This window comes from Pseudomonas sp. PA-1-6B (assembly GCF_021609545.1).
Lineage (GTDB): Bacteria > Pseudomonadota > Gammaproteobacteria > Pseudomonadales > Pseudomonadaceae > Aquipseudomonas > Aquipseudomonas fluorescens_BV.
Map to the genome: position 1 here is coordinate 114,837 of NZ_WJZM01000001.1, position 57,549 is coordinate 172,385.

Below are 57,549 nucleotides of genomic sequence, written 5' to 3' on the forward strand. Positions count from 1 at the left end.
ACGTGTGTGCGAAAAAATGGCACGGCACGGTACCCGATCACCTGATCCTGCCAAAAGAGCAGGGCGCTTCACCCATAACAAACGAGCTGGCTGCACAAGCCTGATGGGACGTGGACAGGGCAGGACGCCTACTGACTGCCGTAATCCATTTCAAGATTGGGAGCGTCACAACAATGACTATGAATAAGACCTTGCTGGCTACTTTGTTCGCGGCTGGCGTGCTGGCAAGTGCCGGCGCCCAGGCGGCCGGTTGGTGCGAGTCGGGTAAACCGGTGAAATTCGCCGGCCTGAATTGGGAAAGCGGCATGTTGCTCACCGACATCCTGCAAACCGTGCTGGAAAAAGGCTACGACTGCAAAACCGACAGCTTGCCGGGCAATTCCATCACCATGGAAAACGCCCTGGGCAGCAACGACATCCAAGTGTTCGCCGAGGAGTGGGTAGGCCGCAGCGAGGTCTGGAACAAAGCCGAGAAGGCCGGCAAAGTCGTCGGCGTCGGGGCTCCTGTGGTCGGCGCGGTCGAAGGCTGGTACGTGCCGCGCTATGTGATCGAAGGCGACGCCAAGCGCAAGCTGGAAGCCAAGGCGCCGGACCTGAAAAACATCGCCGACCTGGCCAAGTACGCCTCGGTGTTCAAGGACCAGGAAGAGCCGTCCAAGGGCCGTTTCTACAACTGCCCGGCCGGCTGGACCTGCGAGCTGGACAACAGCGAAATGCTCAAGAGCTACGGCCTGGAAAGCACCTACACCAACTTCCGCCCGGGCACCGGCCCGGCGCTGGATGCGGCGGTACTGTCGAGCTACAAGCGCGGCGAGCCGATCCTGTTCTACTACTGGTCACCGACACCGCTGATGGGCCAGGTCGATCTGGTCAAGTTGGAAGAGAAGCCCGGCGTGGACAAAACCGTGAGCATCAAGGTCGGCCTCTCCAAGACTTTCCACGAACAAGCCCCGGAGCTGGTGGCCGTGCTGGAAAAGGTCAACCTGCCCATCGACCTGCTGAACCAGAACCTGGGCCGCATGGCCAAGGAGCGGATCGAGTCGCCGAAACTGGCGAAAATATTCCTCAAGGAACATCCTGAAGTCTGGCACGCCTGGGTGAGCGAAGACGCAGCCAAGAAAATCGACGCGGCCTTGTAGGTCAAGTGTGCACGGCTACCCTCAAGGGTGGCCGGGCGGCTGGTCACAACCCACTGGATCGAGAGCACGATATGTTTCCTGAGAGTTTTACCTTTTCCATCGCCGACTGGGTCAACGGTTGGGTGGACGCACTGGTCACCAACTATGGCGATGTGTTCCGGCACATCTCCGACACCCTGCTATGGGCCATCGTCAACCTGGAAGGCCTGCTGCGCGCAGCGCCCTGGTGGCTGATGCTGGCCATCGTCGGCGGTATTGCCTGGCACGCCACGCGCAAGGTGGTGACCACGGCGGTGATCGTCGGTTTGCTGTTCCTGGTGGGCGCCGTTGGCCTGTGGGACAAGCTGATGCAAACCCTGGCACTGATGATGGTTGCCACGGTGATTTCGGTGTTGATCGGCATCCCCCTGGGTATCCTGTCGGCGCGCAGTAATCGCCTGCGTTCGGTGTTGATGCCGCTGCTGGACATCATGCAAACCATGCCCAGCTTCGTGTACCTAATCCCGGTGCTGATGCTGTTCGGCCTGGGCAAGGTCCCGGCAATTTTCGCTACGGTGATCTACGCCGCGCCGCCGCTGATTCGCCTGACAGACCTGGGTATTCGCCAGGTCGATGGCGAAGTCATGGAAGCCATCAACGCCTTCGGCGCCAACCGCTGGCAGCAACTGTTCGGCGTGCAATTGCCGCTGGCGCTGCCAAGCATCATGGCCGGGATCAACCAGACCACCATGATGGCGCTGTCGATGGTGGTGATCGCCTCGATGATCGGTGCCCGTGGCTTGGGTGAAGACGTGCTCGTCGGCATCCAGACCCTCAACGTCGGCCGCGGCCTTGAAGCCGGGCTGGCGATCGTGATTCTCGCAGTGGTCATCGACCGCATTACCCAGGCTTATGGCCGCCCACGGCATGAGGCGAGCAAATGACGACTGTCAGCAAAATCGAAGTCAAAAACGTCTTCAAGATTTTCGGCGCACGCGCCAAGGATGCGCTGGCCATGGTCGGCCAGGGCAAGACCAAGGACCAGGTACTGGCCGAGACCGGTTGCGTGGTCGGCGTCAACGACCTGTCCCTGAGCATCGGCACCGGTGAGATCTTTGTGATCATGGGCTTGTCGGGTTCGGGCAAATCCACCCTGGTGCGCCACTTCAACCGTCTGATCGACCCCACCAGCGGTGCGATCCTGGTGGACGGCGAAGACATCCTGCAACTGGACATGGAAGCCCTGCGCCAATTCCGTCGGCACAAGATCAGCATGGTGTTCCAGAGCTTCGGCCTGCTGCCGCACAAGAGCGTGCTCGACAACGTTGCCTACGGCCTGAAAGTGCGTGGCGAGACCAAGCAAGTCTGCGCCGAACGTGCGTTGCACTGGATTGAAACCGTGGGCCTCAAAGGCTACGAAAACAAATACCCGCACCAGCTGTCCGGTGGCATGCGCCAGCGCGTGGGCCTGGCCCGCGCCTTGGCGGCAGACACCGACATCATCCTGATGGACGAAGCCTTCAGCGCCCTCGACCCGTTGATCCGCGCCGAGATGCAAGACCAGTTGCTCGAGCTGCAAAAGACCCTGCACAAGACCATCGTGTTTATCACCCACGACCTCGACGAGGCCGTGCGCATCGGCAACCGCATTGCGATCCTCAAGGACGGCAAGCTGATCCAGGTCGGCACCCCGCGAGAGATTCTGCACTCGCCGGCGGATGAGTATGTGGACCGCTTTGTTCAGCGGCGGGCGGCGGTGGTCTGATCCGGGCTGTGTGGTGAATCGGTTGGCGCCATCGCAGGCAAGCCAGCTCCCACACTTGATCGGGTTCACATAGGTCAAATGTGGGAGCCGGGCTTGCCCGCGATGAGGCCGGCAATGCTGTAGAGATTATGAAGAGGTCAACGATGTCCCAGGCAACCAAAATCATCATCGCCGACACCCCCATGCGCTGGCAGGACGTCACCGCCGTCGCCCGCCACGGCGCCATGCTCGAACTGTCGGGCCACGCCTGGGCGCGTATCGACAATGCCCAAGCCATCGTGCAGCGCATCGTCACCAGCGGCGAGCGTGCCTATGGTGTCAACACCGGCCTGGGCGCGCTGTGCAACGTCTCGCTCAAGACCGAGCAACTGAGCCAACTGTCGCGCAATACGCTGTTGAGCCACGCCTGCGGCGTCGGCCCGGTGCTCAGCGATGAGCAGACCCGTGCGATCATCTGCGCGGCGATCATCAACTACAGCCACGGCAAATCCGGCCTGCATCCGCAGGTGGTGCACGCGCTGCTGGCGCTGCTCAACCATGGCATCACCCCGCAAGTACCGTCCCAAGGCTCGGTGGGGTATCTGACCCACATGGCCCATATCGGCGTGGCCCTGCTGGGCGTTGGCAATGTGAGTTATCGCGGCCAGATCGTCACGGCGCAACACGCGTTGCAGGCTGAAGGCTTGCAGCCGGTGGTGCTCGGCGCCAAGGACGGCCTGTGCCTGGTCAACGGCACGCCCTGCATGACCGGCCTGAGCTGCCTGGCCCTGGCCGATGCGCATCACTTGCTGCAATGGGCCGACGTGATCGGTGCAATGAGTTTCGAAGCCCAGCGCGGCCAGATCGACGCCTTTGACGAAGAAATCATTGCTCTCAAGCCGCACCCTGGCATGCAGCAAGTGGGTATCAATCTGCGTGCCCTGCTCGACGGCAGTGAGGTGATTGCCAGCAGCAAAGGCATTCGCACCCAGGACGCCTTGAGCATTCGCTCGATCCCGCAGATTCACGGCGCGGCCCGCGACCAGGTAGAACACGCCACGCGCCAGATCGAGACCGAACTCAACAGCGCCACCGACAACCCGCTGGTGCTGGGCACCCCAGACAGCTACCGCGTGGTGTCCCAGGCCAACCCCCACGGGCAGTCCGTCGCGTTGGCGGCCGACATGCTCGCCATCGCCATGGCCGAGATCGGTTCGGTGGCCGAGCGTCGCCTGGACCGCCTGGTCAACCCGCATGTCAGCGGCCTGCCTGCCTTCCTGGTGAGTAACCCGGGCGTCAACTCCGGAATGATGATCGTGCAGTACGTCGCCGCGTCCTTGTGCGGGCAGAACCGCCAGTTGGCGCAACCCGCGGTGCTCGATAATTTCGTCACCTCGGGCCTGCAGGAAGACCACTTGAGCATGGGCACCAACGCCGCGCTCAAGCTGCACCAGGTGCTGGCCAACGTCACCCAGATTCTTGCTATCGAGTACCTGCTGGCGGCCCAGGCTTTCGAGTTTCTCAAGGACCAGCACTTCGGCGCCGGTACCGACCGCGCCTGGCGTTTGCTGCGCGAAGTGGTCCCTGCGTATGAACAGGACCGCTGGCTGGCGCCGGATATTGCCGCCGCTGCCCAATTGCTTAAAGACACTGCTTTACCGAATTTGCACTGAACACCTAAGAACAATTCACAAGGAGTATGAATGTGACTGCGCTAAACCTGATTCCAGGCCAACTGAGCCTCGCCCAACTGCGTGCCATCTACCAGCAGCCAGTAACCCTCAGCCTGGATGACAGCGCCTCGGCCCAGATCGAAGCCAGCGTTGCCTGCGTGGAGCAGATTCTCGCCGAGAACCGCACCGCCTATGGCATCAACACCGGTTTTGGCCTTTTGGCATCGACCCGCATCGCCAGCGAAGACCTGGAAAACCTCCAGCGTTCCCTGGTGCTGTCCCACGCCGCCGGCGTCGGTGAGCCGATCAGCGATGCGCTGGTGCGACTGGTCATGGTGCTCAAGGTCAACAGCTTGAGCCGTGGCTTCTCCGGGATTCGTCGCCAGGTGATCGACGCGCTGATCGCGCTCATCAACGCCGAGGTGTACCCGCACATTCCGCTCAAGGGGTCAGTGGGGGCTTCCGGTGACCTGGCGCCGCTGGCGCACATGTCCCTGGTACTGCTTGGCGAAGGCAAGGCGCGTTACAAGGGCGAATGGCTGGAAGCCACCGAGGCGCTGAAAATCGCCGGCCTCACGCCGCTGACCCTGGCCGCCAAAGAAGGCCTGGCGCTGCTCAACGGCACCCAGGTGTCCACGGCCTATGCCCTGCGTGGCCTGTTCGAAGGCGAAGACCTGTTCGCCGGTGCCCTCGCTTGCGGCGGCCTCACTGTGGAAGCGGTACTGGGTTCGCGTTCGCCGTTCGATGCGCGTATTCATGCAGCGCGTGGCCAGCGTGGCCAGATCGACTCGGCAGCGGCCTATCGCGACCTGCTCGGTGAGAGCAGCCAGGTTTCCCAATCGCACCAGAACTGCGACAAGGTGCAAGACCCGTATTCCCTGCGTTGCCAGCCGCAGGTCATGGGTGCGTGCCTGACTCAATTGCGCCAGGCCGCCGAGGTGCTGGTGGTAGAAGCCAACGCAGTGTCCGATAACCCGCTGGTCTTTGCCGCCGAAGGCGATGTGATTTCCGGTGGCAACTTCCACGCCGAACCCGTGGCCATGGCCGCCGACAACATGGCGCTGGCCATTGCCGAAATCGGCTCCCTGAGCGAGCGCCGGATCTCGTTGATGATGGACAAGCACATGTCGCAACTGCCGCCGTTTCTGGTGGGCAATGGCGGGGTGAACTCCGGCTTCATGATCGCCCAGGTGACCGCCGCCGCGCTCGCCAGCGAGAACAAGGCGCTGGCCCATCCCCATAGCGTCGACAGCTTGCCGACTTCGGCCAACCAGGAAGACCACGTGTCCATGGCCCCGGCTGCGGGCAAGCGTTTGTGGGAAATGGCCGAGAACACCCGGGGCATTCTCGCGGTGGAATGGCTCGCGGCGTGCCAGGGCCTGGACCTGCGCGACGGCCTGAAGACCTCGCCCAAGCTGGAAAAAGCCCGTGGCATGCTGCGCGACAAGGTGGCGTTCTATGACAAGGACCGCTTCTTCGCCCCGGACATCAACGCCGCCAGCGAACTGCTCGCCAGCCGCTGCCTGAATGAGCTGGTGCCGGCCAAGTTGCTGCCAAGCCTCTAAGAGCGACATTGACCCATGTGGGAGCTGGCTTGCCTGCGATAGCTGTAGGTCAGCAACCCATCTCTTGACTGATACACCGCTATCGCAGGCAAGCCAGCTCCCACAGTTTGAGTGTTTGCAGCTTTGGATTTTCTCGGGATAAGAATAATTAGGGAAGAGAAATGCACCAGCCAGAAAAAGGTTTGAAACGCGGGCTCAACGCCCGACATATTCGCTTCATGGCCCTGGGTTCCGCGATCGGTACCGGGCTGTTTTATGGCTCCGCCTCCGCCATCCAGATGGCCGGCCCTGCCGTGCTGCTGGCCTACCTGATCGGCGGCGCCGCTGTGTTCATGGTGATGCGCGCCCTCGGTGAAATGGCCGTGCACAACCCGGTGTCCGGCTCCTTCGGCCACTACGCCAGCACCTACCTGGGGCCCATGGCCGGGTTTATCCTCGGCTGGACCTACGCCTTTGAAATGATCATCGTCTGCCTCGCCGACGTCACCGCGTTCGGCATCTACATGGGCTTCTGGTTTCCCGAAGTGGCCCGTTGGGTCTGGGTGCTGGGCATCGTATTCCTGATCGGCGGCCTGAACCTGTGCAACGTCAAAGTCTTTGGCGAGATGGAGTTCTGGCTGTCGTTGCTCAAGGTCGGTGCCATTGTGGCGATGATCCTCGGCGGCTTTGGCATCATGTTGTTCGGCATTCACTCGGCGGGCGAAACCCCGGCCAGCGGCCTGAGCAACCTGTGGGCCCACGGCGGCTTCATGCCCAACGGCATTGGTGGGCTGATCGCCTCGTTTGCGGTGGTGATGTTTGCTTTTGGTGGCATCGAAATCATCGGCATCACCGCCGGTGAAGCCAAGGACCCACAGCGCGTGATCCCCAAGGCGATCAACGCGGTGCCGCTGCGTATCCTGTTGTTCTACGTGCTGACGCTGTTCGTGTTGATGGCCATCTACCCGTGGCCGCAGATCGGCAGCCAGGGCAGCCCGTTCGTGCAGATCTTCAGCAACCTGGGGATTGGCTCGGCGGCGACCATCCTCAACATCGTGGTGATCTCGGCGGCGGTGTCGGCGATCAACAGCGACATCTTCGGCGCCGGCCGCATGATGTACGGCCTGGCCCAACAAGGGCAGGCGCCCAAGGGCTTCGCGCAATTGTCCAAGCAAGGCGTGCCATGGATGACCGTGGTGGTCATGGGCGCCGCTTTGCTCGGCGGTGTGGTGCTCAACTACCTGATCCCGGAAAACGTGTTCCTGCTGATCGCCTCGATTGCCACCTTCGCCACCGTGTGGGTATGGCTGATGATCCTGTTTACCCAGGTCGCCATGCGCCGCTCGATGACCAAGGCGCAGATCGCCGAACTGAAATTCCCGGTGCCGTTCTGGCCTTATGCGCCGGCGGCGGCCATTGTGTTCATGCTGTTTGTGTTTGGTGTACTCGGTTACTTCCCGGATACCCAGGCGGCGTTGATGGTAGGCGCCGTGTGGATCGTGCTGCTGATCATCGCCTACTGGCTGTGGGTCAAGCCTGTCGCCGGGCAAACCGCCAAGGTCGATTACGACCCGGTTTTGTCTCATCGATAACTTAGGGAGGCGTTGATGAAAACGCTTTGGCAACACTGCCACGTCGCAACCATGGCCAACGGCAAATACTCGATCATCGAGGATGCCGCCATGGTGACTGCCGGCTCGCTCATCGAGTGGGTCGGCCCCCGCAGCCAGGCGCCGACGGCGGATTACGCCCAGGTGCATGACCTTCGAGGCGCGTGGGTCACCCCCGGGCTGATCGACTGCCACACCCATACGGTGTTTGGTGGCAACCGCAGCGGCGAGTTCGAGCAGCGCCTCGAAGGTGTCAGCTACGCCGAGATCGCGGCCAAGGGCGGCGGCATTGCCAGCACTGTGCGCGCAACCCGTGCGGCGAGCGAAGATGAGCTGTTCTTGAGCGCTGAAAAGCGCCTGCGCAGTTTGCTGCGTGACGGCGTGACCACGGTGGAGATCAAGTCCGGCTACGGCCTGGACCTGGCCAACGAACGCAAGATGCTGCGCGTGGCTCGGCGCCTGGGTGAAGCGCTGCCGGTCAGCGTGCGCGCTACCTGCCTGGCCGCCCACGCGTTACCGCCGGAGTACAAGGACCGCGCCGACGATTACATCGAGCATATCTGCAGCCAGATGCTGCCGGCCCTGGCCGCCGAGGGGTTGGTTGATGCGGTCGATGCCTTCTGTGAATACCTGGCATTTTCCCCCGAGCAGGTTGAGCGGGTATTCAAGGTCGCCCAGCAACTTGGCCTACCGGTGAAACTGCACGCCGAGCAACTCTCGTCGTTGCATGGCTCAAGCCTGGCGGCGCGCTACCACGCGTTGTCGGCCGACCACCTGGAATTCATGACTGAAGAAGACGCCATCGCCATGGCTGCGGCCGGTACCGTCGCCGTGCTATTGCCGGGCGCGTTCTACTTCCTGCGTGAAACCCAGTTGCCGCCCATGGACGCCCTGCGCAAACACGGCGTGAAGATCGCCATCGCCAGCGACCTCAACCCCGGTACTTCACCGGCGCTGTCGGTGCGGCTGATGCTGAACATGGCCTGCACCCTGTTCCGCATGACCCCGGAAGAAGCCCTGGCCGGCGCCACGCAACACGCGGCCACCGCGTTGGGCCTGGGCGACACCCATGGCTCACTGGAAGTGGGCAAGGTCGCGGATTTTGTCGCCTGGCAGATCGACCGCCCCGCCGACCTGGCCTACTGGCTGGGTGGCGAACTGGATAAACGCGTCGTGCGCCACGGCGTCGACGTCACTGTTTGAGAGGATGCTGTTGTGGATAAGGTTCTGACATTCAAACAAGGCCGCGTACCGCTGCTGATCAGCATGCCCCACGCCGGCCTGCGGCTCACCCCAGCGGTGGAGGCCGGGTTGATCCCCGAGGCGCAAAGCCTGCCGGATACCGATTGGCATATCCCGTTGTTGTATGACTTTGCCGAAGAACTGGGCGCCAGCACCCTGGCGGCGGAGTACTCGCGGTTTGTCATCGACCTCAACCGGCCCTCCGACAACACGCCGCTGTATGCGGGCGCTACGACGGGCCTGTACCCAGAGACGCTGTTCGATGGCGTGCCGTTGTTCTGTGAAGGGCAAACGCCCTCCGACGAAGAGCGGGCCAGCTACCTGCAAAAAATCTGGGGGCCGTACCACCGTCAACTGCAGGAAGAACTGGCACGCCTCAAGGCCGAGTTCGGCTACGCGTTGCTGTTCGACGCGCACTCGATCCGCTCAGTGATCGCGCACCTGTTCGACGGCAAATTGCCGGATTTCAACCTCGGCACCTTCAACGGCGCTGCATGCGACCCGCAGCTGGCCAGCCAGCTGGAAGCCATCTGCGCCCAGCATCCGCAATACACCCATGTGCTCAACGGGCGCTTCAAGGGCGGTCATATCACCCGTCACTACGGCAACCCGGCGCAAGATATCCATGCCGTGCAGCTGGAGTTATGCCAGAGCACCTATATGGAAGAGTTTGAACCGTTCCGTTATCGCGAGGATTTGGCCGCGCCGACGCGGGTGGTGTTGAGGCAGTTGCTGGAAGGGGTGTTGGCCTGGGGGCAACAGCGCTACGGCTGAAATCGCTATCGCAGGCAAGCCAGCTCCCACCTTGGATGTGTGAATACATTCAAGTGTGGGAGCTGGCTTGCCTGCGATGACGGCCCAACAGTCGCCCCTGTGCAACTGCCGGTCGCCACAGGTCGAGTTCACCAAGGCATCGCTGGGTAAGGTTGTGGATACGGCGCATCAGATGCCATCCCCACAATAAAAACTGCCGAGTGAGACCACTTCCATGAAACGACTGTTGTTGACCCTCGTGTTCAGTGGCTATGTGAGCAGCCATGCCATGGCCGCCGAACCGGCTTCCTGCAAAACCCTGCGCATGGGCGTGGTCAGTTGGACCGACGTGGTCGCCACCTCTGGCATGGCGGACGTGCTGCTCAGTGGCCTGGGCTACGACAGCAAACAGACCAGCGCGGTGCAGCAGATCATCTTTGCCGGTATCCGTGACAAGCGCCTGGATATCTTCCTCGGTTACTGGAAACCGGCGATGGACAACAACATCGCCCCGTTCCTGGCGGCCGGGCAGGTCAAGGTGCTCGAGACGCCGAGCCTGGCCGATGCCCAGGCCACCCTGGCGGTGCCGCAATACGTGGCTGATGCCGGCTTGAAGACCTTTGCCGACATTGCCCGCTTCAAGGACAGACTCGGCGGCAAGATCTATGGCATTGAGCCGGGCAGTGGCGCCAATACCGATATCCAGAAAATGATCGACACCAACCGCTTCGGCCTGGGCGGCTTCAAGCTGGTCGCGTCCGGTGAAGCGGGGATGCTCGCCGCTGTGCAACGTGCGGTGAATCGCAAGGAGTTCGTGGTGTTCGTCGGCTGGACCCCGCACCCGATGAATCTGAACATAAAAATGGACTACCTCACTGGCAGTGAAGATGTGTTCGGCCCCAACGAAGGTCGCGCCACGGTGTCTACGGTGACAGCGCCGGACTTTGCCGAGCGCTGCCCGAACGCCAACCGGCTGCTCACCAACCTGACCTTCACCGCCGCCCAGGAAAGCCAGTGGATGGTGCCAATCATGGCGCGTCAGTCGCCCCAGGAAGTGGCGAAAAAATGGCTGCGCGAGCATCCCGAGGATCTGCAGCGCTGGTTGGTCGGGGTGACAGCCTTTGATGGCAGCGATGGTGTTGCTGCCGTCCAGGCCAGCCTCAAACTCTAGAGACACCATCGGGCCAATGTGGGAGCTGGCTTGCCTGCGATAACGGTGGTTCAGCAACACTGTTATCAACTGTTACACCGCCATCGCAGGCAAGCCAGCTCCCACACTAATCTCCATCGTGAATAAGGTGTGCACATGTACCCTATTTCTTCGCAGATGCGCGCCTTTGTTGCCAAGACCGAAGCTTTTACCAGCGATGGCTCATCGCTGACGGGCCTGCGCCAAACCTACGACCGCATGTGCCAGGCCTTCACCCCGCCCGTGCCCGCCGGGCTGCACGTCGCGGATTGTTCTGTAGGGGGCGTCACCGTGCGCAGCTATCGTCCCGAGGCGCCTGATCCATCAGAAGGCTGGCCCTGCCTCCTTTATATACACGGCGGCGGCTGGGTCGTCGGCGGGCTGGATTCCCACGATTTCATCTGCATTGAACTGGCCGCTACCCTGCAAGTGCTGGTGATCGCCATCGACTACCGTTTGGCACCTGAGCATCCTTACCCCGCTGCCTACAACGATTGCCGGGCGGTATGGCAGGCGATCCAGGCAGGCGAGGGGCCGCATGCCATCAACCTCGAACGGCGGGTGGTGATGGGCGACAGCGCCGGCGGCAATCTGGCGGCAGCGTTGTGCCTGGGGCTGCGTGATGACCAGCAACCAATGCCCCGCGCCCAGATACTGGTTTACCCAGGCTTGGGTGGCCCCGCCGACTTGCCCTCGCGGGCTGATTGCTGGGATGCACCGTTGCTCAGCCGCGCCGACACCGCTGACTACCTGGCGTTGTACCTGGGCGACACACGCATACCTTCGCCCTACGCCATGCCATTACTGGCCGAGACATTCAGCGGGCTACCCAAGGCCTTGATCGCCGTGGCCCAGTTCGACCCGCTGCGCGATGACGGCCGGCTGTACGCCGAGCGCCTGCAAGCAGCAGGCGTGGAAACCGTGCTGTACCCCGGTAAAGGGCTGGTTCACGGTTGTTTGCGTGCACGCGGCCAGGTGCCGGAGGTGGATCGGCTGTATGACTATCTGCTCGGTTATCTGAGGAGCGAACTGCTGACACAGGTCTAAGTGCTCAAGGACATGCTCATTGCACAATTCGGGTTTATGATGCCAGACGGCAAAATAATAGACGTCCCCCCAGGGATGAACCCGACACCCTACGGAGCACGCAATGCAGACTTGGTACCCGCAGATCAAACCCTACGCCCGGCACGATCTGGCTGTCGATGACACCCACACCCTGTATGTCGATGAAAGTGGCTCCCCCGAAGGCTTGCCTGTCGTGTTCATCCATGGAGGCCCCGGCTCCGGTTGCGACGCCCAGAGCCGCTGCTATTTCGACCCGAACCTCTACCATATTGTCACCTTCGACCAGCGTGGCTGCGGCCGTTCCACGCCAAGGGCCAGCCTTGAGAACAACACCACCTGGGATCTGGTCGCCGACCTTGAGCGCATCCGCGAGCATCTGGGCATCGACAAATGGGTGCTGTTCGGCGGCTCCTGGGGGTCGACCCTGGCCCTGGCCTACGCGCAAACCCACCCCGAGCGCGTGCATGGCCTGATCGTGCGCGGCATCTTCCTCGCCCGCCCGCAGGATATTCGCTGGTTCTACCAGGAGGGCGCGAGCCGCCTGTTCCCGGATTACTGGCAGGACTATGTGGCACCAATCCCGGTGGAAGAGCGCCACGATATGATCGCCGCTTACCACAAGCGCCTGACCGGCAACGACCAGATCGCCCAGATGCATGCGGCCAAAGCCTGGTCGGGCTGGGAAGGCCGTATGTTGGGCCTGTGCCCGAGCCCGCAGCATGTGGAACGTTTTTCCGAGCCGCAGCGCGCCTTGTCCATCGCACGTATCGAGTGCCATTACTTCACCAACAACTCCTTCCTGGAACCCAACCAGCTGATTCGCGATATGCACAAGATCGCCCATCTGCCCGGCGTCATCATCCATGGCCGCTACGATATGATCTGCACGCTGGATAACGCCTGGGAGCTGCATCAGGCCTGGCCCAACAGCGAGTTGCAGGTGATCCGCGAAGCAGGGCACGCGGCGTCCGAGCCGGGCATCACCGACGCACTGGTGCGTGCGACCGGCGAAATGGCCCGGCGCCTGCTCGACCTGCCGCCTGAAGAAGCATGAAGGGCCTGTTGCAGCGGGTGCGTGGCGCCCGGGTTGAGGTCGCAGGGGAGGTGGTAGGCTCGATTGATCAGGGTTTGCTGGTGCTGGTGGCCGTCGAGCCTTCAGATACGCCCGAAAGCGCCGACAAACTGCTGCACAAGCTGCTTAACTATCGGGTGTTCAGTGACGAGGAGGGCAAGATGAACCTGTCCCTCAAGGACATCGGCGGCGGTTTGCTGCTGGTGTCGCAGTTCACCCTGGCGGCGGATACCAAAAGCGGGCTACGGCCCAGCTTCTCCACAGCGGCTCCTCCGGCCCTGGGAGCGGCGCTTTTTGAGCACTTGTTGTTACAAGCGCAACAAGTGCATGGCAACGTGGCGTCAGGGCGTTTTGGCGCGGATATGCAGGTGCACTTGGTCAATGATGGCCCTGTGACCTTCCTCTTACAGACATGAATGTATGAAAAACGACGTTAATGCCTAAAAACGCAGGATTTCGCTACAAATACTTCACTGTCCCTGATGCGTTGTCTCGCGGGCTACTAGATAATCGCGCGCTACGGGGATCAGCGTTGTTTGGTCCATTTTTGACTTAGGTAGAGCCTTGTCCGACAACCGCATGGGGAATCATTTCGCCCCAGAGGAGTCGGAACATTGCTCGCCAACCTGGCATATAGATAGCTGGCCGTTGGTTTTTTGATCTGTTTTCGGCGAGGGTTGCTCGTGATTGTTAGTCCCTGTAATGCACCAAAATTGTCTGCCAAACGGTTACGAAACGCACTGGTGACGGGCTCTGCCCTGTTTTGCCTGTTCGGCGCGGGTCAACTGTGGGCGTTCAGTCTGGATGATGTGTCGGCCAAGGCAAAAGAGCTGGCTGGGCAGAAATACGAAGCTCCGCGCAGCAATTTGCCGAACGAATTCCGCGAAATGAAATTCGCTGACTACCAGAAGATTCGTTTCCGCAATGAAAAAGCCGAGTGGGCCGATCAGAACACCCCGTTCAAGCTGTCCTTCTATCACCAGGGGATGCATTTCGACACCCCGGTGAAAATCAACGAAGTCACCGCCGACAGCGTGCATGAAATCAAGTACGACCCGACGCGTTTCGATTTCGGCGACGTGAAATTTGATCCTAAAGCCACCGAACAGCTGGGTTACGCCGGTTTCCGTGTACTTTTCCCGATCAACAAGGCCGACAAGCAAGACGAAATCATGACCATGCTCGGCGCCAGCTATTTCCGCGTCGTGGGCAAAGACCAGGTGTATGGCTTGTCTGCCCGTGGTATGGCAATCGACACCGCGTTGCCGTCTGGCGAAGAATTCCCGCGTTTCACCGAGTTCTGGATCGAGCGTCCAAAGCCGGGCGACAAGCACCTGGTGATTTTCGCGCTGCTGGATTCGCCACGCGCCACTGGCGCTTATCGCCTGATCCTGCGTCCTGGCACCGACACCGTAGTGGACGTCAAATCCCAGATGTTCCTGCGTGACAAGGTCAGCAAGCTGGGCGTTGCGCCGTTGACCTCGATGTTCCTGTTCGGCGCCAACCAGCCGTCCAAGGTCCTCAACTACCGTCGCGAGCTCCACGATTCCAGCGGCCTGTCGATTCACGCCGGCAATGGCGAGTGGATCTGGCGTCCGCTGAACAACCCTAAACACCTGTCGGTCAGCAACTTCAGCGTCGAGAACCCGCGTGGGTTCGGCCTGCTGCAGCGTGGCCGCAACTTCAGCCACTACGAAGACCTGGACGACAACTACGACAAGCGCCCAAGCGCCTGGATCGAGCCTGAAGGTGACTGGGGCAAAGGCTCTGTCGACCTGGTCGAGATCCCGACCGCCGATGAAACCAACGACAACATCGTGGCCTTCTGGAGCCCGGCCGAACTGCCAGAAGTCGGCAAGCCGCTGGACGTGGCCTACCGCCTGCACTGGACACTGGACGACGCGGCCTTCCATTCGCCAGACAGTGCCTGGGTCAAGCAGACCCTGCGCTCCACGGGTGACGTGAAGCAATCGAACCTGATCCGTCAGCCGGACGGCAGCGTGGCCTATCTGGTCGACTTCGAGGGCCCGTCCCTGAAGAAACTGCTGCCGGACGCCCCGGTGCGCAGCCAGGTAAGCGTGGGTGATAACGCTGAACTGGTTGAAAACAGCGTGCGCTACAACGAACACACCAAAGGCTGGCGCCTGACCCTGCGTATGAAGATCAAGGACGCAAGCAAGCCGACCGAAATGCGCGCGGCACTGGTGCAGGATATCGTGCAGCCTGAGCCTGAGTCGGTTTCCAACCATGTGCTCAAGGCCGATAAAGTCTTGGCCAAGCAGCATGAGAAACAGGCCAAGAAAGACGCCAAGGACAAGGAAGCCAAACAGCCTGAGGCTGCCCCAGCCACACCGGAGCCGATCAAGACCGAGCAAGTCCTGACCGAAACCTGGAGCTATCAGTTGCCTGCCGATGAGTAATTCTCAAGTCAAGCCAGAGACTCTGTCCGAGTATCTGGCGCATCTACCCATGACGGCTGAGCAGCGCGCCGAGCTGGCGGGCTGCAAGTCCTTCAGCGAGCTGCACGAACGTCTGTCGTCCAAGACCTTCGACGCACCGACCGACGCTGCCCAAGCGTCGGTTGGCCGCCGCTTGACCCTCAACAGCGCCGAAGAGCTGCAAGACGCCGAGATGCTGGCGCTCGATGCCAGCGGTCGTGTGTGCCTCAAGGCCACGCCGCCGATCCGTCGGACCAAAGTGGTGCCCGAGCCTTGGCGCACCAACATCCTGGTGCGCGGTTGGCGCCGGATGACCGGGCGCACCAACCCGCCCAAGCCACCGAAAGACGAGCGGGTGCTGCCGGCTGCGCGCTGGCGTACCGTCGGCTCGATCCGTCGTTACATCCTGTTAGTGCTGATGCTGGGCCAGACCATCGTGGCCGGCTGGTACATGAAAGGCATCATGCCTTACCAGGGCTGGTCGCTGGTCGACTTCGACGAGATCCGCAACCAGACCCTGCTGCAAACCGCTACCCAGGTACTGCCTTACGCGCTGCAAACCAGCATCCTGATCATGTTCGGGATTCTGTTCTGCTGGGTGTCGGCCGGTTTCTGGACTGCGCTCATGGGCTTCCTGGAGCTGCTGACCGGTCACGATAAATACCGTATCTCCGGTAAAAGTGCCGGTGACGAGCCGATTCCCAAGGATGCGCGAACCGCTCTGGTGATGCCGATCTGTAACGAAGACGTGCCGCGTGTATTCGCCGGCTTGCGTGCAACGTTCGAATCGGTGGCCGCAACCGGTGACCTGGACCGCTTCGATTTCTTCGTGCTCAGCGACAGTAACGACGCCGACATCTGCATCGCCGAACAGCAAGCCTGGCTCGACGTATGCCGCGAAGCGGGTGGTTTCGGCAAGATCTTCTATCGCCGTCGTCGCCGTCGCGTAAAGCGCAAGAGCGGCAACCTCGACGACTTCTGCCGTCGTTGGGGCGGTGACTACAAGTACATGGTCGTTCTTGACGCTGACTCTGTGATGAGCGGCGAGTGCCTGACCAGCCTGGTGCGCCTGATGGAAGCCACGCCGGATGCCGGGATTATCCAGACCGCGCCGCGTGCGTCGGGCATGGACACCCTGTATGCGCGTATGCAGCAGTTCGCCACTCGCGTCTACGGCCCGTTGTTTACCGCTGGCCTGCACTTCTGGCAGTTGGGGGAATCCCACTACTGGGGTCACAACGCCATTATCCGTATGAAGCCGTTTATCGAGCACTGCGCCCTGGCGCCGTTGCCCGGTAAAGGCGCGTTTGCCGGTGCGATCCTCTCCCACGACTTCGTTGAAGCCGCGCTGATGCGCCGTGCCGGCTGGGGTGTGTGGATTGCCTATGACCTGCCGGGCAGCTACGAAGAACTGCCGCCGAACCTGCTGGACGAACTCAAGCGTGACCGTCGCTGGTGCCACGGTAACCTGATGAACTTCCGCCTGTTCCTGGTCAAAGGCATGCACCCGGTGCACCGTGCGGTGTTCCTCACCGGCGTGATGTCCTACCTGTCGGCGCCGTTGTGGTTCTTCTTCCTGGTGCTGTCCACGGCCTTGCTGGCGGTGAACACCCTGATGGAACCGCAATACTTCATGGCGCCGCGCCAGTTGTACCCGCTGTGGCCACAATGGCACCCGGACAAGGCGGTGGCGCTGTTCTCCACCACCATCGTGCTGTTGTTCCTGCCTAAACTGCTCAGCATCATCTTGATCTGGGCCAAGGGCGCCAAAGAGTTCGGTGGCAAGTTCAAGGTAACCCTGTCGATGCTGCTGGAGATGTTGTTCTCCATGCTGCTGGCGCCGGTGCGGATGATTTTCCATACCCGTTTCGTCCTCGCCGCGTTCCTCGGTTGGGCCGCTACCTGGAACTCGCCGCAACGTGACGACGACTCCACGCCATGGAGCGAAGCGGTCAAGCGCCACGGTCCGCAAACCGTGCTGGGCTTCCTGTGGGCGCTGCTGGTGGTGTGGCTGAACCCGAGCTTCCTGTGGTGGCTGGTGCCGATTGTCGGCTCGCTGATGCTGTCGATCCCGGTGTCGGTGATTTCCAGCCGGGTCAAGCTGGGCCTCAAGTCCCGCGACGAGAGCCTGTTCCTGATCCCTGAGGAATACAACCCGCCGCAAGCCCTGCTCTCGACCGAGAAGTACACCCACGAAAACCGTTGGCACGCCCTCAACGACGGCTTTGTGCGTTCGGTGGTAGACCCACAGCAGAACGCCCTTGCCTGCGCCTTGGCGACCTCGCGGCACCGTGAGGCCGAGCCCATCGAGTACCTGCGCATGGAGCGTGTTCGCCACGCGTTGAAAGTCGGCCCGGCCGGCCTCAACAACAGCGAACGCCTGGCCTTGCTCAGCGACCCGGTGGCCCTGGCTCGCCTGCATGAGCAGGTGTGGAGCGAAGGCCACGTCGAGTGGCTAGGCGCTTGGCGTGCCTCGATCAAGGCCGATCCGCACGCGCCGTTGCTGCCCCTGCAACCACAGTCGTCCCAGGCCCAACCGGCCTGATTCAGGCACCCCCGAAGGCTCACTTCGGGGGTGTTTCAAACGTTGGTCCTACAGCGTTTTTCGCTTCTTCCTTTTTATCGCTAACTCCTTGTTATTTCGAAACAAAAGACCTTTGCTCGAGGCGTATTGCCGTGCCCGCGGCTGGGTTAGGATCGCCCCCCAAATTGGACTCGCCACGGGGGCATTCATGATCAAAAGGTATTGTTTGGCATTGCTGATGGGCTTTTTCCTGGGGGGGCACGCAGGCTTGCTTTACGCGGGCGCGCTGGACAACGCTGTGCGCCGTGGGGTGCTTAAGGTCGGCACAACCCCCAATAACGTCCCTTTCGAAATGCTCGATAAGCAGGGGCGCATCGTCGGCTTTGAAATTGACTTGCTCCATACCATGAGCCGCGCACTTGGCGTAGAGCTTGAATTGGTGGCAGTGCCTTACACGGATCTGTTGCCGGGGCTGATGACGAACAAGTTTGATCTGATTGGCAGCGGCATGACGGTCACTCAAGAGCGCAACCTCAAACTCAACTTCAGTGATTCATTTGTCGTGGTGGGCCAGACGGTGCTGCTGCATCCACGGCTGGCCGGGAAGGTCTCCAGTATTGAAGAACTGGACGACGCCAGTTACCGCGTGGTTACCACCCAAGGCACCACCGGTGAAGCCGCAGCGCAGCGCTTTCTTGTATCTGCGCGGCTCAGCAGTGTGCCCAACCCGGAAGAAGGCGTGCGGCAGGTCGTTGAAGGCAAGGCCGATGCTTTTATCCATGATGCGCCCTACAACCTGATCGCGATGAGTCGGCCACAGAACAGTGCATTGTTGGCACTGGAGCAACCCTTCACCTTTGAGCCCTTGGCGTTTGGCCTGAAAAAAGGCGATTACGACAGCCTCAATTGGATCAACCATTTTCTCAACCAGATCGCCCAGGACGGCACCTACGATCGCCTGCATGACAAGTGGTTCAGGGATACGGCCTGGATAGCCGAGATCGACTGATCGTCATAACTGCTTACACATCAATCCCTGATCGAGAGGCCGCGCTGAAGCGTCTGCGCCTGTGCTTGGCCGGGTCGCTGTCAGGGTTTTCCGACACACGCCGATAACATTTACCGGTGAAACCTTTGTGGCGGACAACGAGTGGGTTAGGATCGCACCCCGAAATGGCGCAGCCCTCTTGTGCGCCAACCTTATAAGAATCGTTCAGGGGTCTTGATGATGAAAAAGTATCTTTCGATGCTGATGCTCGGCGTCACTGCGCTGGTCGCTGCCACTGCGGCCCAGGCCGGCGCCATTGATGAGGCGGTCAAGCGCGGCACGTTGAAAGTTGGCATGGACCCCACCTACATGCCGTTCGAAATGACCGACAAGCGCGGTGAAATCATCGGTTTCGAAGTCGACATCCTCAAGGCTATGGCCAAGTCCATGGGCGTCAAGCTGGAGCTGGTGTCCACCGGTTACGACGGCATCATCCCGGCCTTCCTGACCGGCAAGTTCGATATGATCGGCAGCGGCATGACCCTGACCCAGGAACGCAACCTGCGCCTGAATTTCAGCGAACCCTTCATCGTGGTCGGCCAGACGTTGCTGATCCGCAAGGAACTGGAAGGCACCATCAAGTCCTACAAAGACCTGAACGACGAGAAATACCGCCTGACCTCCAAACTCGGCACCACCGGTGAGATGGTCGCCAAGAAGCTGATCTCCAAAGCCAAGTACCACGGCTATGACAACGAGCAGGAAGGCGTGCTCGACGTGGTCAACGGCAAGGCTGACGCGTTCGTCTACGACGCACCGTACAACGTGGTGGCCGAGAAGAAAGTCGGTAACGGCAAGCTGGTGTTCCTGGAAGAACCCTTCACCTTTGAACCCCTGGCGTTCGGTTTGAAGAAAGGCGATTACGACAGCATCAACTTCATCAACAACTTCCTGCACCAGATCCGTAACGACGGCACCTACGATCGCATCCATGACAAGTGGTTCAAGAGCTCCGAGTGGCTCAAGGACATGGAATAAGGCCTGACACCGAGTTGCCTGTATCGCAGGCAAGCCAGCTCCCACATTTGACTGTATTCACACATCAACTTGTGGGAGCGGGCTTGCCCGCGATGGCGGCCTATCAGGCGACACCTATGCGGAAAGTGAAATGAAACAGAAAAAAGCCCAATGGCCCTGGCACCTGCTGACGGTGGTCGTGCTGGTCGGTCTGGCGGGTGCCTTGTACTACGCCACGTCGTTGATGTCTTACGAATGGCGCTGGAACCGCGTCCCCCAATACTTCGCCTATCAAGCCGAGACCTCCCAGCGCGCCGCGGATATTTCCACCGTGGTCGAGTTGGTGCGCAAAGGCGATACGGCCGAAGTCACCCTGCGCAACGACGCCGGAGTGGAGCAAAAGCTCACAGTCGCCGATAACAGCCTGCAAGTGGCGCGCGGCGACGATGTGGCTGAAGGCGATGTGGTCGGCGTGACCCGGCAATGGGCACTGGGGCCATTGATGTGGGGCTTGTGGACCACGCTGTGGCTGTCGGTGGTGTCCGGCATCCTGGGTTTGGCGATTGGCTTGGCGACCGGGCTGTGCAGGCTGTCGAAAAATCCCACCTTGCGCGATCTGTCGACAATCTATGTCGAGCTGGTGCGGGGCACGCCGCTGCTGGTGCAGATCTTCATTTTCTATTTCTTTATCGGCACGGTGCTCAACCTGTCCCGGGAGTTTGCCGGGATTGCCGCGCTGTCGTTGTTCACGGGTGCCTACGTGGCAGAAATCGTGCGCGCCGGCGTGCAGTCCATCACCCGTGGCCAGGACGAAGCGGCGCGCTCCCTGGGCTTGAGTGCCAGCCAGTCGATGCGCCACGTGGTACTGCCGCAGGCCTTCAAGCGTGTGCTGCCGCCCCTGGCCGGGCAATTTATCAGCCTGGTCAAGGACACGTCCCTGGTGTCGGTGATCGCGATTACCGAGTTGCTCAAGAGCGGCCGCGAAGTGATCACCACCTCGTTCTCGCCGTTTGAAATCCTGTTTTGTGTGGCGGGCTTGTACCTGCTGATCAACCTGCCGCTGTCGAAGATGGCCAGCCGGCTTGAGCGGAGGCTTGCCCAAAGTGATTGAAGTACGCGATCTGGTAAAAGTCTTCGATACCCGTGGGCAGGTGGTGCGCGCGGTGGATCACGTCACCACCCAAGTGGCCAAGGGCGAGGTGCTGGTGGTGATCGGGCCCTCGGGCTCCGGCAAGTCCACCTTCTTGCGTTGCCTGAATGGGTTGGAGGCGTTCGATTCGGGTTCGGTGAGCATCGACGGCCTGCAACTGGCCGACCCTAAGACCGACGTGAATGCCTACCGCCGTGAAGTCGGCATGGTGTTCCAGCACTTCAACCTGTTCCCCCACATGACCGTGCTGGAAAACCTGTGCCTGGCGCAAAAGGTCGTGCGCAAGCGCGGCAAGCAAGAGCGGGAGGCCAAGGCCCTGGCGCTGTTGGAAAAGGTCGGTATTGCGCAGAAGGCCCACGAGTTTCCATCGCGCCTGTCTGGCGGCCAGCAGCAGCGAGTCGCCATTGCCCGAGCCCTGGCTATGGAGCCCAAGGTGATGCTGTTTGATGAGCCCACCTCGGCCCTCGACCCGGAAATGGTCGGTGAAGTGCTCGACGTGATGAAGACCCTGGCCCTGGAAGGCATGACCATGGTGTGCGTCACCCACGAGATGGGCTTTGCCCGGGAAGTAGCAGACCGGGTGTTGTTTTTCGATCACGGCAAACTGCTGGAAGACGCCGCCCCGGCCGAGTTCTTCAACGCGCCAAAAGACCCGCGTGCCCAGGCCTTCCTGCGCCAAGTCCTGTAGAAATATTTGCCTCTGTGGCGAGCGAGCTTGCTCGCGCTGGAGTGCGAAGCGCTCCCAAGATTTTGGGGCCGCTGCGCAGCCCAGCGGGAGCAAGCTACCTCGCCACAGGTCAAAGCTTGAATTTGTCGACCAGCGTCTGCAAGTCCAGGCTCAACCTGGTCAACTGAACACTCGCGGCAGCCGTTTCCTCGCTGGCGGCGGCGGTTTGTTCCGACACGTCCCGCACCTTCAATACACTGCGGTTGATCTCCTCGGCCACAGCGCTCTGCTGTTCCGCTGCGGCGGCAATCTGCGGGTTCATTTCCTGGATGATCGACACCGTGCGGGCAATGGCGCTCAGGGCGTCGCCGGCGTCGCGGGTCAGGGCGACGCTGTTGTCGGTCAGGTTGCGGCTGCTGTCCATGATGTCCGCCACCTGCTGAGTGCCATTGTGCAGGCCGAGGATCAGCCCTTCGATCTCCTCGGCCGATTCCTGAGTGCGTTGGGCCAGGCTGCGCACTTCGTCGGCGACCACCGCAAAGCCTTGGCCGGCAGTGCCCGCACGTGCCGCTTCAATGGCGGCGTTCAGGGCCAGCAGGTTGGTCTGCTGAGAAACAGACTTGATCACGTCCAGCACACTGGCGATCTTCTGGCTCTCCTGTTGCAGCGCGAGCATCGCACGGCCCGACAGCGCCATTTCACTGGCCAGGTTGCCAATCTGCTCCACCGCCTGGGTGACCACCTGCTCACCGGCGCCGGCCTGATGGTCGGCTTCTTGGGCCGCCACCGAGGCGCGTTCGGCGTGGCGTGCCACTTCCTGGGCAGTGGCGAGCATTTCATTCATTGCCGTCGCCACCTGGTCGGTTTCATCTTTCTGCTCGTTGAGCCCGCTGCGGGTCTGCTCGGTGACGGTGGATAACTGCGTGGCCGCTCCGGCGATCTGCCGGGCGCTGTCACCGATACTGCTGATCAGGCTACGCAGGCTGCGGGTCATTTGCCCAATGCTTTGCTGCAACTGGCCGAGTTCGTCGCGACGGTCGACCGCCATGTCATGGCTGAGGTCGCCCTCGGCAACACGGTGGGCGGCGCCGAGAATTTCTCGCAGTGGCGCCGCAATCTGCCGGGCGATCCACCACGCGGCCAGAGTGCCCAGTGCCAGGGCGGCCACTGTCACGCTGATCAGCAACGTACGGGTTTGGTCCGCCTCGTTGTTGCGCCTGGCGTTCTGGCTCTGGCTCAGCAGATTGCTCTTGTCCCGCAGCTCGTTGAGTTGCTGTTCGAGGCTGTTTTGCACGGTTTCGGTATCGAGCTGGGCTTGCTCGAGCTTTAGCAGTTGTTCACGGTAGTTGGCCAAATCGGTCTTGAGCAGCGTCGAGTCCACCGGGAGCGCGGTGACGGAAGCCAGCGCGGCCTGCAGTTCATCAAGCGACTGGTCGAACGCATCGGCGTAGGCCTTTAAGGTAACGGCCGCCCAGGCGGGGCTCTGCGCTCGATCTTCGGCTTGCTCCATGGCCTGGCGCAGGTTCTCGATGGCGTCGAGGGCCTTCTCGTCATTTTGATCGGGCAAGTCACTGGCCAGTTGAGCTAGGGTGTCACTGGCCTGCAGGGCGGACTTCTTGAGCGCCGGACGGATCTGCTCGCGCGCGGCCAGCAACGGTGGCAACTGTACGAGCGCGGCTTTCGAGCCCGACACCAACAGAGCCGCTTCTTCCAGCCATTGTCGGTCGGTGGCGGCTCGCAAGCGGCTCGAAAGGCCGGTCAGATACTGGTCGATCTGTTCAATCCTTTGGTTCATCTTGTCCAGGCTGTTGCTGTCCATCAGCGTGCGGTACACGATGCGGTCGGCGCGCATGGCCTCGGCTTCGACAGCCAGATGGCCCAGGACCGTCAGGCTGTCGGATCGGTAAAGCACGGCGCTCAAGGCTTGCCAGCCCGTGGCTGCGATCAGGAAACTGAGGATCAGCACTTGGCCAAAACCCAGGGCTAGCTTGAGGCGGACGCTGGCATTGACCAGCACGCGGGTCAGCCGAAGAAACATGGTGAACCTCCGAATCAGAGAAAGCGTTTCGCGACACATGAAACGCTAATTCGATTCGGGACCGTGGAGGGCTGATAACTGTGTAGGAGATTTCACAAGTTGCGGCGGCTTTGGTAAGCCGCCGCGTAGGGTAATTCAGACTCGGAAGCGCCCGACGAGGGTCTGCAGGTAGATCCCCAGGCGCGCCAGTTCGGCACTGGAGGACGCAGTTTCTTCGCTGGCCGACGAGGTTTGCTCGGAGATGTCGCGCACATTCAGCACGCTGCGGTTGATCTCTTCAGCCACGGCGCTTTGTTGCTCGGCGGCGGTGGCGATCTGTGAGTTCATGGCCTGGATGGTCGAGACGGTACGGGTGATATTGCCCAGCGCGTGGCCGGCCCGGCGCGTCAGCTCAACACTGCTCTCGGTCAGCCCGCGGCTGTTGTCCATGATGGTTGCCACCTGCTGGGTACCACTTTGCAGGCCGACGATCAGCTCTTCGATCTCTTCAGTGGACTTCTGCGTGCGCTGGGCCAGGCTGCGCACCTCGTCGGCCACCACGGCAAAGCCGCGCCCGGCCTCACCGGCACGCGCCGCCTCAATGGCGGCGTTAAGGGCCAGCAGGTTGGTTTGCTGGGCCACGGATTTGATCACGTCGAGCACACTGCCGATCTTGTCACTTTCGCGCTTGAGTTCACCCATGGCCACCGTGGAATTACCCACTTCGGTGGCCAGGCGCTCGATCTGGGCGATGGCTTCACCCACCACCTGGTCGCCTTCACGGGCTTGCTGGTCGGCAGCCACGGCGGCTTCCGAGGCCTCTTCGGCATTGCGCGCCACTTCCTGCACGGTGGCCGCCATTTCGTTCATTGCGGTGGCCACCTGGTCGGTCTCGACCTTCTGGCTGTTGACCCCGGCGCTGGTTTGTTCGGTCACGGCCGACAACTGCTCAGCGGCGCTGGCGATCTGGGTGACCCCGTCGCTGATCCCGCCGATCAACTCGCGCAGGCCCACGGTCATGCTTTGCATGGCACGCTGCAATTGACCCAGTTCGTCCTGGCGGCCCGATTCCAGGTTGTGGCTCAGATCGCCGGAGGCCACACGCTCGGCCACTTCGAGGGTCTGGTTCAGGGGGATGACGATCTGGCGGGTGATGGCCCAGGCCGCGAACAGGCCGAACGCCACCGCCAGTACAGTGGCAAGTAGCAATAAGTACTTGGCCTGGGCCACATCATGGTCGCGCACTGCGGTTTGCGAGGTGGTGAGCTTCTCGCTATGGCCCAACAGGATATCGCCCTGGGCACTTATGATTTTGAGGGCTGCGGCACTGGCCACCTGAGAGTCTCGGTATTGACTGACGGCGGCGCGATAGGCTTGCAGTGAAACACCGGCCTCTTGCAGGTTGGCCTGGTATTGCACCGGCAGTTGGCCTTGCAATTCGGTGATTTTCTTCAGGCCATTGTCGATAGCGTCGAGGGCGGGTTGCTCGGCTTCGACCTTGCCGCTGTAGGTGTAACCGCGTACCTGGAAGCGTGCTTGTTGGATCAGCTTGCTCAGGTCAACCACGCTGTTGAACTGGGTGACGCTGTCGCCTTGCAGCAGGCTTTTTTCAATCTCGTTGGTTTTGGCCACGGCATTGTCGGCGGTGTCTCCGAGCTTGCTGCGAGCCCCCTCACGTTTGAGGCCCGCCTGGACCATGGCAGCAAAGGCTTTTTTGTATTGGCTCAAAGCTTCCTGTTGCTGTTCGACGAGAGCTTTGTCATTGGGTTGTTCGATTAACTGCGCGGCAGTTTTAAGGCCGTCGTCCAGCTGAGTGATCAGGCTTGTAACTGCGTCGGTGCCTTGCTCGCCACGGCGCATATCGAAGTCCAGGCGTGCCAGGCGCAGGTCTTTGGTCAGGCCATTGAGGCTGGAAATAAAGCCCAGCTTGTCGCCGCGACTGATCACATCCCCCAGGCCGGTCCAGCCGGTAAAGGTGATCAACAGCGTCAGGAGCAACACCAGGCCAAAGCCCACGCTCAGCTTGCGGTTCACGCTTATATTCCCCAACTTCTCGGCTAACCAACGATACATGCTGCGAACTCCCCTGGAACAAGGCTTGGACTTATTCAAAGGCTATCGGCAACGCACGGAGATACTTGATCGTTCCCACGCAGAGCATGGGAACGATCAGTCGGGGGGTTAGAACAGGCGGGCGAGCAGGGCCGTTACGGCAGTTTCGACGCGTAAAATACGTGCACCCAGTTGCACCGGCTGCAAACCGGCCTTGGCCAGCAGGTCCACTTCATAGGGAATCCAGCCGCCTTCCGGGCCGATCGCGAGGGTCACCGGTTCCTCGAGGGCTCGGGGGCAGGACGGGTAATCGCCCGGATGGCCGATCAGGCCCAAGGTGCCAGCCGCCATGGCCGGCAGACGATCTTCCACAAACGGCTTGAAGCGTTTCTCGATAACGATCTCGGGCAGCACCGTGTCCCGCGCTTGTTCCAGGCCGAGAATCAGTTGCTCGCGCACCGCTTCCGGCTCCAGGAATGGGGTTTGCCAGAAGCTTTTTTCCACGCGGTAGCTGTTGACCAGTACCACCTTGGGCACGCCCATGGCCGCCACGGTTTGCAGCACCCGGCGCAGCATCTTCGGGCGGGGCAGGGCCAGCAGCAAGGTCAGGGGTAGTTTGCTCGGTGGCGGTTGGTCGAAGCTCACTTGCAGTTCGGCTTCAGCGGCTTCCAGGCGCAGCAGTTGGGCATTGCCCATCAGCCCGCCAATGCGGCCCACACGCAGGGTGTCACCGACGGCGGCGCGGTGAACCTCCTGCATATGCACCAGGCGACGATCACGCAGCACTACGCGGTCGGCCGCGATAAAGTCGGCCTCTTCGAGCAGCAGCAGGTTCACGGCTGGGTCGCTGGCGGTTGGTCGTCGTCGGCAGGCGCGTCATCCGGGTGTTCGCCACGCTTGCTGATCAGGCCGCTGAACAGGATGCCCACTTCGAACAGCATCCACATCGGCACTGCCAGCAAGGTCTGGGAGAAGATGTCCGGTGGCGTGAGGATCATGCCGACCACGAAGCAGCCGATGATCACGTACGGGCGGATCTTCTTCAGGTACTTGACGTCGACCACGCCGATCCACACCAGCAACACTACCGCTACCGGAATTTCGAACGCCACGCCAAAGGCGAAGAACAGCGTCATCACGAAATCGAGGTAGCTGGTGATATCGGTCATCATTTCCACGCCGGCCGGGGTGGCGGCGGCGAAGAACTTGAAGATCAGCGGGAACACCAGGAAGTAGGCGAAGGCCATGCCGGTGTAGAACAGCAGGATGCTCGACACCAGCAATGGCACAGCGATGCGCTTCTCGTGCTTGTACAGGCCCGGCGCGATAAAACCCCAGATCTGATGCAGGATCACCGGGATCGCCAGGAACAGCGAGACCATCATGGTCAGCTTCAAGGGGGTCAGGAACGGCGACGACACATCGGTGGCGATCATCGTCGCGCCGGCCGGCAGGTACTGGCGCAGGGGCGTCGAGACGAAGGTGTAGATCTGCTGGGTAAAGGCGAACAGCCCGGCAAAGATGATGAAGATCGCCGCCACGCAACGCAGCAGGCGGGTACGCAGCTCGGTGAGGTGCGAGACCAGCGGCATATGCTGGTCGTTTTCCGGTTTATCAGCGCTCATGGGGCTCGCGGCGGCAATGTAGGGTCATGGGGTGCGGGCGACGCGACGGGCGTCGGCGCGGGCGTCGTTGGGGCAGGCGCTGCCGGTGCGGCGTCGGCCACAGGGGCTGGCGCGATGCTGTGCTCGGCCACCGGCGTTATCGGCTTGGCCGGCTCTTGCACCGGGGAAAGAATCTTGCGGGCTTCCTGCTCCAACGAGAGGATGTGCTCGTTGTGCAATTGCCGACGGATTTCGTCGGCACCGATTTCCCGTTCAACTTCCTGTTTGATCGCGTTGAAACTGCGCTTGAGGCGCCCGATCCACAAGCCGGCGGTGCGTGCGGCACCGGGCAGGCGTTCTGGCCCCAGTACCAGCAGGGCCACCAGGCCGACGAGCAGCAGTTCAGAGAAGCTGATACCAAACATTAGTCAGTGCTCACGAGTCTTTGCGGGTCGGCTCTTGGACCTTTTCAGCCTGCACGTCGAAGGTACGGCGCTCGGTGATCGGCTGGGTGGCCTGCGGGTGAACAGGCTGGGCCGGTGGCACCGGGTTGGCGCTTGGCTCGGCCGGCTTTTCATCATCGTTCATGGCTTTGCGAAAGCCCTTGATCGACTCGCCCACATCGGTGCCCAGGTTCTTGAGCTTCTTGGTGCCGAACACCAATACCACCACCACCAGAATGACGATCCAGTGTTTCCAGTCAAAAATGCCCATGCTTCAAATCCTCAAGTCTTACGTTATTCAGGCGGACGGGCGCGAGGCCTTCTCGGCGTGCCCGGACAAGCCGAAGCGACGGTCCAGTTCATCCAGCACGGCCTGTGGGTGCTGCCCCAGTTGGGCGAGCATCACCAGGCTATGGAACCACAAGTCTGCGGTTTCATAGATTACATCGCTGTAATCACCGCTGATTTGCGCGTCCTTGGCCGCAATGATGGTCTCGACGGATTCTTCGCCGAGTTTTTCCAGAATCTTGTTCAGGCCCTTGTGGTACAGGCTGGCGACGTAGGAGCTGTCGGCATCCGCGCCTTTGCGGTCTTCCAGCACCTGGGCCACACGGTTCAGGGTATCGCTCATGTTCAGTGTCCTGCTGGGTAGATGGCGTGCGGGTCTTTGAGCACCGGCTCCACAACCTTCCATTCGCCATTCTCGAACACGCGATAGAAGCAACTGTGGCGGCCAGTGTGGCAGGCAATGCCGCCGATCTGCTCGACCTTGAGGATCACCACGTCGGCATCGCAGTCCAGGCGCAGCTCGTGCAGGGTCTGCACGTGCCCGGATTCTTCGCCCTTGCGCCACAGTTTGCCACGCGAACGTGACCAGTAGATGGCGCGCTGCTCGGCGGCGGTGAGGCTCAGGGCCTCGCGGTTCATCCAGGCCATCATCAGCACGCGCCCGGTCTTGTAGTCCTGGGCAATGGCCGGCACCAGGCCGTCACTGTCCCACTTGATCTCATCCAGCCAGTCTTTCATGTTCGGCTCCGGCAATTTGCGACAGTGTATAACCGGATGGGCTATCGACGCACGATCAGATAAACGCCCACGGCTACCATGATGCCCGCTGGCCAGTGGCCTAGTTGGTTCAATGGCCCACCAATCGCCAGCATCACGCCGCCCACCAGGTGCGCGGCGCCGAGCAGGCGCAGGAACCAGTCGTCCTTGCGCTTGCGCCACGGTGGCTCAGGGTCCTTGGCATGGGGCTGGGACATGCGCTCCAGCAGGTCGCGGGTCATGTTGGCCAGGTGCGGCAGTTGCTCGAACTGGCTGTGCAGGTTGCCCAGCATGGTTTTCGGGCTCATGCGCTCGCGCATCCAGCGTTCCAGGAAGGGTTGCGCAGTGTTCCACAAGTCGAGGTCCGGGTAGAGCTGGCGGCCCAGGCCTTCGATGTTCAGCAGGGTCTTCTGCAACAGCACCAGTTGCGGCTGCACTTCCATATTGAAGCGCCGCGCGGTCTGAAACAGGCGCATCAGCACTTGGCCGAACGAAATATCCTTTAACGGTTTTTCGAAGATCGGCTCGCACACGGTGCGGATCGCCGCTTCGAATTCGTTGAGTTTGGTTTCCGCTGGCACCCAACCCGAATCAATGTGCAACTGCGCCACACGGCGATAGTCGCGCTTGAAGAAGGCAAACAGGTTGCGCGCCAGGTAATCCTGGTCTTCCGGGGTGAGGCTGCCGACGATGCCGCAGTCGATGGCGATGTACTGCGGGCTCCACGGGTTGACGGTGCTGACGAAGATGTTGCCCGGGTGCATGTCGGCGTGGAAGAAACTGTCGCGGAACACTTGGGTGAAGAAAATCTCCACACCGCGTTCTGCCAACATCTTCATGTCGGTGCGCTGGTCGGCCAGGGTCGCGAGGTCGGTGACCTGCACGCCGTAGATGCGCTCCATCACCAGCACTTTCGGCCGGCACCAGTCCCAATACACCTGCGGCACATACAGCAGTTGCGAGCCTTCGAAGTTGCGTCGCAATTGGCTGGCATTGGCCGCTTCGCGCAGCAGGTCGAGTTCGTCGTAGATGGTTTTTTCGTAGTCGGCGACCACGTCCACCGGGTGCAGCAGGCGCGCATCGGCGGAGAAGCGTTCGGCGGCGCGGGCGAGGATAAACAGCCATGCCAGGTCCTGGCCGATGATCGGCTTGAGGCCTGGGCGAATGACTTTCACCACCACTTCTTCGCCGGTCTTGAGCTGCGCGGCGTGCACTTGCGCCACTGACGCCGAGGCCAGGGGCTCGACGTCGAAGCGGCTGAACACCTCGCTGATCTTCTGGCCCAGCTGTTCTTCGATCAGCGCCATCGACTGCTGCGAATCGAACGGCGGCACGCGGTCCTGCAGCAGCATCAGCTCGTCGGCGATGTCTTCGGGCAACAGGTCGCGGCGGGTGGAGAGAATCTGCCCGAACTTGATGAAGATAGGCCCCAAGTCCTGCAACGCCAGGCGCAGGCTGGCGCCACGGCTCAACGGCGACGGCTTGCGGGGCAACCAGCGCCACGGCAGCACATAACGCACCGCCAGCAGGAACCATGGCAAGGGCAGGGCAAACAGCAGGTCATCAAGACGGTAGCGGATTACGACGCGCTGGATACGAAACAAACGGCGGACGGCGAGCAGCTTCATGCGTTATCGCTTGGATCAAGGGAACGGCTCAAGCGCTCGAAGCGGGCCTCGAGGCGTTCCAGGTCGATTTTGGCCTTGTCGAGTTCGCGAAAGCGCGCTTGCGCTTCCCGTTGCCCGACCAGGGTGCGCGATTCTTCGCTCAGGTATTCGGCGAGGTTCTGGCTGAGGCTGGCGAAACCTTGCTGGTACCAGCGCGAGCGGCTGCGCAGATGCCCGCTGATCAACTGGGTGGCGACGGGGCCAATCCAGCGCGACAGTTCATATTCCCAGTCCAGCTCCAGGTCTTGCAGCACGGCGGCCAAGTCCATCAGCACCGCACTGTCGCCTTCCAGCTCCACCTCGGGGCTGTGGAGGATAGCAGTCTTGTTGCGGCTCAGCGCCAGGTGCAACAGGCTGGAGGCCGGCGCACGCAAGGTGCAATCGGCTTCAGCGGCCCATTGGGTGGCGAGCAGCAGGCCTTCATCGCTGGGCAGGATAAACAGCTGCACGGCGGGGCTGCGGCAATCGACGGCAATGACTTTGCCGGTCAGGTGCGCGAGCCGCGCCAGGGCGGTGCTGTCCAGGCGCAGTACACGGTTGAGACCGTGCTCAACGCTGGCGAGAAGACCTTGCAGCAGCATCAGGGCTTGATGCCGCGGTGCAGGGCGACGATGCCGGACGTCATGTTGTGGTAGGTCACGCGGTCGAAACCGGCCTCCACCATCATCGACTTCAGGGTTTCCTGGTCCGGGTGCATGCGGATCGACTCGGCCAGGTAGCGGTAGCTCTCGGCGTCGTTGGTGATCAGTTTGCCCATCAGTGGCATGAAGGCGAACGAATAGGTGTCGTAGACCTTGGACATCAGCGCGTTGGTCGGCTTGGAGAATTCCAGCACCAGCAGGCGGCCACCCGGCTTGAGTACGCGCAGCATCGAGCGGATCGCGTCTTCCTTGTGAGTCACGTTACGCAGGCCGAACGCGATGGTCACGCAGTCGAAATGGTTGTCTGGGAACGGCAGCTTCTCGGCATCGGCCTGGACGAACTCGATATTGCCGGCCACGCCTTTGTCGAGCAGGCGGTCGCGGCCAACCTTGAGCATCGAGCCGTTGATATCGGCCAATACCACCTGGCCGGTGGGGCCAACCAGCTTGGAGAACTTGGCCGCCAGGTCGCCGGTGCCACCGGCGATGTCCAGCACCCGGTTGCCGGTGCGTACGCCCGACAACTCGATGGTGAAGCGCTTCCACAGGCGGTGCATGCCGCCGGAGAGCACGTCGTTCATCAGGTCGTACTTGGCCGCCACGGAGTGGAACACCTCAGCGACTTTTTCCGCCTTTTGGCTTTCCGGGACGTTCTTGAAGCCGAAGTGAGTGGTGGGTTCGGCATCGCTGCCTTTGCGCTGATCAGTCATATCGCTGTCACCAAAAGAGAATGCGGGACATGATAATCCCCAAGGCCTGCTTTGTCTTGGCAAGGCTGCAGGTAAGATAGGCGCTCATCGAGACCTTTTGCCGCATGGCGGGTGTTCTGAGTCGTTATAAAGAGGAGTCATTGCAATGGCCCGTATTACCGTTGAGCGTGAACACACCCTGGGAAAAGAACAGGCGCGGGCCAAGGCTGAGCAATTGGCGCGCAAACTCGAGGATAAATATGGCGTGCAGTCTTCATGGGCTGGCGACACCCTGAAGCTCAAGCGCTCCGGGGTTAAAGGCACAGTGTTGGTGGCCGATGATTCGCTGCGCATTGATGTGGAACTTGGCCTGTTGATGTCGGCCATGAGTGGCACGATCAAGTCCGAAATCGAAAAAGCCCTGGATAAGGCCCTGGCCTGATAGGGCTGTGCTTAGGGTGCCGATTCTAATTTTAAACCTTACTTTGTGCCCAAGCCCTCAACTCTTGCGGGCCGTCCGCCACCCAATTCTGTGTGAGGTGCACCATGGCCAAAGTTATTTTGAAGAAAAAAATCGACGTTCAGACCACCCCCCTGAGTGAGGTTAAAAGCTACGCCCGCAAGATCTGGCTGGCGGGTCTTGGCGCCTATGCCAAGGTCGGCAGCGAAGGCGGCGAGTACTTCAAGGAACTCGTTAGAAGCGGTCAACGTGTTGAAATTAAAGGTAAAAAAGTTGTAGTTGAACAACTTGATGCCGCCAACAGTCAGATTGACCAAGTAAAGAGTAACGTCTCCGGCGTCAAAGGCCTGGTTGAAGTTCAACTGGATAAAGTTGAAAAAGCTTTTGATACTCGTGTCGCCAGTGCCTTGAATCGGATCGGCATTGCGTCTAAACATGACGTGGAGACACTCTCTGCTAAGCTCGAAGAGCTGACGGCATTGCTCGAACGTGTCGCGCGTAAACACTAAGGAGACATCGGGATGGCTGTTAAAAAGACTACTCAGAAAGAAGGCAGCTCGTGGGTCGGGAAAGTTGAAGAATATTCCCGCAAAATCTGGCTCGCTGGTTTAGGCGTGTACTCGAAGATCGACAGTGACGGCAGCAAACTCTTCGAGACCCTGGTTAAAGACGGCGAGAAAGCCGAGAAGTTGACCAAGAGCACGGTTGGTAAAAAAGTCGACGCTGCCAAGGCGAGCGCGGGTTCCGCCAAGTCGAGCATTTCGGATACCTGGGGCAAGTTGGAAGAGACTTTCGACAAACGCCTCAACAGTGCTATTTCGCGACTGGGCGTACCGAGCAAGGCGGAGTTGAAGGCGCTGCACAGCAAGGTCGATACCTTGACCAAGCAAATCGAAAAACTCACCGGCGCCAAAGCGGCTCCCGCCAAGACCGCCGCCGCCAAGCCTGCAGCAAAACCGGCGGCCAAACCAGCAGCTAAAACCGCAGCTGCAAAACCCGCCGCCAAAACTGCCGCCAAGCCTCTGGTTAAAGCCGCCGCCAAACCGGCTGCAAAACCTGCTGCAAAAGCGCCGGCCAAAGCCGCGGCGAAACCTGCGGCCAAGCCAGCGGCTAAAACTGCTGCCGCCAAACCGGCCAGCAAGCCTGCCGCTAAGCCAGTGGCCGCTAAAGCCGCCGCGAAACCTGCGGCTAAACCGGCTGCCAAACCTGCGGCTAAAACCGCTGCCGCTAAACCCGCTGCCGCTAAACCTGCTGCCAAGCCCGCCGCTGCGAAACCAGCTGCCAAGCCTGCAGCGGCCAAAAAGCCTGCGGTAGCGAAAAAACCGGCAGCCGCAAAGCCTGCCGCGGCGGCCAAGCCAGCCACGGCACCAGCACCGGCCGCTTCTACCGCCAATTCGGTGTCCGCGCCGACGCATGCGGCTGCTACCCCGACTGCAACGCCGGTTACCCCGACGCCATCCAGTCAGTCCTGATTTTTACGGGACACATAAAACGCCCGGTCTGCGAAGATTGGGCGTTTTTTATGAAGATCCAAGAAACGCCGCATTTCCAATGTGGGAGCGAGCAAGCCCGCTCCCACACTTCAATCCAGGTCATCCAGATATTTGAGTGCGAACCGCTCGGTCGCCTGCCGCGCCGTTGGCAGCAGATGCGGCGCCACCAGCATCATGATCTGGTACACCACCACCCGTACCTCACCTTCACGGTCCAGAATCCGTTGGTAATCCAACGAAAACAGCAAGGTCAGGGTGATCTGCTCCACCAGTTGCCCCAACGCCTGGGTATCACTGACCAGTTGCCCTGCCGCCTTCAGCCGCGCAAGCAATGACGCCAAGGTGCGCTTGAGCGCCGTGAGCAAGTGACGGATCCCCTTGGCCAGCTTGGGCAAGCGCCCCGCCAGGTTCGACAAGTCCTGGAACAGGAACCGATAGTGGGCCATGCGCTCGACAATCAGGTGCAAAAACAGCCAGTAGTCCTCAGCTTCCAGTTGCGCATCCGCAGGAGGGTCCAGCAGTGGCGTCAGCTCACACTGAAAGCGCTCGAACAGCCCGAGCACCAATGGCTCCTTGCCGTGGAAGTGATAGTAGAGGTTGCCGGGGCTGATCCCCATCTCATTGGCCACCTCCATGGTCGATACGTTCGGTTCGCCCTTGTGGTTGAACAACTGCAGGGCGCATTCAAGGATACGGTCGCGGGTCTTCATCCAGTCTTCTTAAAGTTGATTGCTGAGCTCAGCGCACGCGCACGTAAGTACCCGGCGCCGCTTCCATCGGTGGGTAATTCTGGTTGCCCAGGGCGGTGAGGGTTTCGCGTTGTACGCCGGAGCGTTTTTGTACCCACTCCAGCCATTGTGGCCACCAACTGCCTTCGACGTTCTGGGCGTCGTAATACCAGGCGCGCGGGTCACTGCTCAGCTTGAGGTTCTCGACGTAGTTGGCCTTGGGGTTGCCCGGTGGGTTGAGAATGCTCTGGATATGCCCGCTGTTGGAGAGCACAAAGCGCCGCTCGCCACCCAGCAGTTGCGTGGAGCGGTACACCGCGTCCCACGGCGTGATGTGGTCATTGATGCCGGCCACGCTGAAGCTGTCCACCGAGACCTTGCGCAAGTCGATGGGCGTGCCGCATACCTCCAGCCCACCGGGATGGCTCAGGGGGTTGTGCTTGAAGAAATCCAGCAGGTCGCCGTGCAAGGCGGCGGGCAGGCGCGTGTTGTCGTTGTTCCAGTACAGGATGTCGAACGCCGGCGGTTCCTTGCCCAGCAGGTAATTATTGATCCAGTAATTCCAGATCAGGTCGTTGGGACGCATCCAGGCAAATATCTTGGCCATGTCGCGGCCATCCAGCACGCCTTGCTGGTAGGAGCGGCGCTTGGCGGCTTCCAGGGTTTGTTCATCAGCGAACAATGTTGCGGGGCTGTCGATCTGGCTGTCCAGCAGGCTTACCAGGTAACTGGCACTGGAGATGCGCCGCAACTGGCGCTTGGCTTGCAGGTGGCCTTGCAGCGCGGCGATGGTCAGGCCGCCGGCGCAGGCGCCCATCAGGTTGACCTCGCGGGCGCCAGTGATGGCCCGGCATACGTTGAGCGCTTCTTCCAGCGCCGCCACGTAGGTGGACAGGCCCCATTCGCGATGCCGCACGTCCGGGTTGCGCCAGCTGACCATAAAGGTCTGCAGGCCGTTTTTCAGTGCGTATTGCACAAAGCTGTTGGCCGGGCTCAGGTCGAAGATGTAGTACTTGTTGATTTGCGGCGGTACTACCAGCAGCGGCTTGGCGTATTGTTTTTCGCTCATGGGCTTGTACTGGATCAGCTCCAGCAGTTCGTTGCGAAACACCACCGAACCGGGGGTGGTCGCCACGGTCTTGCCCACTTCAAAGGCGTGCTTGCTGACCTGGCGCGGCAAACCGTTGTTGTGCAGCAGGTCTTCGAACAAGTTGCTCACGCCGCGCACCACGCTGTTGCCGCCGGAGTTGAGCAGCTCCTTGATCGCCAGCGGGTTGAGCAGGGTGTTGGAAGGGGAGACAGCATCGTTGAGCAGGGCGAAGGCGAACTGCGCGCGGGCGCGATCATCGTCACTGAGGGTACTGTCCTCGATCCACTGCCGTGTCTGTTTTTGCCAGCTCAGATAGGCTTGCAAGCTGCGCCGGTACAGCGGGTTGAGCTTCCAGGTGGGGTCGCTGAAACGATGGTCCCTGGGGTTGGGTTCGTGCACGGTCTCACCCAGCAGCACGCGGCCCAGCTGGCCGCCCAGGGCCAGGGCGTGGCGGGCGGTGTGCACCGGGTTGCGCAGGCCGTGCGCGGCGACGGTACGCAGGGTCGACAGCAAGTCCCGGCCGCGCAGGCCGGTGATCGCATTTTGCGCGTTGATGAACGCAGCGGGGGTGGGCGCCGGGTTCGTCACGGGTCTTTCTCGCATGAGCCAACACTCCTTCGTCAAGTCATCAAGCAGGCACGCCAATCCAGAACCATAGTCGGTTCCTGGCAAGTTGCGCGGTGGTGTGTTCCTTCACACCGCCGGTCGCGGATGTATCACGGCGCGCAGGCGCTCCTCCTCCAGAAACTTCATGATGATCGGCGCCACGGCTTCGGCCCGGGTGATCAGGAACAGGTGGCCGTCATCGATGATGTGCAACTGTGCATTGGGGATGCGCCAGGCGAGCATGCGCATGTTGACCAGCGGGATCAGCGGGTCATCGTCCCCGGCCAGCACCAGGGTGGGCTGGCGGATCTTGTGCAACCAATGAATGCTGGTCCAGCCCAGGCCCGCGAACAGCTGCCAGTAGTAGCCCAGCTTGCCGGCCGAGCGCACTTTGCTGGCGTGCTCGGCGGCCAGTTTGGAATCACGGCGGAACGAACCGCCATAAATCATCGGTGCAATGCGCACCACGTGGGACGGCTGGATATAACGCCTGGGGCTTGCCATCAGCCACAACACCTTGGGCTTGCCCGGCACCATGAAGGCCCCGGCCGCGGTGGCCGCGAGGATCAATTTCTTGCAGCGCTCGGGGTAGTCATACGCAAATTGCTGGGCCAGCGCTCCGCCCCAGGACACGCCCACGGCATTCACTTGGCCATAGTCGAGGTAATCGAGCATACGTGCGGTGAGTTTGGCCAGGCCGGGGAAGCGATAGGGTCGCTTCGGCGTCGAGGAACCGCCCACGCCGGGCACGTCGAAGGCGATCACTTCCAGGTCCGGGTCCAGGGCCTGGACGAACGGAAACACCAGCTCAAGGTTGGCGCCGATGCCGTTGAAGATCAGCAGCGGGGTCAAGTGCGGCTTGCCCGGGCGTACCGCCGTGCGGATGGTCTGGCCATCCAGGTCGATGGTACGGAAGATGAACGGTTGCGCCATGCTCAAGCCCTGTGAAGTGGTGCTATTGGTCTGTAGGAACTCGGTCAGTGTGGGAGCTGGCTTGCCTGCGATGGCATTCTTTCAGGCCGCGATTAGTTAGCAGGCCCATCGCTATCGCAGGCAAGCCAGCTCCCACATCTGATCTCATTTCAATCACAAGAATGCCTAGCGCTCATGTACATAGGTACCCGGCGCCGCTTCGGCGGCGGTATAGGTTTTATTGCCTAATATCGTCGGGGCTTTTTTCAGTTTTCCCGCCCGCTCCGCCTGCCACACCTGCCAATGCAGCCACCACGAATCGGTGTGCTTGGTCGCATTCTCCTGCCACTCCAGCGCACTGCCGGCCAGGCCCTCACTGGTCTGGTAGCGTGCCTTGGGGTTGCCCGGCGGGTTGAGGATGCTCTGGATATGCCCGCTGCTGGACAGCACAAACTCGACCTTGCCGCCGAACAACTGCGCTGACTTGTAGCAAGACTGCCACGGCGTGATGTGGTCGTTGGTGCCGGCCAGGGAGTAGATATCGGCGGTGACCTGCTTGAGGTCGATGGGCGTGCCGCACACTTCCAGGGCGTTGGCGCGTACCAGTGGGTTGTTCTTGAACAGTTCGATCAGGTCGCCATGGAACGCGGCTGGCAAGCGTGTGGTGTCGTTGTTCCAGAACAGGATGTCGAACACCGGCGGCTCGTTGCCCAGCAGGTAGTTGTTGACCCAATAGTTCCAGATCAGATCGTTGGGGCGCATCCAGGCGAAGACCTTGGCCATGTCGCGGCCTTCCAGCACGCCGGCCTGGTAGGAATGGCGCTTGGCCGCTTCCAGGGTCTGCTCATCCACAAACAGCGCCACCTGGGTGTCCAGGGTGGTATCCAGCACGCTCACTAGCAGCGTCAGGGCGTTGACCTTCTTCTCGCCCAGCGCCGCGTAGTGGCCCAACAGTGCGGTGCAGGTGATGCCGCCGGAGCAGGCACCGAGCATATTCACATCCTTGCTGCCCGTAATCGCCGTGACCACATCCACTGCTTCCTTGAGCGCCTCGATATAAGTCGACAGGCCCCATTCGCGTTGGGCCTTGGTGGGGTTGCGCCAACTGACGATAAAGGTCTGCTGGCCATTGCGCAGGCAGAAGCGCGCCAGGCTTTTATCCGGGCACAGGTCGAAGACATAGAATTTGTTGATCTGCGGCGGTACCACCAGCAGCGGGCGTTCGTGTACCTGTTCGGTGATGGGCTTGTATTGGATCAGCTCCAGTACATCGTTGCGAAACACCACCGCGCCTTCGCTGGTGCCCAGGGTCTTGCCGACTTCAAAGGCGCCCATGTTGACCTGGCTGGGCATACCGCCGTTGTGCACCATGTCCTTGGCCAAGTGGGAAAGGCCGTCGAGCAGGCTTTTGCCGCCGGTTTCAAAGAAGCGTTTGACCGCCGCCGGGTTGGCCGCGCTGTTGGTGGGGGCCATGGCTTCGGTCATCAGGTTGATCACGAAGTGGCCGCGGCTGATGTCTTGTGCCGACAGGTTGCTGTCGTCGATCCAGTCGTGAAGCTCCTTGCGCCACGCCAGGTAAGTCTGCAAATAACGTTTGTAGAGCGGGTTCTGGCTCCAGGCTGGGTCGTTGAAGCGACGGTCGTCGCCCTCGGGCACCAGCGCGGATTTGCCGAACATCACATTCTTCAATTCAACGCCAAAGTGGGCGACGTGCTTGACGCTGTGCAACGGTTGCTTGATGGCTTGGGTCAGCACCATCTTGGCCGAGGCCAATAAATCCTTTTTGCGTAACGCGATGATCGGGTTCAACCCCAGGGTGTTTTCCGAGGCCTGGCGTTTCAAGTCATCGTTATTCTTGTTACTCATCTACGACGCTCCATTGTCCGAAAGACGAGTACCGGCGATTGCTGCGCACCCAATTTCGATACACGACACCAGCCTGGTACTGCGACTCGGGTGACCGTTGATACCGCATCGTCAAATGCAGGGAACTTGCCAGCTCCATTGGTTACCCGAGTTTATTTTTTTTCGCAAGCGGGCCAATCGTTGGCCACGCGACAGGGCATTCAAGCAGATGAAATTAGAAAATGCGCTCTAAACAGCAAGACCCCTGTGCTAGAGCATCAGCCGCACGACCGACTCACTCGGATCGCGGGTTTTTCCAGCGGCTTTGAGCTCGGCCAGGTAGTCGGCCCATAGAGCGTCCTGACGTACGGCCAGTTGATAGAGATAGTCCCAGGTGAACAGTCCGCTGTCATGACCGTCGTCGAAGGTCAATTTCAGTGCGTACTGGCCGGCGGGTTCCAGCTTGATCAACCGGACGTTGAGCTTGCCGAATTGCAGGATGGGTTTGCCGTGGCCCTGGACCTCGGCAGAAGGGGAGTGCACCCGCAGGAATTCGGCGGGCAACTGGTAGGTTTCGTCTGGCCCGTAGGTCAGGCCGAGGGTATTGGAGGTTTTGTGCAGGTTTACTGCGGTAGGAAATTTCGACATTGGAGAAAACCCTGTAGGAGCCGGCTCAAAATGTGGGAGGGACCAATGTGGGAGCCGGGCTTGCCCGCGATGCAGGCACCTCGGTGTTTCAGGAACACTGAAGTGATGCTATCGCAGGCAAGCCAGCTCCCACACAAGCCACTCCCACATTGAGTGAGGCTTACAGGATATAACGAGACAGATCTTCGTTCTGCGCCAATTCGCCCAGGTGACCGTTCACATACTCGGCATCGATCTTGATCGCTTCGCCATTCTGCGCACCGGCCATGTCGCCGGCGCTGAAAGATACTTCCTCAAGCAGGCGCTCAAGCAAGGTATGCAGGCGACGGGCACCGATGTTCTCGGTCTTCTCGTTGACCTGCCAGGCGATCTCCGCCAGGCGCTTGATACCGTCAGCCTGGAATTCGATACCCAGCCCTTCGGTTTTCAGCAGCTCGCGGTACTGCTCGGTGAGCGAGGCATGCGGTTCGCTGAGGATGCGCTCGAAGTCGCCCGGCGTCAGTGCCTTGAGCTCCACCCGAATCGGCAGGCGGCCTTGCAGCTCGGGCACTAGGTCGCTCGGCTTGCTCAGGTGGAAGGCACCGGAGGCGATAAACAGGATGTGGTCAGTCTTGACCATGCCCAGCTTGGTGTTGACCGTGCACCCTTCGATCAGCGGCAGCAAATCGCGCTGTACGCCTTCGCGGGAGACATCCACGCCGCCGGAGTTGCCACGCTTGGCCACCTTGTCGATCTCATCGATAAACACAATGCCATGTTGCTCGACCGCTTCCAGGGCCTTGGCCTTGAGTTCTTCCTCATTGACCAGGCGCCCGGCTTCTTCGTCGCGCACCAGCTTGAGCGCATCCTTGACCTTGAGCTTGCGGCTTTTCTTCTTGCCCTTGCCCATGTTGGCAAACAGGTTTTGCAACTGGCTGGTCATTTCTTCCATGCCAGGCGGGGCAGAGATATCCACGCCGGACACTTCGGCCACTTCGATCTCGATTTCCTTGTCATCCAGCTGGCCTTCGCGCAGGCGCTTGCGGAACAGCTGACGGGTGTTGGAATCGGACGAAGGTGCGGCGTCTTCGTTGAAACCCATGCGTGCCGGTGGCAGCAGGGCGTCGAGGATGCGCTCTTCAGCGGCGTCTTCGGCGCGATGGCTGACCTTGGTCACTTCCTGTTCGCGCAGCATCTTCAGGGCGGCGTCAGCCAGGTCGCGAATGATCGACTCGACATCGCGGCCCACATAACCGACTTCGGTGAATTTGGTCGCTTCGACCTTGATGAACGGTGCATTGGCCAATTTGGCCAGGCGACGGGCGATCTCGGTTTTGCCGACGCCGGTAGGTCCGATCATCAGGATGTTCTTGGGCGTTACTTCAACGCGCAGTTCTTCCGGCAGTTGCATCCGGCGCCAGCGGTTACGCAGCGCAATGGCAACGGCGCGCTTGGCATCGTCCTGGCCGATGATATGGCGGTTGAGTTCATGGACGATTTCGCGGGGAGTCATGGACATAGTGTTTGGCGGCCTCAAGCCTGAATAAGCCCAGGGCTTATTCGGCGAGGTCCTGCTCCTCAATGGTCTGGTTGTGGTTGGTGAACACGCAGATATCGCCAGCGATACCCAGGGCGGTCTCGACGATTTCCCGGGCCGACAGGTCGGTTTTCTTCAACAGCGCGCTGGCCGCAGCCTGGGCGTAGCCGCCACCTGAACCCATGGCGATCAGGCCATGCTCGGGTTCAACCACGTCGCCGTTGCCGGTGATGATCAGGGAAGCGTCTTTGTTCGCAACTGCGAGCATGGCCTCCAGGCGGCTGAGGGAGCGGTCGGTGCGCCATTCTTTGGCAAGTTCCACAGCGGCGCGCACCAGGTGGCCCTGGTGTTTCTCAAGCTGGCCTTCGAAACGCTCGAACAGGGTAAAGGCGTCGGCGGTTGCGCCTGCGAAGCCGGCAAGCACCTGGCCGTGGTACAGGCGGCGCACTTTCTTGGCGTTGCCTTTCATCACGGTGTTGCCCAGGGAAACCTGGCCGTCGCCGCCCATGACAACTTTGCCGTGGCGACGTACTGAAACGATGGTGGTCAAGGGGAGAGTCTCCACGCAGCGGGGCGAAAATGCCCTGATGGAAACTCATATGGGGGTGGCGAGGGGGATTTCAACCGTAGGAAGGCAGGGCGGACGAGTGGTGTTGATGGGTTCAACACTTACTTGAGCACGCTGCAAACCAATGTGGGAGCTGGCTTGCCTGCGATAGCGGTGTGTCAGTCACTGAAACATTGACTGTTACACCGCTATCGCAGGCAAGCCAGCTCCCACATTAAAACCGGTTTGGCTGCTGGATCAGCGGCTCTGGCGTTGTTGTAACAACAGGTTGCTAAACCCGGCGCCGGCCAATTGCTTTTGCGCCACGGTCAGCTGTTCGCGGTTGCTGAACGGCCCTACCAATACGCGATACCAGGTCGCGTCCTTCACCGTGCCGGACTCAACCGATACCGATTGGCCCAACAGAATGATCTGTGCGCGTACACGGTCCGCATCCGCCTGTTTCGGGAACGAGCCCGCTTGCAGGAAGAACTTGGTCACCGGCGCGGCCTTGGTTGCAGCCACTGGCGGTGCTGGCGGCGGCGTGATACCGGCTAACGCGGCCTGAGCGCGCGCCGTGTCGATTTTCGCCGCTTCCGCTGGGGTTACCGGCGTGGTCGGCACTTGTGGCGTCGGCAGGGTTTTTTCCGGCACGGCGTCAGGCGGCACGATCACTTCCGATTCCGGCAGCAGCGTGTAGAAGTCGTACTTGGGCTTTACCGGTGCGGTCGGGCTCGGCGCGGTCTTGTTGGCTTCGGCGATTTTCGTGGCCTTTTGCTGCTCCTGTTTGACGCGCTTGACGTCATCGCCCTGACCGGGCTCCAGCTTCATCAGAAACACGATAAATGCGCCGACCGTAAGGCCGATGGCCATCCACAACCAACCCGGAATCGGTTGCTTCGCCGGGGCCTGGTAGCGGCTGGCGCCGCGCTTGGGTGCAGGTTTTTTCTTGGCAGCCAACTTACATACGCTCCAGAGTTTCCAAGCCCAAGAGTTCCAGGCCTTGCTTGAGGGTGCGTCCAGCCAAGGCGGCAAGGCGCAGGCGACTTTGTTTCTGGGCTTCGTCGTCGGCGGTCAGGATCGGGCAGTTCTCGTAGAAGCTGGAGAACAGGCCGGCCACTTCGTACAAATAGGTGCACAGGATGTGCGGCGTGCCTTTTTCGCCAACGCTGTTGAGCACCTCGCCAAATTGCGCGAGCTTGGCCGCCAGTTCCTGTTCGTGGGCGGCGTCCAGCGCGATCTGGCCTTCGACTTCGCTGAAGTCCTTGCCCAGCTTGCGGAACACCCCGGCCACGCGAGTGTAGGCGTACAGCAGGTACGGCGCGGTGTTGCCTTCGAAGTTGAGCATCAGGTCGAAGTTGAAGCTGTAGTCGCTGGTGCGGTGCTTGGACAGATCGGCGTATTTTACCGCGCCAATGCCCACCACGCGGGCGATGTTGCGCAGGTCGGCCTCGGCCAGCTCCGGGTTCTTTTCCTTCACCAGGTTGTAGGCACGTTCCTGGGCTTCGGTCAGCAGGTCGATCAGCTTCACGGTGCCGCCGTCGCGGGTCTTGAAGGGGCGGCCATCGGCGCCGTTCATGGTGCCAAAGCCCATGTGCTCCATGTGCATCGGGTGGGTGACGAAACCGGCGCGACGCGCCACTTCGAACACCTGCTGGAAGTGCAGGGCCTGGCGCTGGTCGACGAAGTACAGCGCACGGTCAGCCTTGAGCACGCCACTGCGGTAACGCACGGCGGCCAGGTCGGTGGTGGCGTAGAGGTAGCCGCCATCGGCCTTGACGATGATCACTGGCAGCGGCTCGCCGTCGGCGGTCTTGAATTCTTCGAGGAACACGCACTGCGCGCCGTTGCTCTCGACCAACAGGCCCTTGGCCTTGAGGTCGTTGACCACATTGATCAGGTCGTCGTTATAGGCGCTTTCGCCCATCACGTCGGCCATGGTCAGTTTCACGTTGAGCAGCTCGTAGATTTCCTGGCAATGGGACAGGGAAATTTCACGGAAGCGGTTCCACAGCGCCAGGCACTCTTCGTCGCCGGCTTGCAGCTTGACCACCAGGCCGCGGGCGCGGTCAGCGAACTCTTCAGACTCGTCAAACCGCTTTTTGGCGGCGCGGTAGAAGTTTTCCAGGTCGGCCAGCTCGTTGCTGGTGATCGGGTTTTCCTGCAGGTAGGCCATCAGCATGCCGAACTGGGTACCCCAGTCGCCCACGTGGTTCTGGCGGATCACGGTGTCGCCAAGGAATTCCAGCACCCGTGCCACGCCGTCGCCAATGATGGTGGAGCGCAGGTGGCCCACGTGCATTTCCTTGGCCAGGTTCGGCGCCGACAGGTCGATGACCACGCGCTGGGTAGCGCCCGCCTTGTGTGCGCCGATTTTGGCATCGGCCAGGGCAGCGTCCAGGCGCGAAGCCAGGGCTTGGGTGTTCTGGAAGAAGTTGATAAAGCCCGGGCCTGCAATTTCAGCCTTGGTGACACTGGCGTCAGCCGGCAGTGCGGCGATGATTTTTTCCGCCAGGTCGCGCGGTTTCATGCCGGCCGGCTTGGACAGCATCATCGCGATGTTGCTGGCGAAGTCGCCATGGGTCTTGTCGCGGGTGTTCTCCACCTGGATCGCCGGCGACAGGCCTTCAGGCAACACACCTTCGTTGACGAGTTGGGTGAGGGCTTGTTGGATCAGCTGGCGAATGGTGTCTTTCATGGTGTTCTCTTTCGACCGCAAGCGGCGGCGCGCGATGCGCAGGTGGAAAAACTGGGCATTATCCGTGGCGAGGGCGGGCTTGCCAACCGTTCAGACTATATGGCGGACCTGCGGGCCTCTTCGCGGGCAAGCCCGCTCCCACATTTAAGGGTATTCACATTTCATAATGTGGGAGCTGGCTTGCCTGCGATGACGTAATTACCCTCAATACAAATCTACCGGGTCTACATCCAACGACCATCGCACTTGCCGACCGCTGGGCAGTTGCTCCAGCTCAAGCATCCAGCGACTTAATAGCCGATGCAGCGGCGCGCGGGAGGTTGCCTGCAAGAGTAGCTGAGCGCGATAACGTCCGGCGCGCCGCTCCATGGGCGCTGGCACCGGGCCGAGTAGTTCGATGCCACTGAGGGCCAGTTCGCCCAATAAACGTTCGGCGGCGCTGCAGGCCTCATCAAGAAAGCCTTCGGCCTGCCCGGGTTTGTGGGCTTCGGCACGCAGCAGCGCCAGGTGCGCAAAGGGCGGGAGGCCGGCGGCGCGGCGTTCGCTCAAGGCCTGTTCGGCGAAGGCAAAGTAGCCTTGTTCCGTCAGTTGAATCAGCAGCGGGTGGTCGGCCAGGTGCGTCTGGATAATCACCCTGCCTGGCTCTTCGGCCCGCCCGGCGCGTCCTGCCACCTGCACGATCAACTGCGCCATGCGTTCGCTGGCGCGAAAATCCCCGGAGAACAGCCCGCCATCGGCATCCAGGATCGACACCAGGGTCACCCGTGGGAAGTGATGCCCCTTGGCAAGCATCTGCGTGCCCACCAGGATGCACGGTTGGCCTTTGTGGATGGTGGCGAACAGTTGGTTCATGGCGTCTTTGCGCGACGTGCTGTCGCGGTCCACCCGTAGCACAGGGTAGTCCGGGAACAGAATGCCGAGGCGTTCTTCGGCGCGCTCGGTGCCGGCGCCCACGGGCCGCAGGTCCACCTTGCCGCACTGCGGGCAATGGCGCGGTACCCGTTCTACATGGCCGCAGTGATGGCAGCGTAACTCGCCGTGGCGCTGATGCACCGTCATGCGCGCATCGCAGCGCTCGCAACCGGACATCCAGCCGCAGTCATGGCACAGCAACGTCGGGGCAAAGCCGCGGCGGTTGAGGAATACCAATACTTGCTGGCCGGCGGCCAGGGTCTGGCCAATGGCCTGTTGCATCGGGCCGGAAATACCGCTGTCCAGCGGGCGGCTTTTCACGTCCAGGCGCAGGAAGCGCGGTTGTTTGGCGCCGCCAGCACGCTCGTTCAGGCGCAGCAGCCCGTAACGGCCGGTGTAGGCGTTGTGCAGGCTTTCCAGGGACGGCGTGGCCGAGCCCAGCACAATCGGGATGTCTTCCTGGCGGGCGCGTACCAGCGCGAGGTCGCGGGCGTGGTAGCGCAAACCTTCCTGCTGTTTATAGGAGCCATCGTGCTCCTCGTCGACGATGATCAGCCCGGGGTTTTTCATCGGCGTGAACAGTGCTGAGCGTGTGCCGATAATAATGTCGGCCTCGCCATCCCGCGCCGCTAGCCACGATTCCAGGCGTTCACGGTCATTGACCGCCGAGTGCACCAGGGCGATCCGGGCATTGAAGCGTTGCTCGAAACGCGCCACGGTCTGCGGGCCCAGGTTGATCTCGGGGATCAGCACCAGTGCCTGCTTGCCCGCCTGCAGGGTTTCGCGGATCAGCTGCAAATAGACCTCGGTCTTGCCGCTGCCAGTGACGCCGGCCAGCAGGAACGCGTGGAAACTGTCGAAACCGGCACGAATCGCCTCATATGCGGCGCGTTGCTCGGGGTTTAGCGGCAACTCCGGCTGGGCCAGCCAGTGTTCGTGGCGCGGGTCCGGGGCGTGCTTGCGGATTTCCACTTGCACCAGGCCCTTGGCCAGCAGCAGGTCGAGGCTGTCTTTGCTCAGCATCAGCTTGCTTAATAGCTGATGGGCCACGCCGTGTGGATGCTGCGCCAAGGTGGCCAGGGCCTCACGCTGGCGCGGGGCGCGGGCGATGCGCGGGTCGTCGAGGCGTGCGCCGGGCACCATCGACCAGAAACGCTCCTGGCGCGCTTCGGCCAGTTCGCCCTGGCGCAGCAGCACCGGCAGCGCCCAGCTCAAGGTATCGCCCAGGCTGTGTTGGTAATACTGCGCGGTCCACAGGCACAGCTTGAACAGCGCGGGCGGCAGCGGTGGTGTAGCGTCGAGCAGGGCAATTGCCGGCTTGAGCTTTTCGGCAGGCACTTCGCTGTGGTCGGTGACTTCCACCAGAATGCCGATCATTTCCCGGCGTCCGAACGGCACGCGCACGCGCATGCCCGGTTGCAACTGCGCACGCGACACGCCGGGCGGGGCCCGGTAATCGAACAGGCGGCGCAGGGGTGAGGGCAGGGCTAGGCGCAAAATGGCGTCGGGCACGCGAGGAGTCTCATCAATAAAGGCAAGCGGTGGCGCAGGGGCGCGAGCCTAGCAGACCGGGGGTGTCCCGTCTTCAGTACTGGAATCGGATCTCCAGAACGGCTCAGCCTCCTGTGGGAGCTGGCTTGCCTGCGAAAGCGCTAGTGCAGTAACAGATGCAGTGACTGACACACCGCCTTCGCGGGCAAGCCCGGCTCCCACATTGACGGCGGTGTGTCAGGAATATCTGATGAAAGGGAGTTTTCGACCATTACCGCCGCTTGCGTGATTAAAAAGGTCTGGTAGAATCCGCGGCCTAATTACGTGCGGTATTCGACAATAGTGTCGAGTGGCGGCACGCTAGCCCGAGGAAGTGCCATGAAAGCCGATATCCATCCAGCGTACGAAACCATCGAAGTCACCTGCAGCTGCGGCAACAAGTTCGAAACTCGTTCGAACCTGTGCAAGCCACTGGGTACTGACGTATGCAACGAGTGCCACCCGTTCTACACCGGTAAGCAGAAAACTCTGGACACCGGCGGCCGCGTACAGCGCTTCGCAGATCGCTTTGGTGCTTTCGGCAAGAAGCCTGCTGCTACTCCAGCAGAGTAAGGTTCAAGAGCCTTATGGGCTTTTACCTACTGTTGAAAAAGGCGTCCCTTGTGGGCGCCTTTTTTGTGCCTGGGATTTGGCTGGCGACCGCTCAGGCCGATGCATTCTGCCCCGCGCCGGCAGCCGTCGTCCGCGTCGAGGTACAGCGTGTGGTGGATGGCGACACGGTGCGCCTCAAGGACGGTCGCAGCGTGCGCATGATCGGCCTCAACGCGCCGGAAACCGGCAAGAAGGGCCGCCCTGACGAGCCATTCGCTGTCGCCGCCCGCCAGCGCCTGCAGGCGTTGGTCAAGGCCAGCGATGGGCGTGTCGGCCTGGTGGCGGGGCGCGAAGCCAAAGACCATTACGGGCGCACCCTGGCTCACCTCTACGGCGCCAATGGCGAGAATCTGGAGGCGCAACTGCTGGCCGAGGGCCTGGGGTACCAAGTGGGCGTGGCGCCGAATATAGACCTGGTTGCCTGCCAGCAGGCGGCCGAAAACAGCGCCCGCCAGGCACGGCTTGGCCTGTGGCGCCAATCGCCGGTGCAAAGCGTGGCGAGTCTCAAGCGCTCCGGGTTTGCCCTGGTGGCCGGTCGGGTCAGCAAGATCGAGCGCAATCGCGGTGGAATCTGGATTGAACTGCAGGGTTCACTGGTATTGCGTATTGCGCCCGAGCTGATCAGCCAGTTCGATACGGCCATGCTCGATGGTCTGCAAGGCCGCACCCTTGAGGCGCGCGGTTGGGTGCAGGATCGGGCCCGCCGTGGCGGCCTGAAAAAAGGCCAAGCGCGCTGGCTGTTGCCAATAACCGACCCCGGCATGCTGAAATCGGCGCTTTGAATAAAAAATTGTAGACATTTTTTATTTCGATTGTGAACAGTTGAGCCCTTGTATCCCGTGGCTCTTGGCCAAAAGTCGTAGCCCAGGGCCCTTGACACCTGTGACTGCCCAGTCTTGTAGGGACTTTACGACACGCGTATCCTCGGCGGTCCGTCGACCAACAGTAAAAGCGGAATGCCGATATGTCTGATTTGAAAACTGCCGCTCTCGAATACCATGCCCATCCTCGTCCAGGAAAGCTGAGTGTAGAGCTCACCAAAGCCACTGCCACTGCCCGCGACCTGTCGCTGGCCTACAGCCCTGGTGTTGCCGAACCCGTACGTGAAATCGCCCGTGACCCAGAGCTGGCGTACAAGTACACCGGCAAAGGCAACCTGGTTGCAGTGATTTCCGATGGCACCGCGATTCTGGGCCTGGGTAACCTCGGCCCATTGGCTTCCAAGCCAGTCATGGAAGGCAAGGGCGTGCTGTTCAAGCGCTTTGCCGGCATCGACGTTTTCGACATCGAAGTCGATTCCGAAAGCCCGCAGGCGTTCATCGACACCGTCAAGCGCATTTCCATCACGTTCGGTGGCATCAACCTGGAAGACATCAAGGCACCTGAGTGCTTCGAGATCGAAAAGGCCCTGATCGAGCAGTGCGACATTCCGGTATTCCACGATGACCAACACGGCACCGCGATCGTTACCGCAGCCGGCATGATCAACGCCCTGGAAATTGCTGGCAAAACCCTGGGCGAGGCGAAAATCGTCTGCCTGGGCGCCGGTGCCGCGGCCATTTCCTGCATGAAGCTGATCATCAGCATGGGCGCCAAGCTGGAAAACATCTACATGGTCGACAGCAAGGGCGTGATTCAGTCCGAGCGCACCGACCTGAACCAGTACAAGGCGATGTTTGCCCATCCGTCCTCCAAGCGCACCCTGGCTGACGCCCTCGACGGTGCCGACGTGTTCGTTGGCCTGTCCGGCCCGAACCTGCTGAGCGCTGAAGGCCTCAAATCCATGGCGCCGAACCCTATCGTGTTCGCCTGCTCCAACCCGGATCCGGAAATCTCTCCTGAACTGGCCCACGCCACTCGCAGCGACGTGATCATGGCCACCGGCCGTTCGGACTACCCGAACCAGGTCAACAACGTGTTGGGCTTCCCGTTCATCTTCCGTGGTGCCCTGGACGTTCGCGCCAAGCGCATCAACGAAGAAATGAAAGTGGCCGCTGCCAACGCCCTGCGTGAACTGGCCAAGCTGCCGGTACCTCAGGATGTGTGTGACGCCTACGGTGGCGCCAAGCTGGAATTCGGTCGTGAGTACATCATTCCGAAACCAATGGATAAGCGCCTGATCACCCTGATCTCCGATGCCGTGGCCAAGGCCGCTATCGAGACTGGTGTGGCTACCCTGCCGTATCCAAAGAACTACCCGCTGCAAAGCGTGGATGATGTGTTCAACGGCTAAGCCGTTGTAGACACACCCGCAAAAAAAGCCCCGACTGAGTGATCAGTCGGGGCTTTTTTGTGGCTGGCATTCACTCGAGTCTTGTGCGGATCCAAGTGTGGGAGCGGGCTTGCTCGCTCCCACATTAGGTCTGTGCCAGGCCGCAGCTCCCGTCAGAACAGGTCGATCGGCGCACCTTCATCCGCCGGCAGCGGGCTGCCCGGCACTACGCCGTTGCCCAGTTCGTTGACCGATGGCGGTGTATCTTCGCTCTTGAACAGCTCGAAGTACGCATTCGGCGTGCTCGGTGAAGCCGCACGGCCACTGATCGGGTCGATGCGCAGGCTGAGGATGCCTTCTGGCTCTGGCTGGGTGTGCAGCGGCTTGTCCTTGAGCGCTGCGCCCATGTAGCTCATCCAGATCGGCAGGGCGACGGTGCCACCAAACTCGCGGCGGCCCAGGCTTTCAGGCTGGTCATAGCCGGTCCACACGGTGGTCACGTAGTCGCCGTTGTAGCCGGAGAACCAGGCGTCCTTGGACTCGTTGGTGGTACCGGTCTTGCCAGCGATATCCGCACGGCCCAGGGCCAGTGCGCGGCGGCCGGTGCCCTTCTTGATCACGTCTTGCAGGATGCTGTTGAGGATGTAGGTAGTGCGGCCGTCCACGATGCGCTCGGCAACCGCTGGCGCTTGCGGTTCGGCCGGTGCGTCGGCGTTTGCGGCCGACGGTGTGCCTGGCGTCGCCTCGATGGTGATACCGCCGTTGCTCGGTACCGCAAGCCCGTCGGTCGCGGCCACACCATTGACCACGTCGCCGGGTACCCGTGGCGGGTTGGCGGTGAACAGGGTGTCGCCATTGCGGCTTTCGATCTTGTCGATCAGGTACGGCGCGATCTTGTAGCCGCCGTTGGCAAAGGTGCTCCAGCCGGTGGCGATTTCCATCGGCGTGAGGGTCGCGGTACCCAGGGCCAGGGACAGGTTTGGCGGCAGGTCCGACTTGGCGAAGCCAAAGCGCGTCATGTAGTCGATGGTCTTGCCTACGCCCATCGCCTGCAACAGGCGGATCGACACCAGGTTGCGTGACTTGTACAGCGCCTCGCGGATACGGATTGGGCCGAGGAACGTGTTGGTGTCATTCTTCGGACGCCAGACTTTGTCCAGATATTCATCGACAAACACGATTGGCGCGTCGTTGACCAGGCTGGCGGCGGTGTAGCCGTTGTCCAGCGCGGCACTGTAGACAAACGGCTTGAAACTGGAGCCCGGCTGGCGCTTGGCCTGGGTAGCGCGGTTGTAGTTGCTCTGCTCGAAGGCAAAGCCGCCGACCAGTGCGCGGATCGCACCGTTCTGCGGGTCCAGGGACACCAGGGCGCCCTGGGCGAGCGGCACCTGGCTGAATTTGAGGCTGTCATCCTTCTGGCGTTGCACGCGGATCAAATCACCCACTTGGGCCACGTCGGATGGCTGCTTGGGCATCGGGCCCATGCTGTTGGTGTTCAGGAACGGGCGTGCCCACTTCATGCTGTCCCAGGCTACATGGGCTTCGCCAGAGCGGGTCAGCACTTGGATGCCGTCCTTGGATACCTGGGTAACGATGGCCGGGTCCAGGCCGCTGATCGAGCGCTGTTTGCCCAATTCGGTGGTCCAGGCACTCAGGGTCTTGCCCGGCAGGCGCGACTCGGGGCCACGGTAGCCGTGACGCTGGTCATAAGTGATCAGGCCTTCATGTACCGAGTGGTTGGCGATTTCCTGCAAGTTGCTCGGCACCGTCGTGGTGACGCGGAAACCTTCGGTGTAGGCCTCGCTGCCATAACGGCCAACCATCTCGGCGCGGGCCATTTCGGCGATATAGGGTGCATTCACTTCTGGGGTCGGCACGTGATAGCTGGCGTTCAGCGGCTCGGCTACGGCACTTTCATAAGCGGCCTGGTCGATCTTGCCCAGTTTGTACATGCGGCCCAGGATCCAGTCACGGCGTTCTTTGCTGCGCGCCGGGTTGGCCAGCGGGTTGAAGCGCGACGGTGCCTTGGGCAGGCCGGCGATCATCGCCATTTGCGCCAGGCTGGCGTCACGAATCGACTTGCCGTAGTAGACCTGGGACGCGGCCTCGATGCCATAGGCGCGGTTGCCCAAGTAGATCTTGTTGACGTACAGCTCGAGGATTTCATCCTTGGTCAGCTGGCGTTCGATCTGCAGCGCCAGGAGGATTTCGGTGGCCTTGCGGGAAAAGCTGCGCTCGCTGGTGAGGAAGAAGTTCTTCGCCACCTGCATGGTGATGGTGCTGCCGCCCGATTGAATGTGTCCGCTTTTTACCAATTGCGTGGCTGCACGCACCAGGCTGCTGGGGTCTACGCCGTAGTGGTTGGCGAAATTATCGTCTTCGGCAGACAGCAAAGCGCTGATGAAATTGGGTGGAATGTCGGCGAAACGGATCGGTGTGCGGCGCATTTCGCCGAACTCCGCGATCAGTTTTTCATCGCTGCTGTAGACCCGCAAAGGAATCTGCAACTGGATACTTCTGAGGGCCTCTACGGAGGGCAAACCCGGACTAAGGTAGAGGTAGGCCCCGCTGAATACGAGCAGCAGCCCGCAGACGATGGCGACAATGGAGTACCCGAAAAACTTCAGCAGACGAATCAAGGCTTTTGGATTTCCAGAGAAAAGAAAGAGTTACGCGTCGGGGCATGCATGGCAAACGATGGATCGACCCGGGCAGCAGATAAAAAGCGGGAAAAAACGCTGGGCATTAAAGCATTTTTCGGCTTGGGGCGTCATTCGCGTGCCTTGAACAAGCCGACCGAATGCAAGGTGCCTGGCAGCAATCAGGCGAGATGACAGCCGGTATGACAGGGAAAGTTTTGGGGAGTTTTATGGGAAAGGGATTTTTCAGGCGAAAAGTCGACACGGTGTTGGGGGTCGATATCAATGACAGCTGCATCAAGCTGATCGAACTGGGCCGTTCATCAGGCGGTTTCAGCGTCCAGGGCTACGTTATGCAAATGCTGCCGCCCCAGGCGGTGGTGGACGGCACCTTGCTGGACCTTGAGGGTGTGGGCCGTATGCTGCAACAGGCACTGTCGCGCCTGGGTACCTCGGCCCGGTACGCCGCCGTGGCGGTTGCGGGCCCGTCGGTAATTACCCGGCTGATTGACATGGACGCCGGCCTCAGTGATGAGGAAATGGCCTGGAAGATCCAGATGGAAGCCGACCAGTTCATCCCCTATCCATTGGACGAGGTGGCCATCGACTTTCAGGTTCAAGGGCCATCGGCTCAAGGCCCGCAGTGGGTAGAGGTGATGCTGGCGGCGTGCCTGCGTGAGCAGGTCGAAGCGCGCGAGGCGGTTTTGGCCCTGGCGGGGCTGGTGCCGCGGGTGGTCGATGTAGAAGGGTTTGCATTGGAGCGCGCTTGCCTTCAGGATTTTGCCAGCTTCACGCCGGGTCACAGAGTCGATGGTGCACAATGGGCCTTGGATGCCCAAGGGATGGGAGTGGCTTGCGGGCTGGCCCTTAGGAGTTTCGCTGGATGACACGAATCAATCTTTTGCCTTGGCGCCAGGCCCTCGCGGAGCGCAGGCGCAAATACCTGTTGGTGCTATTGCTGGCGTTTGCCTGCGTGGCGCTCGCGGCACTGTGGTTGGCTGATCAAGTGATCGACCAGGCAATAGACCGGCAGGTAAGCCGCAACAGCCGCCTGGAAGAGCACATCGCTACCCAGGACTCGCGGATCAGGACCATCGACGACTTGCAGGCGCGAAGCCAGCAACTGGCCGAACGCATGAAGGTGGTTCAGGACCTGCACGATGCCCGCTCCTCCGGGGCCCGATTGTTCGAGCAATTGGCTCGCTCGGTGCCTGAAGGTGTCCATCTGCATGAGGTGGTTGCGAACGGCGACACCATCAGCATTCGCGGCACGGCAGAAAGCAACCAGGATATCGCCCGTTTGATGCAGCAGCTCAAGCCAATCCACGGCTCCAGTTCGACCCGTCTGCAGCGCGTGCAAGCCGAAGGTGCACGCGGCGAAAGTGAATTCCAGCTGATGGTGCGCCAGGGAGAGTCCATCGAGGCGCAACCATGAGCCTGCCCAGGCTCGATTTTTCCACGCTCTTTTACAACGCTGCCAAATGGTCCCTGCCGGGCAAGGTGCTGCTTGGCTGTGCGCTGGCCGGCCTGGTGCTGGCGCTAGGCGAGGTTTTGCATGGGGGGCCGCAGCGGGAGCGATTGCACGGGCTTGAGGCGCGGGAGCAGGCGCTGCAGCAGCAATTCACAGAAAAGACCGGCCTGGCCGCGAGCCTTGAGCTGCGCACCCGGCAAGTCCGGAGCATGGAAGACAATCTTGCCAGCCTTCTAGGGCAATTGCCCGGCGAGTCCGAGGTGCCTGCCGTGCTGGCAGACATCGCCCGGCTGGCGGCTGTTCATGGGGTGTGGGTCGAAGGCATCACCGTGCTGGATGAAGCGCCTCGGCAGCTTTATATCGAACAACCCATGCAGATAAGCGCCTCCGGGGTTTATCACGAGCTGGCGACGTTTGTCAGTGCCTTGGGTGGGTTGCCGCGGGTCGTTACCGTGCAGGATATTGCGCTCGGGCATCAGGGTGCCTTGTTACGTCTGAACATGCTCGCCAAGACCTATCGCAGCACCCTGCACACCGGCAAGGCCCGTCAGGTGCTCGACCCAGGGCCGCAATTTGTCTACGAACCCTCGTCCTTGCGCGACCCGTTCACGCCGCCCGCCTTGCAGGCACCGCACGTTCCGGGCCGTCCGGCCCTTGCCCCGGATTTCACCCGGCCACGGGGACTGTTGGAGGGTATGCGCCTCGATCAGTTCGAAATGGTCGGCACGTTGTCCCGTGGTGCGCAGGCCTTTGCCTTGTTGCGGGCTGGGGCCAGGGTGTATCGGCTGGCGGTGGGTGATTACCTGGGGCCGGACCATGGCCAGGTCACCGCCATTCAAGACGCTGCTGTCGAGCTGGTGGAGCTGTTTCCCGATGGACAGGGCGCCTGGCTGGAACGCCCGCGAACCCTTGTGCTGAACGTCAACTCATAACGGAATCAAACAATGAAAAGGACCTTCTCGTCCTTCGGTGTGGCGCTATGGATAGCGTTCACGGCACCGATGGCTGCTGCTGTGCCCAATCGCCTGAACCTTATCCAACTGCCGTCGCCCGACAGTGCCCAGCCGGTCAGCTATACAGGCGCCAGGCTGACCCTGAATTTCCAGGACATCGACCTGCGCGCGGTCTTGCAGCAAATTGCCGATGTCGCCGGGCTCAACCTGGTGACCAGCGATGAGGTGCAGGGCTCGATCACCCTGCGGCTCAAGGATGTGCCCTGGGACCAGGCTCTGGACCTGGTACTGCAAACCAAGGGCTTGGACAAGCGAGTCAAGGCGGGCGTGGTGCTGGTGGCGCCCGCCGATGAATTGGCTGCTCGCGAGCTGTTGATGCTGGAGTCGCGCAAGCAGATGGCCGAGCTGGCGCCCTTGCGTCGGGAGCTGCTGCAGGTCAATTACGCCAAGGCCGCCGACCTGGCCAAGCTGTTTCAGTCGGTGACCGGCTTTGAGGGCGCCACCGATGAGCGCGGTTCGGTGGCAGTGGATGACCGCACCAACAACATCATCGCCTACCAGACTGGCGAGCGGCTCGAAGAGCTGCGGCGCATCGTGGCGCAGCTGGATATCCCGGTACGCCAGGTCATGATCGAGGCACGGATTGTGGAGGCCAATGTCGACTACGACAAAAGCCTGGGTGTGCGCTGGGGTGGGCGGCTCACCCGCGGCAACAGCGGCGTTGGAGGTATTGGCAAGCCGCTGGCGGAGGGTGCCGAGCCGCCGCAAAACCCACCCAGTTCACCTTTTGTCGACTTGGGGTCGCTGGCAGGAACCTCGGGCCTGGGGATCGCCTATATCACCGACAACCTGTTGCTGGACCTTGAGCTGACCGCCATGGAAAAAACCGGCAACGGTGAGATCGTCTCGCAGCCCAAGGTCGTCACCTCCGACAAAGAGACTGCACGCATCCTCAAAGGCACCGAGATTCCTTATCAGGAATCCACCTCCCAGGGTGCCACCTCGGTGTCGTTCAAAGAGGCCTCGCTGTCGCTTGAAGTCACGCCGCAAATCACCCCCGACGACCATGTGATCATGGCGGTCAAGGTCACCAAGGATGAGCCCGACTACCTGAACCGACTCAATGACGTGCCGCCGATCAAGAAAAACGAGGTCAATGCCAAGGTTCTGGTCAGGGATGGCGAGACCATCGTCATTGGCGGGGTTTTCTCCAACACCCAAAGCAAAGTGGTAGATAAAGTGCCATTTTTGGGCGATGTGCCGTATCTTGGCCGCCTTTTCCGGCGCGATGTGCTGGCGGAGAAAAAATCCGAGCTGCTGGTATTCCTGACTCCGCGTATCATGAATAACCAGGCGATTGCTGTGAGTCGTTGATTCTGTGCGAAATTTGATTCTTGTAGGGCCGATGGGCGCTGGAAAAAGCACCATCGGCCGTTTGCTGGCCAAAGAGCTGCGCCTGCCGTTCAAAGATTCCGACAAGGAAATTGAATTGCGCACGGGCGCCAATATCCCATGGATCTTCGATAAAGAAGGCGAGCTGGGCTTTCGTGACCGCGAGCAGGCGATGATTGCCGAGCTGTGCGGCTGCGATGGCGTGGTATTGGCGACCGGTGGTGGCGCCGTCATGCGCGATGAAAACCGTCGGGCGCTGCATGCCGGTGGTCGGGTGGTGTATTTGCACGCGTCGGTCGAACAGCAGGTGGGCCGTACCGCCCGTGATCGCAATCGCCCGTTGCTGCGCACCGCCGACCCGGCGAAAACCCTGCGGGACCTGCTGGCGCTGCGCGATCCGCTGTATCGGGAAATCGCCGATCTCGTGGTGGAAACCGATGAGCGGCCACCTCGGATGGTCGTACTTGACATCCTTGAGCGCCTGCAACGGTTGCCACCCCGTTAAAGCCTGGCCCGAAATGCGCTATTCTCGGCGGCGCGCCATGACCTTATAAGGTATGGCGTAGAGCCACCAGGCGGTGTCGAGAGGTCGACAGTGCCGGTCGTTAATACATCTTCAACGCGGGGACACATGCAGACACTTAAGGTCGATCTAGGCGAGCGCAGCTACCCGATCCACATTGGCGCAGGTCTGTTGGACCAGCCCGAACTGCTTGCGCCGCATATTGCCGGCCGACAGGTGGCGATCATCTCCAACGAAACGGTCGCGCCGCTGTATCTTGAGCGTCTGAGCCGCAGCCTGGCGGCGTACTCGGTGATCTCCGTGGTGTTGCCTGACGGCGAAGCCCACAAAAACTGGGAAACCCTGCAACTGATCTTTGATGGCCTGCTGACTGCGCGCCATGACCGTCGAACCACTGTGGTCGCCCTGGGCGGCGGTGTGATTGGCGACATGGCCGGGTTTGCCGCGGCCTGCTACCAGCGCGGCGTGGATTTCATCCAGGTGCCGACCACCTTGCTGTCCCAGGTCGATTCGTCGGTGGGCGGCAAGACCGGTATCAACCACCCGTTGGGCAAGAACATGGTCGGCGCGTTCTACCAGCCTCAGGCTGTGCTGATCGACACCGCTACCCTCAACACCTTGCCGCCGCGCGAGCTGTCGGCGGGGCTGGCGGAAGTCATCAAGTACGGCCTGATTTGCGATGAGCCGTTCCTGACCTGGCTGGAAGAACACATGGACGCCTTGCGCGCCCTCGATCAGGTAGCCCTGACCGAAGCGATCTCCCGCTCTTGCGCGGCCAAGGCGCTGGTGGTCAATGCCGACGAGCGCG

At 61.2% G+C, this 57,549-nt stretch carries 52 protein-coding genes and 2 pseudogenes (2 of these 54 running past the window's edge); 31 read left to right on the plus strand and 23 right to left on the minus strand.

The window, feature by feature from the left end; all coding sequences use genetic code 11:
- From GIV35_RS00520 to GIV35_RS00610, 19 genes and pseudogenes are all read left to right on the plus strand, one after another.
- Positions 1-104: the 3' portion of a purine-cytosine permease family protein gene (locus GIV35_RS00520; protein ID WP_236264508.1), read on the plus strand. 1,342 nt of this gene lie to the left of the window's left edge; only the last 104 of its 1,446 coding nucleotides appear in the window; the start codon falls outside the window, past its left edge; its stop codon occupies positions 102-104.
- 69 nt (positions 105-173) lie between these two features.
- Positions 174-1,139, plus strand: coding sequence for an ABC transporter substrate-binding protein (locus GIV35_RS00525; protein WP_098949793.1), 966 nt, complete (start codon positions 174-176; stop codon positions 1,137-1,139).
- Positions 1,140-1,210: 71 nt separating this feature from the next.
- Positions 1,211-2,062 carry an ABC transporter permease gene (locus GIV35_RS00530; RefSeq protein ID WP_003187838.1) on the plus strand — a complete coding sequence of 284 codons (852 nt, stop codon included), beginning with the start codon at positions 1,211-1,213 and terminating at the stop codon, positions 2,060-2,062.
- Complete coding sequence (locus tag GIV35_RS00535) at positions 2,059-2,883, plus strand: quaternary amine ABC transporter ATP-binding protein (RefSeq protein ID WP_014716537.1); 825 nt, start codon at positions 2,059-2,061, stop codon at positions 2,881-2,883. Before GIV35_RS00530 ends, GIV35_RS00535 begins: the two co-directional genes overlap by 4 nt.
- A gap of 143 nt (positions 2,884-3,026) precedes the next feature.
- Positions 3,027-4,535 (plus strand): histidine ammonia-lyase, encoded by a 1,509-nt coding sequence (hutH, locus tag GIV35_RS00540; RefSeq protein WP_223023716.1) that lies wholly within the window; start codon positions 3,027-3,029, stop codon positions 4,533-4,535.
- Between the two features lie 26 nt (positions 4,536-4,561).
- The gene (hutH, locus tag GIV35_RS00545) at positions 4,562-6,100 is read left to right on the plus strand and encodes a histidine ammonia-lyase (RefSeq protein WP_223023717.1); all 1,539 of its coding nucleotides are present in this window, start codon (positions 4,562-4,564) and stop codon (positions 6,098-6,100) included.
- Positions 6,101-6,261: 161 nt separating this feature from the next.
- Positions 6,262-7,671 carry an amino acid permease gene (locus GIV35_RS00550; protein ID WP_236264507.1) on the plus strand — a complete coding sequence of 470 codons (1,410 nt, stop codon included), beginning with the start codon at positions 6,262-6,264 and terminating at the stop codon, positions 7,669-7,671.
- 15 nt (positions 7,672-7,686) lie between these two features.
- Complete coding sequence (hutI, locus tag GIV35_RS00555) at positions 7,687-8,892, plus strand: imidazolonepropionase (RefSeq protein ID WP_105225457.1); 1,206 nt, start codon at positions 7,687-7,689, stop codon at positions 8,890-8,892.
- Between the two features lie 12 nt (positions 8,893-8,904).
- Positions 8,905-9,705, plus strand: coding sequence for an N-formylglutamate deformylase (gene hutG, locus GIV35_RS00560; RefSeq protein WP_213153914.1), 801 nt, complete (start codon positions 8,905-8,907; stop codon positions 9,703-9,705).
- Between the two features lie 214 nt (positions 9,706-9,919).
- Positions 9,920-10,855: a choline ABC transporter substrate-binding protein gene (locus GIV35_RS00565; RefSeq protein WP_236264506.1), complete on the plus strand. Its 936-nt coding sequence runs from the start codon at positions 9,920-9,922 to the stop codon at positions 10,853-10,855.
- A gap of 135 nt (positions 10,856-10,990) precedes the next feature.
- On the plus strand, positions 10,991-11,920 hold the full coding sequence (locus GIV35_RS00570; protein ID WP_236264505.1) for an alpha/beta hydrolase: 930 nt from the start codon (positions 10,991-10,993) through the stop codon (positions 11,918-11,920).
- 103 nt (positions 11,921-12,023) lie between these two features.
- On the plus strand, positions 12,024-12,995 hold the full coding sequence (pip, locus tag GIV35_RS00575; protein ID WP_034125552.1) for a prolyl aminopeptidase: 972 nt from the start codon (positions 12,024-12,026) through the stop codon (positions 12,993-12,995).
- Positions 12,992-13,429 (plus strand): D-aminoacyl-tRNA deacylase, encoded by a 438-nt coding sequence (gene dtd / locus GIV35_RS00580; protein WP_105225461.1) that lies wholly within the window; start codon positions 12,992-12,994, stop codon positions 13,427-13,429. Before pip ends, dtd begins: the two co-directional genes overlap by 4 nt.
- Before the next feature lie 267 nt (positions 13,430-13,696).
- Entirely contained in the window at positions 13,697-15,433 is a 1,737-nt protein-coding gene (locus GIV35_RS00585) for a glucan biosynthesis protein G (protein WP_003187856.1), read from the plus strand.
- Positions 15,426-18,004 (plus strand): annotated as a pseudogene (gene mdoH / locus GIV35_RS00590) (glucans biosynthesis glucosyltransferase MdoH); the annotation flags it as partial. The gene GIV35_RS00585 and the pseudogene mdoH, both read left to right, overlap by 8 nt.
- A gap of 179 nt (positions 18,005-18,183) precedes the next feature.
- Positions 18,184-18,984 (plus strand): transporter substrate-binding domain-containing protein, encoded by an 801-nt coding sequence (locus GIV35_RS00595; protein WP_105225463.1) that lies wholly within the window; start codon positions 18,184-18,186, stop codon positions 18,982-18,984.
- Between the two features lie 219 nt (positions 18,985-19,203).
- On the plus strand, positions 19,204-20,001 hold the full coding sequence (locus GIV35_RS00600; RefSeq protein ID WP_032901820.1) for a transporter substrate-binding domain-containing protein: 798 nt from the start codon (positions 19,204-19,206) through the stop codon (positions 19,999-20,001).
- A 130-nt stretch (positions 20,002-20,131) separates the two neighbouring features.
- The gene (locus tag GIV35_RS00605) at positions 20,132-21,091 is read left to right on the plus strand and encodes an amino acid ABC transporter permease (protein ID WP_032893984.1); all 960 of its coding nucleotides are present in this window, start codon (positions 20,132-20,134) and stop codon (positions 21,089-21,091) included.
- Positions 21,084-21,818, plus strand: a complete 735-nt coding sequence (locus GIV35_RS00610) for an amino acid ABC transporter ATP-binding protein (RefSeq protein ID WP_105229067.1) — start codon at positions 21,084-21,086, stop codon at positions 21,816-21,818. Before GIV35_RS00605 ends, GIV35_RS00610 begins: the two co-directional genes overlap by 8 nt.
- A 109-nt stretch (positions 21,819-21,927) precedes the next feature.
- On the opposite strand, the gene GIV35_RS00615 is transcribed toward GIV35_RS00610, so the two are convergent.
- The 12 genes and pseudogenes from GIV35_RS00615 to ubiE all read right to left on the minus strand — a co-directional run bounded on the left by GIV35_RS00615 (position 21,928) and on the right by ubiE (position 31,975).
- Positions 21,928-23,835 (minus strand): methyl-accepting chemotaxis protein, encoded by a 1,908-nt coding sequence (locus tag GIV35_RS00615; RefSeq protein ID WP_213153910.1) that lies wholly within the window; start codon positions 23,833-23,835, stop codon positions 21,928-21,930.
- 135 nt (positions 23,836-23,970) lie between these two features.
- The gene (locus GIV35_RS27400) at positions 23,971-24,843 is read right to left on the minus strand and encodes a methyl-accepting chemotaxis protein (protein WP_370694792.1); all 873 of its coding nucleotides are present in this window, start codon (positions 24,841-24,843) and stop codon (positions 23,971-23,973) included.
- Positions 24,829-25,887: pseudogene (locus GIV35_RS27405) on the minus strand (methyl-accepting chemotaxis protein); the annotation flags it as partial. The gene GIV35_RS27400 and the pseudogene GIV35_RS27405, both read right to left, overlap by 15 nt.
- Before the next feature lie 108 nt (positions 25,888-25,995).
- Positions 25,996-26,703, minus strand: a complete 708-nt coding sequence (locus GIV35_RS00625) for a 16S rRNA (uracil(1498)-N(3))-methyltransferase (RefSeq protein WP_236264504.1) — start codon at positions 26,701-26,703, stop codon at positions 25,996-25,998.
- Positions 26,700-27,491 (minus strand): twin-arginine translocase subunit TatC, encoded by a 792-nt coding sequence (tatC, locus tag GIV35_RS00630; protein WP_034125559.1) that lies wholly within the window; start codon positions 27,489-27,491, stop codon positions 26,700-26,702. Before tatC ends, GIV35_RS00625 begins: the two co-directional genes overlap by 4 nt.
- The gene (tatB, locus tag GIV35_RS00635; protein ID WP_105225467.1) at positions 27,488-27,895 is read right to left on the minus strand and encodes a Sec-independent protein translocase protein TatB; all 408 of its coding nucleotides are present in this window, start codon (positions 27,893-27,895) and stop codon (positions 27,488-27,490) included. Before tatB ends, tatC begins: the two co-directional genes overlap by 4 nt.
- Positions 27,896-27,905: 10 nt before the next feature.
- Positions 27,906-28,184 (minus strand): twin-arginine translocase TatA/TatE family subunit, encoded by a 279-nt coding sequence (locus GIV35_RS00640; protein WP_003187877.1) that lies wholly within the window; start codon positions 28,182-28,184, stop codon positions 27,906-27,908.
- A 27-nt stretch (positions 28,185-28,211) separates the two neighbouring features.
- Entirely contained in the window at positions 28,212-28,544 is a 333-nt protein-coding gene (locus GIV35_RS00645; RefSeq protein WP_003187881.1) for a phosphoribosyl-ATP diphosphatase, read from the minus strand.
- Between the two features lie 2 nt (positions 28,545-28,546).
- On the minus strand, positions 28,547-28,939 hold the full coding sequence (hisI, locus tag GIV35_RS00650) for a phosphoribosyl-AMP cyclohydrolase (RefSeq protein ID WP_003187884.1): 393 nt from the start codon (positions 28,937-28,939) through the stop codon (positions 28,547-28,549).
- Positions 28,940-28,980: 41 nt separating this feature from the next.
- A complete protein-coding gene (ubiB, locus tag GIV35_RS00655) occupies positions 28,981-30,585 on the minus strand; it encodes a ubiquinone biosynthesis regulatory protein kinase UbiB (RefSeq protein WP_019820016.1) in 1,605 nt (534 codons plus the stop codon).
- Positions 30,582-31,205, minus strand: coding sequence for a ubiquinone biosynthesis accessory factor UbiJ (locus tag GIV35_RS00660; protein WP_198714966.1), 624 nt, complete (start codon positions 31,203-31,205; stop codon positions 30,582-30,584). Before GIV35_RS00660 ends, ubiB begins: the two co-directional genes overlap by 4 nt.
- Positions 31,205-31,975, minus strand: coding sequence for a bifunctional demethylmenaquinone methyltransferase/2-methoxy-6-polyprenyl-1,4-benzoquinol methylase UbiE (ubiE, locus tag GIV35_RS00665; protein ID WP_003171186.1), 771 nt, complete (start codon positions 31,973-31,975; stop codon positions 31,205-31,207). The genes GIV35_RS00660 and ubiE overlap by 1 nt, the downstream gene beginning before the upstream one ends.
- Before the next feature lie 145 nt (positions 31,976-32,120).
- Here ubiE and GIV35_RS00670 point away from each other — a divergent pair, with 145 nt between their 5' ends.
- The 3 genes from GIV35_RS00670 to GIV35_RS00680 all read left to right on the plus strand — a co-directional run bounded on the left by GIV35_RS00670 (position 32,121) and on the right by GIV35_RS00680 (position 33,886).
- Positions 32,121-32,396, plus strand: coding sequence for a polyhydroxyalkanoic acid system family protein (locus GIV35_RS00670; protein ID WP_105225471.1), 276 nt, complete (start codon positions 32,121-32,123; stop codon positions 32,394-32,396).
- A 104-nt stretch (positions 32,397-32,500) separates the two neighbouring features.
- Positions 32,501-32,923: a phasin family protein gene (locus GIV35_RS00675; protein WP_213153908.1), complete on the plus strand. Its 423-nt coding sequence runs from the start codon at positions 32,501-32,503 to the stop codon at positions 32,921-32,923.
- Positions 32,924-32,935: 12 nt separating this feature from the next.
- The gene (locus GIV35_RS00680; protein ID WP_223023722.1) at positions 32,936-33,886 is read left to right on the plus strand and encodes a phasin family protein; all 951 of its coding nucleotides are present in this window, start codon (positions 32,936-32,938) and stop codon (positions 33,884-33,886) included.
- 110 nt (positions 33,887-33,996) lie between these two features.
- Here the strand turns inward: GIV35_RS00680 and GIV35_RS00685 are convergent, their stop codons facing one another.
- The 10 genes from GIV35_RS00685 to GIV35_RS00730 form a co-directional block, all read right to left on the minus strand.
- Positions 33,997-34,617 carry a TetR/AcrR family transcriptional regulator gene (locus tag GIV35_RS00685; RefSeq protein ID WP_236264147.1) on the minus strand — a complete coding sequence of 207 codons (621 nt, stop codon included), beginning with the start codon at positions 34,615-34,617 and terminating at the stop codon, positions 33,997-33,999.
- A gap of 28 nt (positions 34,618-34,645) precedes the next feature.
- Positions 34,646-36,328 (minus strand): class II poly(R)-hydroxyalkanoic acid synthase, encoded by a 1,683-nt coding sequence (phaC, locus tag GIV35_RS00690; RefSeq protein ID WP_105225474.1) that lies wholly within the window; start codon positions 36,326-36,328, stop codon positions 34,646-34,648.
- 90 nt (positions 36,329-36,418) lie between these two features.
- Positions 36,419-37,264: a poly(3-hydroxyalkanoate) depolymerase gene (gene phaZ, locus GIV35_RS00695; protein WP_105225475.1), complete on the minus strand. Its 846-nt coding sequence runs from the start codon at positions 37,262-37,264 to the stop codon at positions 36,419-36,421.
- Between the two features lie 165 nt (positions 37,265-37,429).
- Positions 37,430-39,109: a class II poly(R)-hydroxyalkanoic acid synthase gene (phaC, locus tag GIV35_RS00700; protein ID WP_105225476.1), complete on the minus strand. Its 1,680-nt coding sequence runs from the start codon at positions 39,107-39,109 to the stop codon at positions 37,430-37,432.
- 249 nt (positions 39,110-39,358) lie between these two features.
- Entirely contained in the window at positions 39,359-39,736 is a 378-nt protein-coding gene (locus GIV35_RS00705; RefSeq protein ID WP_034125568.1) for a gamma-butyrobetaine hydroxylase-like domain-containing protein, read from the minus strand.
- A 160-nt stretch (positions 39,737-39,896) separates the two neighbouring features.
- Positions 39,897-41,234: an ATP-dependent protease ATPase subunit HslU gene (gene hslU / locus GIV35_RS00710; protein WP_034125569.1), complete on the minus strand. Its 1,338-nt coding sequence runs from the start codon at positions 41,232-41,234 to the stop codon at positions 39,897-39,899.
- Between the two features lie 37 nt (positions 41,235-41,271).
- On the minus strand, positions 41,272-41,802 hold the full coding sequence (gene hslV / locus GIV35_RS00715) for an ATP-dependent protease subunit HslV (RefSeq protein ID WP_003171209.1): 531 nt from the start codon (positions 41,800-41,802) through the stop codon (positions 41,272-41,274).
- A gap of 255 nt (positions 41,803-42,057) precedes the next feature.
- The gene (locus GIV35_RS00720) at positions 42,058-42,759 is read right to left on the minus strand and encodes an SPOR domain-containing protein (protein WP_003187899.1); all 702 of its coding nucleotides are present in this window, start codon (positions 42,757-42,759) and stop codon (positions 42,058-42,060) included.
- Position 42,760: 1 nt separating this feature from the next.
- The gene (argS, locus tag GIV35_RS00725; RefSeq protein ID WP_202690977.1) at positions 42,761-44,497 is read right to left on the minus strand and encodes an arginine--tRNA ligase; all 1,737 of its coding nucleotides are present in this window, start codon (positions 44,495-44,497) and stop codon (positions 42,761-42,763) included.
- Positions 44,498-44,701: 204 nt separating this feature from the next.
- Positions 44,702-46,921, minus strand: a complete 2,220-nt coding sequence (locus GIV35_RS00730; RefSeq protein ID WP_034125571.1) for a primosomal protein N' — start codon at positions 46,919-46,921, stop codon at positions 44,702-44,704.
- Between the two features lie 357 nt (positions 46,922-47,278).
- Between GIV35_RS00730 and rpmE the strand changes: the two genes are divergently transcribed.
- From rpmE to GIV35_RS00745, 3 genes are all read left to right on the plus strand, one after another.
- Complete coding sequence (gene rpmE, locus GIV35_RS00735) at positions 47,279-47,512, plus strand: 50S ribosomal protein L31 (protein ID WP_005784030.1); 234 nt, start codon at positions 47,279-47,281, stop codon at positions 47,510-47,512.
- Positions 47,513-47,526: 14 nt separating this feature from the next.
- A complete protein-coding gene (locus tag GIV35_RS00740; RefSeq protein WP_105225477.1) occupies positions 47,527-48,333 on the plus strand; it encodes a thermonuclease family protein in 807 nt (268 codons plus the stop codon).
- 182 nt (positions 48,334-48,515) lie between these two features.
- Positions 48,516-49,784 (plus strand): malic enzyme-like NAD(P)-binding protein, encoded by a 1,269-nt coding sequence (locus GIV35_RS00745; RefSeq protein ID WP_005784034.1) that lies wholly within the window; start codon positions 48,516-48,518, stop codon positions 49,782-49,784.
- A gap of 152 nt (positions 49,785-49,936) precedes the next feature.
- Here GIV35_RS00745 and GIV35_RS00750 read toward each other — a convergent pair whose 3' ends face one another.
- Positions 49,937-52,399 carry a penicillin-binding protein 1A gene (locus GIV35_RS00750; RefSeq protein WP_419789666.1) on the minus strand — a complete coding sequence of 821 codons (2,463 nt, stop codon included), beginning with the start codon at positions 52,397-52,399 and terminating at the stop codon, positions 49,937-49,939.
- Between the two features lie 233 nt (positions 52,400-52,632).
- On the opposite strand from GIV35_RS00750, the gene pilM reads away from it, so the two are divergent.
- The 6 genes from pilM to aroB all read left to right on the plus strand — a co-directional run.
- Positions 52,633-53,289: a type IV pilus biogenesis protein PilM gene (gene pilM, locus GIV35_RS00755; RefSeq protein WP_105229068.1), complete on the plus strand. Its 657-nt coding sequence runs from the start codon at positions 52,633-52,635 to the stop codon at positions 53,287-53,289.
- Entirely contained in the window at positions 53,286-53,837 is a 552-nt protein-coding gene (locus GIV35_RS00760; protein WP_105225479.1) for a PilN domain-containing protein, read from the plus strand. Before pilM ends, GIV35_RS00760 begins: the two co-directional genes overlap by 4 nt.
- Positions 53,834-54,805 (plus strand): pilus assembly protein PilP, encoded by a 972-nt coding sequence (locus tag GIV35_RS00765; protein ID WP_105225480.1) that lies wholly within the window; start codon positions 53,834-53,836, stop codon positions 54,803-54,805. The genes GIV35_RS00760 and GIV35_RS00765 overlap by 4 nt, the downstream gene beginning before the upstream one ends.
- Before the next feature lie 69 nt (positions 54,806-54,874).
- Positions 54,875-56,200, plus strand: coding sequence for a type IV pilus secretin PilQ (locus GIV35_RS00770; protein ID WP_236264149.1), 1,326 nt, complete (start codon positions 54,875-54,877; stop codon positions 56,198-56,200).
- A gap of 4 nt (positions 56,201-56,204) precedes the next feature.
- Positions 56,205-56,723: a shikimate kinase AroK gene (gene aroK / locus GIV35_RS00775; RefSeq protein WP_003187914.1), complete on the plus strand. Its 519-nt coding sequence runs from the start codon at positions 56,205-56,207 to the stop codon at positions 56,721-56,723.
- A 126-nt stretch (positions 56,724-56,849) separates the two neighbouring features.
- Positions 56,850-57,549, plus strand: the 5' portion of a protein-coding gene (aroB, locus tag GIV35_RS00780; RefSeq protein ID WP_236264144.1) for a 3-dehydroquinate synthase. Its footprint extends 401 nt past the window's final position; the window shows 700 of its 1,101 coding nt (coding positions 1-700); its start codon is at positions 56,850-56,852; its stop codon lies beyond the right edge, outside the window.

Excerpts from the sequence above, each read along its gene's own strand:
- GIV35_RS00685 (WP_236264147.1), bottom strand. The coding sequence starts at position 34,617 with ATGAAGACCCGCGACCGTATCCTTGAATGCGCCCTGCAGTTGTTCAAC.
- GIV35_RS00740 (WP_105225477.1), top strand. The coding sequence starts at position 47,527 with ATGGGCTTTTACCTACTGTTGAAAAAGGCGTCCCTTGTGGGCGCCTTT.
- GIV35_RS00595 (WP_105225463.1), top strand. The coding sequence starts at position 18,184 with ATGATCAAAAGGTATTGTTTGGCATTGCTGATGGGCTTTTTCCTGGGG.
- GIV35_RS00605 (WP_032893984.1), top strand. The coding sequence starts at position 20,132 with ATGAAACAGAAAAAAGCCCAATGGCCCTGGCACCTGCTGACGGTGGTC.
- hutI (WP_105225457.1), top strand. The coding sequence starts at position 7,687 with ATGAAAACGCTTTGGCAACACTGCCACGTCGCAACCATGGCCAACGGC.
- GIV35_RS00535 (WP_014716537.1), top strand. The coding sequence starts at position 2,059 with ATGACGACTGTCAGCAAAATCGAAGTCAAAAACGTCTTCAAGATTTTC.
- pilM (WP_105229068.1), top strand. The coding sequence starts at position 52,633 with ATGGGAAAGGGATTTTTCAGGCGAAAAGTCGACACGGTGTTGGGGGTC.
- hisI (WP_003187884.1), bottom strand. The coding sequence starts at position 28,939 with ATGAAAGACTGGCTGGATGAGATCAAGTGGGACAGTGACGGCCTGGTG.
- tatB (WP_105225467.1), bottom strand. The coding sequence starts at position 27,895 with ATGTTTGGTATCAGCTTCTCTGAACTGCTGCTCGTCGGCCTGGTGGCC.
- hutH (WP_223023716.1), top strand. The coding sequence starts at position 3,027 with ATGTCCCAGGCAACCAAAATCATCATCGCCGACACCCCCATGCGCTGG.
- GIV35_RS00600 (WP_032901820.1), top strand. The coding sequence starts at position 19,204 with ATGAAAAAGTATCTTTCGATGCTGATGCTCGGCGTCACTGCGCTGGTC.
- GIV35_RS00670 (WP_105225471.1), top strand. The coding sequence starts at position 32,121 with ATGGCCCGTATTACCGTTGAGCGTGAACACACCCTGGGAAAAGAACAG.
- GIV35_RS00765 (WP_105225480.1), top strand. The coding sequence starts at position 53,834 with ATGAGCCTGCCCAGGCTCGATTTTTCCACGCTCTTTTACAACGCTGCC.
- GIV35_RS00675 (WP_213153908.1), top strand. The coding sequence starts at position 32,501 with ATGGCCAAAGTTATTTTGAAGAAAAAAATCGACGTTCAGACCACCCCC.
- GIV35_RS27400 (WP_370694792.1), bottom strand. The coding sequence starts at position 24,843 with ATGCAAAGCATGACCGTGGGCCTGCGCGAGTTGATCGGCGGGATCAGC.
- pip (WP_034125552.1), top strand. The coding sequence starts at position 12,024 with ATGCAGACTTGGTACCCGCAGATCAAACCCTACGCCCGGCACGATCTG.
- GIV35_RS00705 (WP_034125568.1), bottom strand. The coding sequence starts at position 39,736 with ATGTCGAAATTTCCTACCGCAGTAAACCTGCACAAAACCTCCAATACC.
- phaZ (WP_105225475.1), bottom strand. The coding sequence starts at position 37,264 with ATGGCGCAACCGTTCATCTTCCGTACCATCGACCTGGATGGCCAGACC.
- GIV35_RS00745 (WP_005784034.1), top strand. The coding sequence starts at position 48,516 with ATGTCTGATTTGAAAACTGCCGCTCTCGAATACCATGCCCATCCTCGT.
- rpmE (WP_005784030.1), top strand. The coding sequence starts at position 47,279 with ATGAAAGCCGATATCCATCCAGCGTACGAAACCATCGAAGTCACCTGC.
- GIV35_RS00615 (WP_213153910.1), bottom strand. The coding sequence starts at position 23,835 with ATGTTTCTTCGGCTGACCCGCGTGCTGGTCAATGCCAGCGTCCGCCTC.
- argS (WP_202690977.1), bottom strand. The coding sequence starts at position 44,497 with ATGAAAGACACCATTCGCCAGCTGATCCAACAAGCCCTCACCCAACTC.
- GIV35_RS00525 (WP_098949793.1), top strand. The coding sequence starts at position 174 with ATGACTATGAATAAGACCTTGCTGGCTACTTTGTTCGCGGCTGGCGTG.
- GIV35_RS00550 (WP_236264507.1), top strand. The coding sequence starts at position 6,262 with ATGCACCAGCCAGAAAAAGGTTTGAAACGCGGGCTCAACGCCCGACAT.
- dtd (WP_105225461.1), top strand. The coding sequence starts at position 12,992 with ATGAAGGGCCTGTTGCAGCGGGTGCGTGGCGCCCGGGTTGAGGTCGCA.
- GIV35_RS00530 (WP_003187838.1), top strand. The coding sequence starts at position 1,211 with ATGTTTCCTGAGAGTTTTACCTTTTCCATCGCCGACTGGGTCAACGGT.
- GIV35_RS00645 (WP_003187881.1), bottom strand. The coding sequence starts at position 28,544 with ATGAGCGATACCCTGAACCGTGTGGCCCAGGTGCTGGAAGACCGCAAA.
- GIV35_RS00570 (WP_236264505.1), top strand. The coding sequence starts at position 10,991 with ATGTACCCTATTTCTTCGCAGATGCGCGCCTTTGTTGCCAAGACCGAA.
- GIV35_RS00565 (WP_236264506.1), top strand. The coding sequence starts at position 9,920 with ATGAAACGACTGTTGTTGACCCTCGTGTTCAGTGGCTATGTGAGCAGC.
- GIV35_RS00680 (WP_223023722.1), top strand. The coding sequence starts at position 32,936 with ATGGCTGTTAAAAAGACTACTCAGAAAGAAGGCAGCTCGTGGGTCGGG.
- GIV35_RS00760 (WP_105225479.1), top strand. The coding sequence starts at position 53,286 with ATGACACGAATCAATCTTTTGCCTTGGCGCCAGGCCCTCGCGGAGCGC.
- GIV35_RS00770 (WP_236264149.1), top strand. The coding sequence starts at position 54,875 with ATGGCTGCTGCTGTGCCCAATCGCCTGAACCTTATCCAACTGCCGTCG.
- hslU (WP_034125569.1), bottom strand. The coding sequence starts at position 41,234 with ATGTCCATGACTCCCCGCGAAATCGTCCATGAACTCAACCGCCATATC.
- GIV35_RS00640 (WP_003187877.1), bottom strand. The coding sequence starts at position 28,184 with ATGGGCATTTTTGACTGGAAACACTGGATCGTCATTCTGGTGGTGGTG.
- hutH (WP_223023717.1), top strand. The coding sequence starts at position 4,562 with ATGAATGTGACTGCGCTAAACCTGATTCCAGGCCAACTGAGCCTCGCC.
- phaC (WP_105225474.1), bottom strand. The coding sequence starts at position 36,328 with ATGCGAGAAAGACCCGTGACGAACCCGGCGCCCACCCCCGCTGCGTTC.
- GIV35_RS00660 (WP_198714966.1), bottom strand. The coding sequence starts at position 31,205 with ATGCTGCTGCAAGGTCTTCTCGCCAGCGTTGAGCACGGTCTCAACCGT.
- ubiB (WP_019820016.1), bottom strand. The coding sequence starts at position 30,585 with ATGAAGCTGCTCGCCGTCCGCCGTTTGTTTCGTATCCAGCGCGTCGTA.
- tatC (WP_034125559.1), bottom strand. The coding sequence starts at position 27,491 with ATGAGCGCTGATAAACCGGAAAACGACCAGCATATGCCGCTGGTCTCG.
- ubiE (WP_003171186.1), bottom strand. The coding sequence starts at position 31,975 with ATGACTGATCAGCGCAAAGGCAGCGATGCCGAACCCACCACTCACTTC.
- phaC (WP_105225476.1), bottom strand. The coding sequence starts at position 39,109 with ATGAGTAACAAGAATAACGATGACTTGAAACGCCAGGCCTCGGAAAAC.